Raw genomic sequence first — 48538 nt, 5'->3', positions numbered from 1 at the left:
CCGCCGCGCCGGTCAACGGCACGGCCGCCGCCCCGGCGCCCGCGCCGGCCCCGCCGACGGCCGAACGCCCGCTGGCCAAGCCGCCGGTGCGCAAGCTGGCCAAGGACCTCGGCATCGACCTGGCCACCGTCGTGCCGACCGGCCCGAACGGCGTCGTGACCCGGGACGACATCCGGGCCGCGGCCGCGCCCCCCGCACCCCTCCCGGCGGCCGCCGCGCCCGACCGGGCAGCGCCGGCCCTCTCGCCGGGCGAGCGGGAGACCCGCATCCCCATCAAGGGTGTGCGCAAGGCCACCGCCCAGGCGATGGTGGCCAGCGCCTTCACCGCCCCGCACGTCACGGAGTTCGTGACGTTCGACATCACCAGGACCATGAAGCTGGTCCAGGAGCTGAAGGACGACCGCGCCTTCACCGGGCTCAAGGTCAGCCCGCTGCTGCTGGTCGCCAAGGCCCTGCTGGTCGCGATCCGCCGCAACCCGCAGGTCAACTCGGCCTGGGACGAGGCGGCGCAGGAGATCGTCCACAAGTCCTACGTCAACCTGGGCATCGCCGCGGCCACCCCGCGCGGCCTGATCGTCCCCAACATCAAGGACGCCCAGGACAGGACGCTGCCGGAACTGGCGGCGGCGCTGGGCGAGCTGGTCGCCACCGCCCGCGAGGGCAAGACGTCGCCCGCCGACATGCAGAACGGCACGGTGACCATCACCAACGTCGGCGTCTTCGGCGTCGACACCGGCACGCCCATCCTGAACCGGGGGGAGTCCGCGATCCTCGCGTTCGGCGCGGTCAAGCTCCAGCCGTGGGTCCACAAGGGCAAGGTCAAGCCGCGGCAGGTCACGACGCTGGCGCTCTCCTTCGACCACCGCCTGGTCGACGGCGAACTCGGCTCGAAGGTGCTGGCGGACGTGGCCGCGATCCTGGAGCAGCCCAAGCGCCTGATCACCTGGGCCTGATCACCTGGGCCTGATCACCTGGGCCTGGAGGACCGCGGCCTGACGGCCTGACGGCCCGACGGCCCGACGGCCTGGCAGCCGCGTGGAGCGGGGGTTCCCGGCGGACATACGTCCGGGAGCCTCCGCTTCTGCGTGTTTCCCCCGTTCCGGCGCGGAATTGTGCTGCTATCGGCCCATGGTCGTCAATGTCTCGGTCATCCTGCTGCTGTTCGTCATCGCGGCACTGCTGATGCACAACAAGAACCTCAAGGTCAGCCACGCCATCATCTGCGGACTGCTCGGCTTCTGCCTCGCCGGCTCCAGCCTGGCGCCCACCATCCAGTCCACCGTCGCCTCGACCGCCGATCTGGTGAGCACCATCCGCCCCTAGGATGGTCCGATGAACGATGTCGACAACGTGGCGCTGCGGCCGGTGGCGGAGGACGACCTGCCGGTGCTGAACGGGATGCTGGGCAGCGCCGAGGTCAGGGCGCCCTTCCAGTGGTTCGGCTGGAGCGATCCCGGCAGGATGGCGCGCGGCTTCGCGGAGAACGGCCTGCTCGGCCCGGAGAACAGCATGCTCATGGTGGTCTCGGGCGCCGAGACGCTCGGCTTCGTGTCCTGGCGCAAGATCGACGTCGCGGGCACGTACTTCTGGAACATGGGCATCATGCTGCTCCCGGCCGCCCGTGGCCGCGGTGTCGGCACCCGCGCGCAGCAGCTGCTGGTCCGCTACCTGTTCGCCCACACCCCGGTGGTGCGGATCGAGGCGGACACCGACAAGGACAACATCGCCGAGCAACGCGCCCTGGAGAAGGCCGGTTTCACCCAGGAGGGCCTGATGCGCAGCGTCGTCTTCCGCGACGGTCAGTGGCGCGACGCCTACCTCTACGGCATCGTCCGTGACGATCTGAAGTAGCGCCCCGCAGGACGCCCCCTCGCGGTGGGATGATGTGCCGTCCCCGTGCGGGGACACGGTCCTGTGGGGGGATGCGCGCGATGGCATGGGAGAAGGAAGCCGGGCAAGGTGCCTGCTTAGAGGTGCGGATGCGCTGGCGATCGGTGCTGCCGGTGCAGATGGTGATCCTCCCGGTAGCCGTCCTGGAGTTGATATTCGGACCGTTCGGGAGGGACACGCCACTCACCGCGTTTGTCGGCGGAACGATGGCGTCCGGGCTGCTCATCTGGATCCGGGCCTTCCGGCTCAGGTCGCTGGGCTGTGTGCTGCGGATCGACGCGGCAGGGGTCACCGTCGCCGGTGCGCCGGCGGTGCCGTGGGAGCGTCTGCGGCGGGTCGAGCTCGCCAGGCGGCGGGTGGTGGTGTTCCTGCCGCGGATACCCGAGGAAGGCGACCCGCTGCCGCTCGTGCCGGACGGGTTCATACAGGGCGCGCGGGGCAGGCGGCGCCTCCATGACACGCTGGTCGACCGCTACGGCTCGCCGATGGTCCTGTTCACGGCGATGTACGGCGTGTCGCCGCGGGAAGTCCTCGACGCCGTGCGCTACTACAGCGGCGGCGAGGCCGTCTCCGACTGAGCGGCGCGGGACCGTCCGGACTGCGGACGGCGTATCGGACGGGCCGGTGTTGTATCTATGATGTGCGCATCATGGATGCAGCAATCGTCGCGACCCCGGTCGCCGTCAAGTCGCCGCCCGCCGCCGAGCGGGTCTATCTGCACGTCAAGGCAGGGGTGCTGGACCGCAGCTACGAGGGAGGGACGCTGCTGACCGAGGGCGACCTCGCCGAGGCCGTCGGGGTGTCGCGCACGCCGGTGCGCGAGGCGCTGCTGCGGCTGGAGGCGGAGGGGCTGCTCAAGCTCTACCCGAAGAAGGGCGCCCTGGTGCTGCCGGTCTCCGCGCAGGAGATCGCCGACGTCGTCGAGACGCGGCTGCTGGTCGAACAGCACGCGGTCGCCAAGCTGGTGGGCGCGCTGCCCGAGCGGCTGGTCGCCCGCCTTGAGGAGCTGCTCGCCGAGCAGCGCGGGCACGCGGCCGCCGGCGACCTGGCGGCCTTCGCGGTCGCCGACCGCTGCTTCCACGCGGAGATCGTGCGCGCGGCCGGCAACCGTATCCTCGCCCAGCTCTACGACCAGCTGCGGGACCGCCAGTTGCGGATGGGCGTGGCCACGATGCACGCCGAGCCCAGCCGGGTCGCCAAGAACATTGCCGAGCACACCGAGATCCTGGACGCCCTGCGGCACGGCGGCGCCCGGCAGGCGGAGGCAGCGGTGCGCCGCCACCTGTCGCGGGTCAACACCCTGGCGCGGGGCGAGTCGTGAGCGCCAAGGCCCTGCCGGGCGACCCACCGGGCGGCCGGCGTGCCGCCCTGGTCTGGGGCGTCGGCACCCTGGTCTACCTGGTGGCGGTGGTGCACCGCACCAGCCTCGGGGTGGCCGGCATCGACGCCGCCGACCGCTTCCACATCGGCGCGTCCGCCCTGTCGTCGTTCTCCATCCTCCAGGTGCTGGTCTACGCCGGCATGCAGATACCCGTCGGCCTGATGGTGGACCGGCTCGGCACCAAGCGGGTGCTGATGCTGGGCGCGGTGCTGTTCACCAGCGGCCAGCTGGCGTTCGCGCTGTCGCACTCGTACGGCATGGCGCTGGCCGCCCGCGCGGTGCTGGGCTGCGGCGACGCGATGACGTTCGTGAGCGTGCTGCGGCTCGGCTCGCGCTGGTTCCCGGCCCGCCGCGGGCCGATGATCGCGCAGGGCGCCGCCCTGTTCGGAGTGGCGGGCAACCTGGTCTCGACGGTCGCACTGTCCCGGCTGCTGCACTCGGCGGGCTGGACGCCGACCTTCCTGGGCACGGCGATCGGCGGCGCCTTCGTGCTGCTGCTGGTGGCGCTCTTCCTCAAGGACCACCCCGAGGGCTACGAGCCCGCGCCGGCCGAGCACGCGGGACTGGCGTACGTACGGCGGCAGATCGCCGCGTCCTGGGCGGAGCCGGGCACCCGGCTGGGGATGTGGACGCACTTCACCACGCAGTTCTCCGGAATGGTCTTCCTGCTGCTGTGGGGCCTGCCCTACCTGGTCGAGGACCAGGGCGTGTCGCGCGGCACCGCGGGCAGCCTGCTGACCCTGGTGGTGCTGGCCAACATGGTCTTCGGGATGCTCTTCGGCCAGCTGATCTCCCGTCACCACGGGGCCAGGATGCCGCTGACGCTGGGCGTGATCGGGGCGACCGCGGGCGTCTGGGCGGTGGTGCTCGGCTGGCCGGGCGGGCAGGACCCGATGTGGCTGCTGGTGGTGCTGTGCGTGGTGCTGGGCGCCTGCGGCCCCGGTTCGATGATCGGCTTCGACTTCGCCCGGCCGGCCAATCCGCCCGAGCGCTTCGGTACGGCGTCCGGCATCGTCAACATCGGCGGTTTCACCGCGTCGATGCTGACGCTGCTGGCGATCGGGGTGCTGCTGGACGCCACGGGCGACAACTACCGGGTGGCCTGGAGCAGCGTCTTCGTCCTGCAGGCGGTCGGCACCGCGCAGATCCTGCGGCTGAGCCGGCACAGCGAGCGCCTGGAGCGCGAGCGGATCGCGGTCAGCCGGGTGGAGAGCGTCCACCGCACCTCGGCCGCGGCGGTCAGCGGCGAGTAGGCCCGCTCAGCGGGGAGCGGGCGGGACCCGGGCCGCCCGCCACGGCCCGGGTCCAGGGATCGTGCCCGCCTCAGCGCGTCACGGCGATGTGCTGCAGGATCGTCTCGGCCAGTGCCGCGTCTCCTTCGATCTTGAGCCGGTCGGCCACCGCGGCGGGCCGCACCCGGCCGGTCAGCAGCCGCAGGAAGGTCTCCCAGTCCAGGGCGAAGGTCACCGCCGGGCCGAGCGAGACCGCCGAGTCGATGGAGCCGCGGCCCTCCGCGTTGACCCGCACCGTCCGCATGAACTCCAGCGGGCCGTGCACGTCGAAGACCACCGCGGACCCGGGCTTGGCGCCCGCGTCGTGGGCGACCAGCTTCGGCAGCGACCGCAGCACGTAGTCGCGGGCCAGCACGGCCGCCGCGGAGGCCAGGTTCCCGGGCTTGTCGAGCGCCCTGCGCAGGTCCTGCTCGTGCACCCACACGTCGAAGACGCGGCTCCACAGCTGCTCCTCCAGCGTGATCTCGCCGCCGCCGATCGCCCGCACCTCGGCGTCCGGCTGCCGCGACTCGTTGCGCAGCTGCCGGGACCTGCGGATGATCGTGTACTCCAGCTCCGAGGTCATCTCCGGAGCGGTGTGGTGCCGCCTGATGTCCACCGGGACCTCGGTGTAGCGGGCGGTCTCGCTGGTGATGTGCCGCAGATCGCTGGGGAGTGTGTGGATCGGGCGAGGATCGCCGAGCAGTTCGCACTCGAAGCCGATGACGTGGGAGACGATGTCGCGGACCGACCAGTAGGGGCACTCCGTGGGGCGGTTCCACTCCCCCTCGGCCAGTGGGGACACCATTTCGTTGATGGATTCTATGGAGTGGGTCCAGGCGTCGATGTACGGCTGGAGCTTGCTGTGGACGGTCACGGGACCCCTCGACGGATCGGTGCGCGGTCGTGGTGGTTGGCGCCTAAGTTACGCTGCGCGCGGGCGCCCACGCAGTGCTTTCGAATGACGATGGTAGGCCCGGCTCGACGACCCAACGTATGGGCGGTGTACAGGTGCGCGCAACGCTTCTCCAGATCGAGGTCGACCCGGCCGAGACGGCCGCCGACCGGCGGCGCCGTGCGGCCGCCCTCGTCCGCGCCCAGGCGGGTGCGGATCTGGTCGTGCTGCCCGAGCTGTGGCCGGTCGGCGCGTTCGCGTCCGACGACTTCGCGGGCGGCGCCGAGCAGGCCGGCGGCGGTCCCACCGCCGAGGCGATGAGCGCCGCCGCGCGGGACGCCGGGGTGTGGCTGCACGCCGGTTCCGTCGTCGAGCGCGACCCGTGGCCCGACGGGCAGCTGTACAACACCTCGCTGCTCTTCGCGCCGGACGGTGCGCTGCACACCACCTACCGCAAGATCCACCGCTTCGGCTTCGACCGGGGCGAGGCGGTGCTCATGGCCGGCGGTTCGCGCCTCGTCACGGCCGCCCTGCCGCAGACCGTGCTCGGGCTCGCGACCTGCTACGACCTGCGCTTCCCCGAGCTGTTCCGCGGGCTGGTGGACGCCGGCGCCCAGATGCTGGTCGTCCCGGCGGGCTGGCCCGCGCGGCGGCTGGCGCACTGGCGGGTGCTGGTGCAGGCCAGGGCCGTCGAGAACCAGGCCTACGTCCTGGCCTGCGGCACCTCGGGGACGCACGCGGGGGTGCCGCAGGCCGGCCACAGCATGGTCGTCGACCCCTGGGGCGTGATCCTGGCCGAGGCCGGCGCCCCCGCCGAGACCCTCACCGTCGACCTCGACCCCGCCCTGGTCGCCTCGACCCGCGCCGACTTCCCCGTCCTGCGCGACCGCGTCCTCGGGGCGCCGCCCCGTTAGCCCCGGGGGCTACTCCTCCTTGGCCGCGAGGCGGTCGACGCAGACGGCGACCGCGATGAGCATCGCGGCGTCGGCGTCCGGGCGCTCGACGTCGACGGCGTAGGCGTCCCGCAGGGAGAACCACCTGCGGGAGACGCGCGCGAGGCGCTCGCCCTCGTACTCGATGTCGAACTCCTTGCCGACGAGGTCACCGCGGATCTCCAGCTCCTCACCGGAGGCGAGGTCGGCCCGGTACACCTCGTGGAGCAGCGCGAGACGTTTCTTTCTGACGGTGACCAGGATCTCGCCGTCCCGTTCGATCGTCATGGCGTCCCGCAGGGACATCAGCTTCCTGTGGATGACGGCGACCACTCCGCCGTACGGGTCCCGCAGTTCGAGGGTGTCCCTGATCCTGAGCACCTTGCCGTCGACGTAGAAGGCCCGCCGGCCGTCCTCGTCCTCGATCCAGTAGTCGTCGCCGATCGCGAACATTTTCTCCTGCACCACGTATTTCATGGGGGAATGCCTACCCCCGGTGATGCTGTTGGATGGGGATATGACTGCACGTGCACGCGTCCGGGCGCCCGAGCTGATCGGCAGGGGCGGCTGGCTCAATACGGGCGAGGCCACTCCGACCCTCGCCGACCTGCGCGGATTCATCGTGATCCTGGACTTCTGGACCTTCTGCTGCGTCAACTGCCTGCACGTCCTGGACGAGCTGCGCGAGCTGGAGGAGCGGCACCGTGACACCGTGGTGATCGTCGGTGTTCACTCTCCGAAGTTCGTGCACGAGGCGGAGCACCAGGCCGTGGTGGACGCCGTCGAGCGGTACGCGGTGCACCACCCGGTGCTCGACGACCCGGAGCTGGCGACCTGGCGGCAGTACGCGGTCCGGGCGTGGCCGACGCTGGTGGTGATCGACCCGGAGGGCTACGTGGTCGCGCAGCACGCCGGCGAGGGCCATGCGCACGCGCTGGAGCGGCTGGTCGCGGAGCTGGAGGTCGAGCACGGCGCGAAGGGCACGCTGCGCCGCGGCGACGGCGTGTACGTACCGCCGGAGCCCGTTTCGACCGACCTGCGCTTCCCCGGGAAGATGCTGGCGCTGCCCGGTTCCGGGCACTACCTGGTGTCGGACTCGACGCGGCATGCCCTGGTGGAGCTGGCGGCGGACGGCGAGACGGTGGTCCGCCGGATCGGCACGGGCGAGCGCGGGTTCGCCGACGGCGACCCGGGCACCGCGCAGTTCAGCGAGCCGCAGGGGCTCGCCATGCTGCCGGACGGCGGCGTCATCGTCGCGGACACCGTCAACCACGCGCTGCGCCGCCTGGACCTGGACAGCGGCCGGGTCAGCACGGTGGCCGGCACCGGGCGGCAGTGGTGGCAGGGCTCGCCGACCAGCGGCGCCGCGCGCGGGGTGGACCTGTCCTCGCCGTGGGACGTGGCCTGGTTCGAGGACCGGGTGTGGATCGCGATGGCCGGCGTGCACCAGCTGTGGACGTACGACCCGGCGACCGACCGGGTCGAGGTCGCGGCGGGCACCACCAACGAGGGCCTGGTCGACGGCCGCGCCGCCGACGCCTGGTTCGCCCAGCCGTCGGGTCTCGCGGCGGCGGGCGAGCGCCTGTGGGTCGCCGACTCCGAGACGTCGGCGCTGCGCTGGGTCGAGCGCGCCACCGACGGCGACGGCTACGTCGTGCGCACCGCGGTCGGCACCGGCCTGTTCGACTTCGGCCACCGCGACGGCCCGGCCGGGCAGGCGCTGCTCCAGCACCCGCTCGGCGTCACCGGCCTGCCCGACGGCTCGGTCGCGGTCAGCGACACGTACAACAACGCGCTGCGCCGGTACGACCCGGTGACCGGCGAGGTCAGCACGCTGGCCACCGACCTGCGCGAGCCGTCGGACGCGGCCGTGGTGGACGGCGACATCGTCGTGGTGGAGTCCGCGCGGCACCGGCTGACCCGGATGCACCTGCCCGAGGAGGCGGTACGGGTCGAGGCCGTCGCCCACCGCACGCAGCGGGCCGCCACCGACGTCGCGGCCGGCGCCTTCCGGCTCGACGTGGTCTTCTCGGCCCCGGCCGGGCAGAAGCTGGACGAGCGCTACGGCCCCTCCACCCGGCTGCTGGTCAGCGCCACCCCTCCGGAGCTGCTCGCGGAGGGCGAGGGGAAGGGCACCGACCTCTTCCGCGACCTGGTGCTCGACCCGTCGGTGGCGGAGGGCGTGCTGCACGTCTCGGCGATGGCGGCGTCCTGCGACGACGACCCGGCCAACGAGTACCCGGCGTGCCATGTGCACCAGCAGGACTGGGGCGTCCCGGTCCGGCTGACCGACACCGGGGACACCCGGCTGGCCCTGGTCCTTGCCGGGATGGACGCCTCGCCTGCTCAGTAGCGCCGGTCGGTGTAGTAGCGCTCCTCGACCACGGGCGGCACGTCGCCGTCCGCGGTCGGCGGGATCCTGCGCCGCTTGAAGATGCTGACGTAGGCGGCCATGCCGATCACGCCGACGGCCATCATGATCAGTCCGAGCAGGTCCATGTTGACGCCCTTCGCGTGCCAGTCCGTCGCGAAGGTGATGACCGCGCCTATCGCGATCAGGATGATGCATCCGCCGATACCCACGATGTCCGCCTCCAGAGGTGGAGTTGAGGGGTCCTCACCGACCGCCTACCCGGCGCTGCGGGTCGAAACATCGCCCCGGTGGCGGTAGTCGGTGGGTGCGGCGCCGTAGGCGGCGCGGAAGGCGCGGGTGAAGGTGGCGTGGTCCCTGAAGCCCCAGCGGGCGGCGATGAGGTGCACGGGGGTGGCCGCCAGGGCCTCGTCGGCCAGGTCCTGGCGCGCGGCCCGCAGCCGCTGGTCGCGGATGAAGGAGGCGACGGTGGTCCCCTCGGTCCTGAACAGCCGGTGCAGGTGGCTGGTGGAGATGTAGTGCGCGGCGGCCACGGTGGCGGGGGTCAGCTCCGGGTCGTGCAGGTTCCGCCGGATGAAGGCCTTCACGCCGAGCGCCAGGGTCCGGTTCCGCGTCTCGGGCTGGAGCGCGGGCTCCGCGTCGGTGACGCTCGCGATGAGCGCGGTGGCCAGGTCGCCGAGGATCCCGCTGAGGCGCAGCGCGTCCGCGGGACCGTACGCGCCGCTGTCCGCCGACACCTGGGTGACGAACTGCGCCAGCAGCGCGCCCAGACCCTGGCGCCCCGGTATCGGGTGCCCGAGCACCTGCTGCGCCCTGCCCCACGACAGGCCCAGCTGCGCCTTGGGCACCTCGATGCCGATCGTCTCGATCGTCCCCGCGGCGGTCGAGATCTCGTACGGCCGCGAGCTGTCGTTGACGAAGATGTCGTGGGTGCCGTACTCGGCCTCCTCCCGGTCCCACCTCACCACCGCGCCGCCGCGGATGACCAGCGAGATGTGGCAGTACTCCGGGTCGGACTGCCGGATGAGCTTCGGGGTCCGCAGGAAGATCAGCTGCTGGAAGGTGGCCGGCCACAGCGACACCTCGCCGAGCGCGATCAGTCGCTGGTGCGCCCGGAAGTCGCCCGCGTGGTCGCTGCGCAGGCGCATCGGCGCGTGCGTGCGGCTCAGCAGGTCCTGCCAGGCGTCGAAGCGCTCGGCCCTGGGCAGGTCCTCACTCCGGAAGACCGTCTCGCTCAGCATCTCCCACCCCTGGGAACCAGCCGCGGCAGCCCTGTGCGGGCTCCCGCACAGGGCGGGAGCCTACGCCGTGGGCAGCGCGGGAGCCTACGCCGTCAGGAAGGCGCTCAGGGCCTTCGCCAGGTGGACCGGGTCGTCGGCGCCGCACAGTTCGCGGGCCGAGTGCATGGACAGGATCGGGACGCCGATGTCGACCGTCGTGATGCCGTGGCGGGCCGCGGTGATCGGGCCGATCGTCGTGCCGCAGGGCATCGCGTTGTTGGACACGAAGTGCTGGAAGGGCACGCCCGCCGACTCGCAGGCGGCCGCGAAGAGCGCCCGGCCGGTGCCGTCGGTGGCGTAGCGCTGGTTGACGTTGGTCTTGAGGATCGGGCCGCCGTTGGCGCGGGGGTGGTGCGTCGGGTCGTGCTTCTCCGCGTAGTTGGGGTGCACGGCGTGGCCGACGTCGGAGGAGACGCAGACGGTGCCGGCCAGCGCCCGCAGCCGCTCCTCGTAGCCGCCGCCGCGGGAGTGCACCGAGCGCTCCAGGACGTTGCCGAGCAGCGGCCCCTGCGCGCCGGTGTCGGACTCGCTGCCGTTCTCCTCGTGGTCGAAGGCGGCGAGCACCGGGATGGTGTCCAGGTCGCCGGACTCGGCGGCGGCGATCAGCGCGGCCGTACAGGCGTGCACGGACAGCAGGTTGTCCAGCCGCGGGGAGGCGAGGAGTTCGCGGTCGCGGCCCAGGTACGCGGGGGGCTGCACGTCGTGCGCCATGAGGTCCCAGCCGGCGACGTCGTCGCCGTCGAGGTCGGCCTCGGCGGCGAGGAAGTCGATGAGGTCGCCGTCGCGGGCGTCGCCGAGGCCCCACAGCGGCTGGAGGTGCCGCTGCCGGTCGAGGGTGAGCCCGTTGTCGTTGACGCCGCGGTCGAGGTGGACGGCGAGCTGGGCGACCCGCAGCAGCGGGCGGTCGACGTTGACCAGGGCGGTGGAGCCGTCGCGCAGCGAGAGCCGGCCGGCCACGCCCAGGTCGCGGTCCAGCCAGCTGTTGAGCAGCGGGCCGCCGTAGATCTCGACGGCGACCTGCCGCCAGCCGGCCGTCCCCATGTCGGGGCGCGGCTTGACCCGCAGGTTGGGCGAGTCGGTGTGCGCGCCGACCACCCGGAAGGGCGTCTCGGGCCGCGCGCCGGCCGGCACGTACCAGGCGATGACGGCGCCGCCGCGCAGCACGTACTTCCCGCCGGCCTCCGCGTCCCAGGCGTCGGTCTCGGCGACCCGGCGGAAACCGGCCGCCTCCAGCCGGGCCGCGACGGCGGCGACCACGTGGTACGGGGACGGTCCCGCCTGGACGAAGGCGGCGAGGTCGTCGGTGTGGGTGCGGTCGAAGGTGCGCGCTGACGGGCTCATACCGGCCAGCATAGGAAACGCCGGGGGCCGCCACCGACGTGGTGGCGGCCCCCGGCGCACGGGCCGTCCTGGCGGACCTGCGGCCGGCAGGTCAGAAGGCCTCTTCGGGGACGTCCATCACGTCGAGCGTGACGGCCTCGGCCATCGCGCGCTGCACCCCGACGCCCGGCAGGATGTTCGTCGCGAAGAACTTCGCCGCGGCGACCTTGCCGGTGTAGAAGGCGGTGTCCCGCTGCGAGGCCGCCGGCAGCTTGTCGAGCGCCACGCCGGCGCCGCGCAGCAGCAGGTACGCCACGACGACGTCGCCGGAGGCGAGCAGCAGCCGGGTGGTGTTCAGGCCGACCTTGTAGATCGAGCGGACGTCCTGCTCGGTGGCCGCCAGGTCGGTCAGCATGGTGCCGACGATGGCCTCCAGGTCGGCGGCGGCCTTGGCGAGCTGGTCGCGCGCGTCGGCCAGTTCCGCCCCGCCGGTGGCCTCGGCCAGGAACTTCTTGATCTCCTCGCTCAGCCCGGTCAGCGCCTGGCCCTGGTCGCGGACGATCTTCCGGAAGAAGTAGTCCTGGCCCTGGATCGCGGTGGTGCCCTCGTAGAGGGTGTCGATCTTGGCGTCCCTGATGTACTGCTCGATCGGGTACTCCTGGAGGTACCCGGAGCCGCCGTAGGTCTGCAGGGACTGGGCGAGCTGCTCGTAGGACTTCTCCGAGCCGTAGCCCTTCACGATGGGCAGCAGCAGGTCGTTGAGCCCGTGCAGCCGGCTCGCGTCCTCGCCCGCGGCCTCGGCGACCTGGATGGAGTCCTGGACCGAGGCGGTGTAGAGGACGAGCGCGCGCATGCCCTCGGCGTACGCCTTCTGCGTCATCAGCGAGCGCCGCACGTCGGGATGGTGGGTGATGGTGACCTTGGGCGCGGCCTTGTCCATGAACTGCGCCAGGTCGGGTCCCTGGACCCGCTCCTTGGCGTACTCCAGCGCGTTCAGGTAGCCGGTGGACAGTGTGGCGATCGCCTTCGTGCCGACCATCATGCGGGCGAACTCGATGATCCGGAACATCTGCCGGATGCCGTCGTGCTTGTCGCCGATCAGCCAGCCCTTGGCGGGGTGCTTGTCGCCGAAGGTCATCTCGCAGGTGTTGGACGCCTTCAGGCCCATCTTGTGCTCGACGTTGGTGGCGTAGACGCCGTTGCGCTCGCCCAGCTCGCCGGTCTCGGCGTCGAACTCGTACTTGGGCACCATGAACAGCGACAGGCCCTTGGTGCCGGGTCCCGCGCCCTCGGGGCGGGCCAGCACGTAGTGGATGATGTTCTCGGACATGTCGTGCTCGCCCGAGGTGATGAAGCGCTTGACGCCCTCGATGTGCCAGCTGCCGTCGTCCTGCCGGACCGCCCTGGTGCGCCCGGCGCCGACGTCGGAGCCCGCGTCCGGCTCGGTGAGCACCATGGTCGAGCCCCACTGCTTCTCGACCGCGAGCGCGGCGATCTTCTTCTGCTGCTCGGTGCCCTCGTCGTAGAGGATGCCGGCGAAGGCGGGACCCGAGGAGTACATCCAGATCGCCGGGTTCGAACCGAGCACCAGTTCGGCGTACGACCAGATCAGGGAGCGGGGCGCGGTGGTGCCGCCGATCTCCTCGGGCAGGCCGAGCCGCCAGTACTCGGCGTCCATGAAGGCCGCGTAGCTCTTCTTGAACGTGTCGGGGACCGGCGCGGTGTTGGTGTCGGGGTCGAAGACCGGCGGGTTGCGGTCGGTGTCGGCGAAGGACTCGGCCAGTTCGTTCTCGGCCAGCCGGGTCAGCTCGGCCAGGACGTCCCTGGCCGTGTCGGCGTCCATGTCGGCGAACGGACCCGTGCCGTAGAGCTGGTCGCGGCCGAGCACCTCGAAGAGGTTGAACTCGATGTCGCGGAGGTTCGACTTGTAGTGGCCCATGGCGACGGCTCCGTATCGCTGCTGCAGTCATCAAGAATGTGTCCACATGATGCTACCCGTCAGTAATAACAAGCAACCCCCGGCGGGTGGATGTGACCGGTTCCTCGCCCCCGGCGCCTCATTCGCGGCTGTTCCCCCTCGGGCGCGCGGGCGTCACCGTTACGCTTGGGCGCGTGTACGGCTACGACCAGAGCGTGAATCCCGGCCCAGGCCCGGCCCCCGGCGGGGCCGCGCCCATGTCCGGCTACCCCGAGCCCTCGCCGCCGTCGCTCGCCGACGCCGTACGCGCCTTCACCACGGGCTCGCTGTCCGCCGAGGACTTCCAGGCGATCTTCGCCACGTCCAAGGTCTACTGCCCGCGCGGCGAGAACCCCGGCTTCCTGGCGCTGCACGACACGCAGCAGCCGGTGATCCCGATGTTCAGCTCGCTCAAGGAGCTGCGGCGCTACGCGGGCAAGGAGTCGAAGTACTTCGTGATCACCGGCGCCGAGGTGCTCGACCTGCTGCCGACCGGCTACGGCTTCGTGCTCGACATCGACGGGCAGCACCGGATGGTCTTCGACGCGAAGGCCGTCGAGCAGATGGTCGACTTCACGATGCGCCGGATGTACGGCTGAGGCTCGCGCCTCCTTCCTCTCTGCTTCCCCTGCTTCCCCCGCTTTCCGCGGTCTCCGCTCGCCCCCTCGCCGGGTGAGGGAATGGTCACGCGTTGCTAGATGTTCAGCCTTCAACTACATTGGAGGAACATCCCCCCAAGGAGGCACCCCATGCCCGCCGTGACCGTCGAGAACCCGTTGACCCTGCCGCGCGTCACCGCACCCGCCGACGGCCGGCCGCGCCAGGCCCTGTCCGTCAGCACCGCGCCCAGCGGATTCGAGGGGGAGGGCTTCCCGGTCCGCCGCGCCTTCGCCGGCGTCGACTACCGCCAGCTCGACCCGTTCATCATGATGGACCAGATGGGCGAGGTGGACTACGCCGCCGGTGAGCCCAAGGGCACCCCCTGGCACCCGCACCGCGGCTTCGAGACCGTGACGTACATCATGGACGGCACCTTCATCCACCAGGACTCGCACGGCGGTGGCGGCACCATCACCAACGGCGACACCCAGTGGATGACCGCCGGGTCCGGACTGCTGCACATCGAGACCCCGCCGGAGTCGCTGGTGCTCAGCGGCGGCCTCTTCCACGGCCTCCAGCTGTGGGTGAACCTCCCCAAGGCCGACAAGATGATGCCGCCGAAGTACCAGGACATCAGGGCCGGCGGCCTGAAGCTGCTGACCTCCGCGGACGGCGGCGCCCTCATCCGACTGATCGCCGGCGACCTCGGCGGCCACGTCGGCCCCGGCTCCACCCACACGCCGATCACCATGACCCACGTGTCCCTCAACGCCGGCGCCTCGGTCACCCTCCCCTGGCGGGCCGACTTCAACGCCCTCGCCTACGGCCTGGCCGGCACCGGCTTCGCGGGTCCGCAGTCCCGCCCGTTCGCCATGGGCCAGGCGGTCGTCTTCGGCCCCGGCGACACCCTCACCGTCCGCGCCGCCGACACCCAGGACTCGCGCTCGGCGAACTTCGAGTTCGTCCTGCTCGGCGGCCTGCCGATCCGCGAGCCGATGATGCAGTACGGCCCGTTCGTGATGAACACCCACGCGGAGCTGGCGCAGGCCTTCGACGACTTCCAGGCCGGCCGCCTCGGCACGATCCCGGCGGACTCGCCCTACGGGCGCTGAGGCCTCCCGGCCCGGGGCGGCGACGTCGTTACGGCGTGCCGCCCCGGGCCTGTCCGCGGCGGATGACGGTTCTCAGCGCCGAGGCTGCGCCGCTGTCGGAGGCCGTGACGAGTGCGATGCGGTGCTCACAGCAGGTGGTCGGCCTTGCCGGACTTGATGTCGGTGATCAGTGCGCGGAGCGCTTCGCGGGAGTCGGTGAGGTAGCGGTCCTCCTGGCCCGCGACGGCTATGTAGGCGTTGCCCTCCGCGTCGGTCCCGATGCGGAAGCAGTTGCTGGCGTCCTGGCAGAAGGGGGCTTCCCAGGTGATGTCGGCCACGGTGGTCTCTCCTAGAGCTGGGACCTGACGGCGTGCATGAGGTCGAGCGTCTTCCCCGGCGGGAGGGCGATGCGCTGCATCTCGTCGAGTTGGAGCCGGTACTTGCACAAGTGCGCCTCGGCATGGACGAATTCCCCGACCGTCACCCGGTCCGCCAGGGCGCTGTCCAGACGGGGGACCTGGGCGCGGGCGTACAGGATGGACTGGCCCGAGCCCGGGAAGGCGCCCGCCGAGAACGGGATCGCCTGGATCGTGACGTTGGCGCGCTCGGCGGCGGTCATGAGGTGGGCGAGCTGGTCCCGTAGCACCGCACGTCCGCCCACCTCGGTCCGTAGCGCGCCCTCGTGGACGACGAGTTCGTACGGTGGGGCGTCCGGGCGGTCGATGGCCTGGTGGCGTCGGACGCGGTGGGCGACCCTGGCCTCGAACTCGTCTGCCGGCAGCGGCGGGATGGCGGCCTGGAAAAGAGCGCGGGCGTAGGCCTCGGTCTGGAACTGGCCGGGCATGTGGGTCATCGTGCTGACCCGCAGGCCTCGGGCGTGCCACTCCAGTTCGGCGATGTCGAGGAAGGTCGAGGGCAGGACGTTCCGGTAGTCCTCCCACCAGCCCTGGCCGCTGTCGGCGCACATCGCGACCAGTGCGTCGATCAGCGCCTGGTCGGTGCATTCGTAAGCGAAGGCGATCCGCCGCAGCCGCTCGGGGCTGATGCCGTGGCGTCCGGCCTCGGTGCTGGAGATGACGGTCCGGTTGGTGTCCAGCAGTGCGGCCGCCTGCTCGGTGGACAGCCCGGCGTCCTCCCGCAACTTGCGGAGTTCCGCGCCCAGGCGCTGCTGGCGTGCGGTCGGGTTGCTCCTCGGCGGCATGCGCTTCCTTCCCTGCGTGAGGCTCAGTTTGCCGTGCGGGGAGCGGCCGGTCCAACGGGTCGTCAGCGAACTGGTGGCACACGTACTCCCGATGCTCTACCGTAGTACGCACGTTACTACGCGCTATTCGCCGGAAGCGCACCGCGCAAGTGCGCCCGTCCGCCCTGGGACGGGTGCGCCTGCGACCAGGGCGGCATGCCACCGGCGGCGTATCGAATCCGCCACCTCCGCAAGGGAGTTCCGCCATGCCCGAAATCCCCGTCGTGCCCGCCCTCTGGCGGTTTCCCGCGCACCCCGCGTCCGTTGCGCGGGCACGGCACGCCGTCGCGGAGGTGCTGCCGCGCCAACTGCACGCCGAGCTGGGGCTGATCACCAGCGAGCTGGTCACCAACGCCGTACGGTACGGCGCCGGTGCCGACGACCTCGTCGAACTCGTGCTGTGGCCCGCCGACGGGCACTACTGGCTGGCGGTGTCCGACCCGGGGGACGGCAAGCCCGTACTCGACCACCGGCCCCCGCCCGACGCGGAGTCGGGCCGCGGGCTGCTGCTGGTGGACGCGCTCGCCGCCGCGTGGGGGGTGGTGCAGCGGCCGTACCGCGGGAAGTCGGTGGTCGCCGGGTTGGCCCTTCCCGCGTGACGCGGGTCCGGGCGGGCCGGTAAATTGCGAGCGCATGTCTCCTGGGGTGGGGGATCGCGGACAAGGGGAGAGCGCCGATGCGCAGGGTGGGACGAAGAGGGTTGGCCGCCGCGGTGGCGGGGGTTCTGCTCGGGGCGCTGGCCGCGGCGGTGCCCGCGCACGCGGCCACCGGGGCCTACGCGTGCCCGAAGGGCTACTTCTGCGGGTGGACCGGCGACGACGCCACCGGCAGCATGATGAAGACGAACAAGAGCATGCCCACCATGGGGTCCTGGGACAACCGCATCCTGGCGGTGTCCAACCGGACGACCAGCATCGTGTGCCGATATGTGGACGCCAACTACGTTGTCGCCGACGGCTACGGGTACGAGAGGCCGGACGACCCGGGAGCGTGGAGTTCGAATCCCGCGCCTGCCACGACGAGTTCGCTGAAATTCGTCAAGACCACGCGCGAATGCGCCGAACCGCCGTACGGCCCGTGGCTGTCCGAGAAGAGCCCCGTCAAGGCGGGCTTCGGCGACATCGACCGGGACGGCTACGCCGACGTCCTGTCCAGGGACCTGGCCGGGCGGCTGTGGTTCGTCCCGGGCAGCACGGGCGCCGGGCGGCTGATCGGCGGCGGCTGGAACTCGATGACCGCCATGACGCGGCACGGCGACCTCACCGGTGACGGCATCGAGGACCTGCTGGCCAGGGACTCCGCAGGCGACCTGTGGATCTACCCGGCCACCGGGCGCGGCGGCTACCTGTCCCGCCGGTTCGTCGGCGGCGGGTGGAACGCGATGGCCCGGGTCACGGCCGGCGGCGACCTCACCGGTGACGGCAGGAACGACCTGCTCGCGGCCGACAGGTCGGGCAAGCTGTGGCTCTACCCGGGCACCGGGCACAGCCACTTCGGCGCGCGCAGGCTGGTCGGCGGCGGGTGGCAGGTCATGTCGGCGCTCAGCGGCCCCGGCGACCTCACCGGTGACAAGCACCCGGACCTGCTGGCCCGCGACACCTCCGGCAAGCTGTGGCTCTACCCGGGCACCGGCCGCGGGACCTTCGGTGCCCGAACGCTCATCGGTACCGGCTGGAACGCGATGGAGTCCTTCTTCGCCGTGGGCGACACCGACGGCGACGGCAGGAACGACCTGAACACCGTCACCAACGACCGCTACAAGATCGGCGGCTACGCCGGGAACCTCGGCTGGCAGCTGCTGTACCGCGGGACCGGCTCGGGGAAGGCCGCGCTGCGGTCGCCCGTGCAGCAGAGCGGCGAGTGGTGGGAGCTGAACGGCACGTTCTAGCGCCGCTGCGAGGCGGGTGTCTCGTACAGCTCGAACCAGGTGGACTTGCCGTCGCCGCGGGGGTCGACCCCCCAGGCGTCGGCAAGTTCCTCCATCAGGAGGAGGCCGCGGCCCGAGGAGGCCAGCTCGCCCGGGGAGCGGCGGTGGGGCATGTCGTCCGACGGGTCGCCGACGTCGACGTGCAGGCGGCGGGTGCCGGGCATGCCGGTGACCTGGGCCAGCAGGACGGCGTCGCCGTCGGTGTGGACCAGGACGTTGGTGACCGCCTCGGAGACCAGCAGGACGGCGGACTCGACCTGCTCGTCGCAGGCCCAGTCGTGCAGCAGCGCGCGGATGTCCTCCCGGCAGGAGCGGATCTGGCCGGGGTCGGCCTGGGAGACGGTCAGGACGGTGCGGCGGACCGGGACGGCGCAGGTCGGGCCGTCGGGGTCGCGGCGCAGCAGGACCAGCGCGATGTCGTCCTCGCGGCGGTCGCTGAGCGGACCGGCCGGGTGGTGCGAGGCCGGGCCGTGGGAGGCGTGGACCAGGGAGTCGGCGAGGACCTCCAGGTCGCCCGCGGGACCGGTGGCCAGCGCCTTGGACAGCCGCTGCCAGCCGGTCTCCAGGTCGTGGCCGCCGGTCTCGATCAGGCCGTCCGTGCACAGCAGCAGCACTTCGCCGGGCTCCAGGACCATCCTGGTGGTGGGGTAGTCGGTGTCCGGCTCGATGCCCAGCGGCAGCCCCACGGCGGTGCGCCGCACGATGGTGGTCCCGTCGCCGAGGCGTATGGCGGGCTCCGGGTGCCCGGCGCGGACCACGTCGAGCGTGCCGGTGAGCGGGTCGATCTCGACGTAGAGGCAGGTCGCGAAGCGGGCGTCGGAGCCGTGCTCGTCGGCGACCCCGGCCAGGAAGCGGGACGTGCGGGACAGGACGGCGTCGGGTCCGTGGCCCTCGGCCGCGTAGGCCCGCAGCGCGATCCGCAGCTGGCCCATCAGGCCCGCGGCCTTGACGTCGTGGCCCTGCACGTCGCCGATGACGATCGCGGTACGCCCCGAGGGCAGCCCGATCACGTCGTACCAGTCGCCGCCGACCTGCAGGCCGCCGCCGGTGGGGACGTAGCGGGTGGCCACCGCCATGCCGCTGACATCGGGCCTGCGGGCCGGAAGCATGGTGCGCTGGAGGCCGTCGGTCAGCTCCCGCTCCGTCTCGTGCAGCCCGGTCCTGGACAGCGCCTGGCCGAGCATGCGCGCCACGGTGGTGAGCACCGCCCGCTCGTCGGGGGTGAAGGCGACCGGTTCGCGGAACGCCGCCATCCAGGTCCCGATGGTGCTGCCTGCGACGACCAGCGGCAGGTACGCCCACGACACCCGCCCGTAGGGCTCGACCAGCGGCCAGGTCGCCGGGAAGCGCTCCGCGTAGGCCTCGGGCGAGTCCAGGTAGATCGCGCGGCCCGTGCGGGCCACCAGCGCGGCCGGGTAGTCGGGGGACAGCGTGATGTCGAAGACGGCGGCGTCGGTGGCGTCCTGGCCGTGGTGGCCGATGACCGAGAGCTGGTCGCCGTTCACGCCGAAGACCGCAAGGCCGTCGGGCGAGAAACCGGGCATCGACAGGGACGCCGCGACCCGCAGCACCTCGGTGGTGGAGTCCGCCTCGGCGAGCGCCCGGCCCGCGTCCAGCAGGAAGGCCTCCCTGGCCCGCCGCCAGTCGGCGGTCGCCGTGCCGACCGCGTCCGGCGCGTCGTGCACCTCGTGCAGCGTGCCGCTGACCAGCCGGCCGCGCGGCGCGGCCCTGGCCCGCAGCGTCCGCAGCACCCTTCCGTCCTCGCCGACCACCCGGACCACCGACTCCGCGACCGTGCCCTCGGTCGCGGCGAGCGAGACCGCGGCGTTCAGCGAGACGAAGTCGGCCGCGTGCAGGCAGGCGCGCACCGTGGTGGAGCGGTGCGTCGCGGCTCCCCCCGACAGGCCGAGCAGGTGTGCCGCGCAGTCGTCCACCGTGATGTCGTCGGTGCCCTCGTCCCACTGCCACAGGCCGGAACCGACCGCGGCGAGGACCTCCTCGGAGTGCATTGCCCCATTTTATGGGGTTTCGCATGCCGGGGGCGAATATGCCTGGACGGCGCCTTGCGGGTACCCTGCCCGGCCCGCGCCCGCGCGCGGTACGGATACACGGATGAGGAGGCGCCCCCGGCGCCGGTAGGCTGTGCTGGTTCCCCACCATCGCGACGACCTGACGACTTGGACGAACCACGATGCACCGGTACCGGTCACACACCTGCGGAGAGCTGCGCGCCACCGACGTCGACACCGACGTCCGCCTGTCCGGCTGGCTGCACAATCGCCGTGACCTGGGCGGCATCCTCTTCGTCGACCTGCGCGACCACTACGGCTTCACGCAGCTGGTGGTCCGCCCCGGCTCGGCCGTCTACGACGAGCTGAGCAGCCAGTCCAAGGAGTCTGTGGTCCGCGTCGACGGCCGGGTCGTGGCCCGCTCGGCGGAGAACGTCAACCCGGAGCTGCCGACCGGCGAGGTCGAGGTCGAGGTGACCTCCCTGGAGGTGCTCGGCGCCGCCGACCCGCTGCCCTTCCCGGTCTTCCCCGAGGACAGCGCGAACGAGGAGATGCGGCTCACCAACCGCTTCCTCGACCTGCGCCGCCAGCGCATGCACCGCAACATCATGCTGCGCACCCAGGTCATCTCCTTCCTGCGCCGCGAGATGACCGCGCTGGGCTTCAACGAGATGGCCACCCCGATCCTGTCGGCCACCTCCCCCGAGGGCGCCCGCGACTTCCTGGTGCCCTCCCGGGTGCACGCAGGGAAGTTCTACGCGCTGCCGCAGGCGCCGCAGCAGTTCAAGCAGCTGCTGATGATCTCCGGCTTCGACCGCTACTTCCAGATCGCGCCCTGCTTCCGCGACGAGGACTCGCGCGCCGACCGCTCGCCCGGCGAGTTCTACCAGCTCGACGTCGAGATGAGCTTCGTCGAGCAGGAGGACGTCTTCGGCGTCATCGAGAAGGTGATGACCGACCTGTTCACCGAGCTGGGCGGCGGGCGCACGGTCACCTCGCCCTTCCCGCGCATCCCCTTCCGCGAGTCGATGATCAAGTACGGCAACGACAAGCCGGACCTGCGCACCGCGCTCGAACTGGTCGACGTCTCCGAGGTCTTCGCCGGCTCCGGCTTCAAGGCCTTCGCCGGCAAGCACGTCCGCGCGCTGGCCGTGCCGGACACCGCCGACCAGCCGCGCAAGTTCTTCGACCAGCTCGGCGACTACGCGGTCTCGCTCGGCGCGAAGGGCCTGGCCTGGGTCCGGGTGGGCGAGGACAACGCGCTGACCGGGCCGATCGCCAAGTTCCTCACCGAGCAGGACGTGGCGGCGCTGGTCACCGCGGTCGGCGCCAAGCAGGGCACCGCGATCTTCTTCGGGGCCGGCGAGTTCGACGAGGTCTCGAAGATCATGGGGCCGGTCCGGGTCGAGGCCGCCAAGCGCGCCGGGCAGTACGACGAGGGCGTCTTCCGCTTCTGCTGGATCGTGGACTTCCCGATGTTCGAGCGCAACGAGGACACCGGGGCGGTCGAGTTCTCGCACAACCCGTTCTCGATGCCGCAGGGCGGCCTCGAAGCGCTGGAGACCAAGGACCCGCTGGACATCCTGGCGTGGCAGTACGACATCGTCTGCAACGGCATCGAGCTGTCGTCCGGCGCGATCAGGAACCACGAACCCGCGGTGATGTACAAGGCGTTCGAGATCGCCGGCTACTCGCGGGAGACGGTCGAGGCGGAGTTCGGCGGCATGCTGCGCGCCTTCCACTTCGGTGCGCCCCCGCACGGCGGCATCGCCCCGGGCGTCGACCGCATGGTCATGCTGCTCGCGGACGAGCCCAACATCCGCGAGACGATCGCCTTCCCGCTCAACCAGCACGCCCAGGACCTGCTGATGGGTGCGCCGTCCGAGGTCGAGGAGACCCGGCTGCGCGAGCTGCACATCCAGCTCCGCAAGAAGTAGCCCGCGGGCGCCCCTCCCGCCCCTGAACACGCTCACCCCCCGGGCAACCGGACCGGAGGTCCGGGGCGTTGTAGAGGTGTGGGGAGGACAATTCGTGGGCGAGGGCGGGTTCGAGCAGTTCGTGGCGGCACGCGGTCAACGACTGCTGCGTGTCGCCTGGCTGCTCACCGGCGACGCCCATCTCGCAGAGGACCTGCTGCAGACGGTGCTGGCCAAGGTGTGGCCGAAGTGGCACCGGATCGCGGAGGAGAACCCGGAGGCGTACGTCCGCCGGGCGCTGGTGCACACGCACGCCTCGTGGTGGCGCAGGCGGTGGCGCGGGGAGGTGCCGCATGGCGACCTGCCGGACCGGGCGCTGCCGCAGGACGCCTATGCCGGGGTGGACCTGGAGCAGGCGCTCGCCGCGGCGGTACGCGCCCTGCCGGTACGCCAGCGGGCCGTGGTGGTGCTGCGGTACTTCGAGGACCTCAGCGTGACCGAGACCGCGGAGGCGCTGGGGTGTTCGGAAGGCACGGTGAAGAGCCAGGCGGCCAAGGCGCTGCGGACGTTGCGCGGGCTGCTGCCCGCCGCGGTCACCGTGGACGGGGGTGACTGCCGTGACTGACCTGGACGACGCCGAGGACGAGTTGCGGGTGCTGCTGGAGCGGGCGGTGCCGCAGCTGCCCGCGCCGGCGCAGCGCCTGGAACGGGTGCGGATGCGGATGCGGCGGCGCCGCAGGCGCCGGACGGCCGCGGTCACCGTGAGCGCGGTGCTGGCCGTCGCGGCGGTGGTGGCGGTTCCCGGGCTGGTACGCCCGCAGGGCGGCGGCTCGGCGCCCGCGGTGGTGGCGACCAGCGGGCACGCCGTGGTGGCGACGACGCCTGCGGGCGGCGCCAAGACCAACGGGCCGGGCACGACACCGCCCTCGGCGGGCGGCTACCGCCCGGCCGGCATGGAGGGGCTGCGGCTGCGGCCGCCGAAGGGCTGGAAGGTCCTGCCGGACCCGGACACCGACAGCGTCTTCCTGTCGTCGCAGAGCCTGGTGCTGCCAGAGGGCGGTTGCGCCCACGCCCTGGACGGCTTCTGCACCCCGCTGGCCCGCGTGCTGGCCTCGGACGGGGTGCTGGTGATGTTCCACCTCACGCAGAGCTCCGCCCAGGCGCAGAAGTTCAGCGGCTTCGCCCTGCCGCTGGAGGACGAGGTCCCGTACTCGGCCTGCCTCGCGGTCACCGGCACCCGGCAGATGGGGCGGACGATGGTCGGCTCCGCGGGGTCGGGCACGGTGGTGTGGGCGGTGGCCTGCCTGTCGCACCCCTCGGCCGCGCAGACGGCGCGGGTCAGGGACCTGATCGGGTCGGCGGACTTCGGATGACCGGCGGCGGCGGCGGTAGCGGGCCGATCGGCCGGCGCGGTGCGGTGCTCGGCCTCGCGGCGGCCCTGGCGTCGGCGTGCACCCCGGCGACGGGTGTGCGGCGGTCCCGGCTGCCGGAGGAGGGACCGCTGCACCCGGTGCCGGCCGACGACTCGGCGGCGACCGGGCGCGCGGTGCCCGACCCTACGCGGAAGCGTCCGGGTCGCCACCGAAACGGTCGACGTAGGAGGCCAGCTCGTCGTCGGTGATCTTCGCGAAGAGCACCGGCGGCACGGTGAAGGGCGTACCGGCCGGGACCGAGGCCAGGGTGCGGGCCTCGTCGGCGGTGACCCAGCGCGCGTCGTCGTCGGGCAGCGTGAACGCGGCCCGCATCGCGGCGGACGAGGCCGGGATGAACGGCTCGGAGACGACGGCGTAGAGGTGGATGAGGTTCATCGCGGTGCGCAGCGTGAGGGCGGCGCCGTCCTGGTCGGTCTTGATCTCCGTCCAGGGGGCCTTCTCCTCCAGGTAGGAGTTGCCCGCGCTCCACAGCGCGCGCAGCGACTGGGCCGCCTTGCGGAACTGCAGGGTCTCCATGTGGCCCTCGTACTCCGCGAGCAGCCCGGCGATCTGCTCGCCCAGCCTGGCCTCGGCCGCGCCGGCCGGGGCGCCGGCCGGCACCTCGTCGCCGAAGCGCTTGCGGGAGAAGGACAGCACCCGGTTGACGAAGTTGCCGAGGGTGTCGGCCAGGTCCTTGTTGACGCCGGCCGCGAACAGCTCCCAGGTGAAGGAGGTGTCGTCGGACTCGGGCGCGTTGGCCATCAGGAAGTAGCGCCAGTAGTCGGCGGGCAGCAGGTCGAGCGCGGCCTCGGTGAAGACGCCGCGGCGCTGCGAGGTGGAGAACTTCCCCCCGTAGTAGTTCAGCCAGTTGAAGGCCTTGACGAAGTCGACCTTCTTCCACGGGTCCCTGGTGCCCAGCTGGGTGGCGGGGAACATCACGGTGTGGAAGGGCACGTTGTCCTTGCCCATGAACTGCGTGTAGCGCACCGTCTCGTCGGCCTCGTACCACCACGACTGCCAGTCGCGGGTCTCGCCCTCGGGGGCCGCGTCCGACCACTCCTTGGTGGAACCGATGTACTCGATCGGGGCGTCGAACCAGACGTAGAACACCTTGCCCTCGGCGGCGAGCTCGGGCCAGGTGTCGGCGGGTACGGGCACACCCCAGTCGAGGTCGCGGGTGATCGCCCGGTCGCGCAGGCCCTCGGTGAGCCACTTGCGGGCGATGGAGGACGCCAGCGTCGGCCAGTCGTCGCTGTTGGCGTCGAGCCAGGCCTCGACCTCGGCGGCCAGCTTGGACTGGAGGAGGAAGAGGTGCTTGGTCTCCCTGATCTCCAGCGCGCTGCTGCCGCTGATCGCCGAGCGCGGCTCGATCAGGTCGGTGGGGTCGAGCACCCGGGTGCAGTTCTCGCACTGGTCGCCGCGCGCCTTGTCGTAGCCGCAGTGGGGGCAGGTGCCCACGATGTAGCGGTCGGGCAGGAAGCGCTCGTCGGCCAGCGAGTAGACCTGGCGGATCGCGCGCTCCTCGATGAACCCGTTCTCGTTGAGGCGGCGGGCGAAGCGCTGGGTGATGTCGACGTTCTGCGCGGAGGAACTGCGGCCGAAGTGGTCGAAGGACAGCGCGAAGCCGTCGTAGACCGCCTTCTGCGCGTCGTGCGCGCGGGCGCAGAAGACGTCGACGGGAAGTCCGGCCTCTTTCGCGCCCAGCTCCGCGGGAGTGCCGTGTTCGTCGGTGGCGCAGATGTAGAGGACGTCGTGCCCCCGCTGGCGCATATACCGGGCGTAGACGTCCGCGGGGAGCATGGACCCCACCATGTTGCCCAGGTGCTTGATCCCGTTGATATAGGGCAGGGCAGAGGTGATGAGGTGACGAGCCATTGCAGGCTGCTCCCAATTCGTAGCGCGGAGTGAGGAATTCATCTACGGACCGTCAATCGTATCGGACCGTAGCGGGATGCCCGCCCCCGCATTCGCATTCCGGACAGGTTCAGGTCAGAGCGGTCCCGATGATGACGGCCTGTGACTGCACGTGCACTTGCACGTGCACATGCACGTGCTGGCAGCACGAGTTATCATCTCCTGTACCACACGGCACTTTTGGGGAGTGGCTGATGCGCCGGACGCACAATGGAATGGCCGCAGAAGACCTGGCGGACGTGGTCTGGCAGAAGAGCCGGCACAGCAATGCCAATGGCACATGTGTGGAGTTCGCGGCACTGCCCGACGGGGACGTCGCCGTACGCAATTCGCGCTTTCCGGACGGTCCCGCTCTGATTTACACGAGAGCCGAGATCGAATCGATGATCATCGGTGTGAAGGCCGGCGAGTTCGACCATCTGATGCCGGTGATGCCGGGGCCGTGAGGCCCCGGCACGTCACGTCTCACCGTCGCTGGCCGGCCGGCGCGACCAGGAACAGCGCCCAGACCACCTTCCCCGTACCGCTCAGCGGGTGCCATCCCCAGTTCTCGCTGAAGGAGTCCACCAGGTGCAGCCCGCGGCCGGTCTCGGCCACGAAGTCGGGATCCTTGGTGACCGGCGCCACCGTGCTGGGATCGCGGACCGCGCAGACGACGCGGCTGGTCCAGCGCACCAGGCTCAGCCGCACCGGCGCACCGGGCGTGCCGACGGGTACCGCGTAGCGCAGCGCGTTCGTGACCAGCTCGGAGGCGACCAGCTCCATGGAGTCGAGCAGCGCGGACAGGTCCCAGCGCTGAAGCGTCGTACGGGTGAAGTGGCGCGCTTCTCGCACCGACTCCAGGGCGGCGGGCAGTTCGCACGTGGCGCCGTGACCCGCGGCAAGTCGCTCGGGCGCGAGCACGCCTTGCCATAACGGGTCGAGCACAGGTGCGGCCTCTGCCTTCATGCGTGCCCCCGAAGTATCTGCACGGGCACCATGCTCAGGGATCGGCACCCGGGGATGCAAGAGCGTCTGCACGTGCATCTGCAAGGAATTGATGCACGTGACGATTCAGAGTGACGGGATGGGTACTGCGCGCAAGCCATTAGTGGCAGACTGCTGATGAACCAAGGGCGGAGCGTGACCTATGAGCGCAGGGCAGCCGGGAGGCGGGTCCATCGTGCGACGAATGCTGCTCGGAGCGCAGCTGCGGAGGCTGCGCGAGTCGCGGGGGATCAGCCGGGAGGACGCCGGGTACTCCATCCGGGCGTCGGAGTCGAAGATCAGCCGCATGGAGCTGGGGAGAGTCAGCTTCAAGGAGCGGGATGTCGCCGATCTGCTGACGCTGTACGGCGTCACCGAGGAGGGTGAGCGGCTCGCCATGCTCGGGCTCGTGAGGGAGGCCAACGCGGCCGGCTGGTGGCACGGCTACGGCGAGGTGATGCCCACCTGGTTCCAGACGTATGTCGGTCTTGAGGAGTCGGCGGCCCTCATCCGCACCTTCGAGGTGCAGTTCGTGCACGGCCTGTTGCAGACCGAGGACTACATAAGGCAGGTGATCCGGCTCGGTCACCCCGAAGGAGCCGACTCCTGGGTGGAAAGACGAGTCGGTCTACGCCTGGAGCGGCAGAAGCTGCTCGTCTCGGAGCGGGCGCCGCACTTCGTCGCCGTGATGGACGAGGGTGCGCTGCGCCGGCCGTTCGGCACCCGGCAGGTGATGCGGGACCAGATCCAGCACATCCTGGAGGCCGCAGGGGCGCCCAACGTGGACGTGCGGGTACTGCCCTTCGCCACCGGCGGCCACGCGGCCGGCGGCGGCGCCTTCACGCTGCTGAGCTTCCCCGAGTCCGACCTGCCCGACCTGGTCTATCTGGAGCAGCTGACCGGCGCGCTCTACATCGACAAGCACGACGAGGTCGTCGAGTACGACAAGGCCATGACGGCGCTGGGCCGGCTCGCGCTGAGCCCTGCCGACTCCCTCGACTGGCTGAACACGTTTCAGCGGGAGTTGTGACCTTTCGGGTCCTTTCTGTGGACCTTCACCCCTACGGGTGAATATCGCGTTGTTTTACCCCCGGCTGTCTCCCCCCGGGCATTGCTGCGCCGCTACGGTTACGCAGGTCACGCGAGGGGGACGGGGGGCACAGGTGGACGAGGGGGTCAACGGCGACCAGGCCGCCGGGAGCCGCGAGGGCCGTGCCGAGCCCGGCCACCGGCTCGACCACGTGATCCCGGCGCCGACGGAGTACGCCCGTTCGTACCGCGTCCGGCAGGCCACCGTCGTCGAGCTGGCCGGCGAGATCGACCTCGGCAGCGCCCGCGGCATCCACCCGCACCTGGACGCCGCCGCGCTGTGGCCGCTGCCGCTGCTGGTGGTCTTCGACCTCGGGCCGCTGGAGTTCATCGACTGCTACGGCCTGGCGCTGCTGGTACGCGCCCGCCGCCGGGTGATCGACCGCGGCGGGCGGACCGCGATGGTCTGCACCCACCCGCCGACCCGCAAGCTGCTGGCGATGACCGGCCTCGACACGGTCTTCCTCCCGGTGCCCACCCTGGACGAGGCGCTGGGCGCCTGACGTCCCCCGGTCCGCCCGGGTACGGAAGCCGTCACTCCATGCTGCCTTTACGTCACCCAAATGTTGACGCCGTACAGTGTCTCGCTGGGCAAACGCCCTCCCCCGGCGCCAATGTGACCGGCGTCATACGGCCCGGCCGGGGCAACTGATAAACGTTGGGGCTTCGTCGTGATGTGTGCGGGTGCCACCGGACCGAAGGTGTAAGGCAATGGGCGTTCGTGGGCGCAAGCCGGAACGTAAACGCGGCCGTGGGATACGCAAGCGCAGCCGCAAGCGCTGGATCATCGGGATCGCCGCCTCGGTCGTCGTGCTGCTCGTCGCCGGCGCCGGTGCGATCTACCTCAAGCTGAACGCGAACATCGCGACCTTCGACTCCGCGGGACTGAGCAAGAACCGCCCCGCGGCGGCCCAGGCGGACGCCAACGGTGACAAGGCCGTCAACGTCCTGCTCATCGGCTCCGACACCCGCGCGGGCGAGAACGGCAAGCTCGGCGGGTCCAAGTCGGGACCGATCGGCCGCTCGGACACCACGATCCTGCTGCACGTCTATCCCGACCACAAACACGCGGTGGGCATATCCATACCCCGCGACTCGCTGGTCGACATACCCTCCTGCCTGCTGCCGGACGGCAAGTGGTCGGCGGACCAGCCGGCCGCGATGTTCAACTCGGCCTTCTCCATGGGCAACACGGAGAAGGGCAACCCGGCCTGTACGCAGAACACCATCGAGAAGCTGTCCGGCCTGCGGGTGGACCACACGATGGTGATCGACTTCGCGGGCTTCGCGTCCATGACCTCCGCCGTCCACGGCGTCGAGGTCTGCGTGCCCAACAACATCTACCAGGGGGACATGAACCCCAACCTCGGCCACAAGGGCAAGGTCGTCCTCAAGGCCGGGATGCAGAAGCTGCAGGGCCAGCAGGCGCTGGACTACGTCCGGGTCCGGCACGGTGTCGGCGACAACTCCGACGTCGGCCGCATGCTGCGGCAGCAGGCCTTCCTGTCCGCGCTGATCAGCAAGATCAAGGGCCAGGGCATGAACCCCACGACGCTGCTGCCGCTGGCCAACGCGGCGACCAAGTCGCTGACGGTGGACCCGGGTCTGGGCAGCGCGGTGAAGCTGATGAACTTCGGGCTGTCGCTGAAGGGCATCGACCTGAAGAACATCCAGTTCATCACCGCGCCCTGGAAGTACGCCGGCTCCCGCATAGACCTGGTCCACCCCGACGTGGACAACCTCTTCGCGGAACTGCGCGCGGACCGCACGCTGGAGGGCGTCAACGCCTCCGGCAAGACCGCGCCGAAGCCGACGCCCAGCGCGACGGTCGACGGCTCCGGGATCATGGTCTCCGTCTACAACGGCACGTACACCGGCGGCCTCGCCGGCAAGGCGGCCGACGCGCTGAAGGCCGACGGCTTCACGGTCATGAACTCGACCAACGCGAAGACCAGGGACCACACGGTCACCCGGATCGAGTACGGCTCGGGCGCCGAGGCCAAGGCGCACGCGGACACCGTCGCGAAGCTCTTCCCTGGCGCGCAGCTGGTCCAGCTCGACACGACCGGGGTCAACGTCGTGCTCGGCTCGGACTACGCGGCCACCGCCGCGAAGTCGGGTACGTCCGCGTCCTCGAAGCCCAGCCCGTCGGCGACGGACCTGAGCAAGCAGGCCCGCAGCGCGGACGCGGACCCCTGCTCCAAGCTCAGCTACGGTTGACGGTTCCCCCCGGGGGCGCCCCGCCCCCGGGCTCCGGGACCTTCCCCCGGTGGGTGGCTGGTCGCGCAGTTCCCCGCGCCCCTGAAAAACGCTCACCCTCTGCGCAGAGGGCAAGCCATCAGGGGCCCGGGGAACTGCGCGCCGCACGGCGGGACGGCTCAGCTCGCCGCAGGCGAAGGGCGCTGGGGGAGGAGGGCCTTGCAGGTGTTGTAGGCCGCGGCCGTCTTCGGGTCGGAGGTGTTGAGGCCGCCGAACATGCCGCCGCGGGGGCGGCCCGTGGAGCCCGGGGACGGGGACGCCGTCGAGAGGGTCACGCCGTGGTCCTTCAGGCAGCTCGTGAAGGCCTGGAAGGCACTGGAGTCGGCGCCCCCGGCGCCACCCGCCCCACCACGCCCGGAGAACTGCGGCCGCAGCGACTCGCACGCCTTCATCGCCGCCTGCGTCGTGGGATCGGCGGACGCGCCGCCGAAGCCGCCGCCGAACCCGCCGAAGCCGCCGCCCCCGCTGGGGCGCCCCGAGGGCCGGCCCGAGGGGCGCCCGGTGCGGGGCGCGAAGCTCGGCAGGTCCACGCCGTGCTGCGACAGGCAGTCGCGGTACGCCGTCATCGAGCCGGAGGCACTCGCGCCGGCCGACACCGAGGACGACGGCTTCGCGTCGCCTGCGGCCGGCGTACCCGACGACCCCGAGGAGCACGCGGCGAGCAGGAGCGCCCCCGAGGCGAGGACGGCGACGGACGCGCCTGCCCGCAGTGCGGTGGTGGGGGTCCAGGTCATGGCCGGGTCTCCTCGGGGAGGTGGTGGGCGGTGGTGCCGCCCTACGCGTGCGCGCGGGGATGGAGGCCAACGCAGGGCGGCAGCCCATGACTGAACCCCACCGAAGTAGGCGCCGCCCGGGCACCGGCTGTGAGTTTCCGGGGAACAGACCGCCCACAGCCGCCCGTAAACGGCACAGCCCCGCCCGGAAGGCGGCCTGTGCCCGTATATGCGGGCTATGCACTCCCAGCGAACTCCCAGTTTCCTCCCAGGGCTTCAAAGGAGTGGGCGGCCAGGATGCCGGTCATGAAGGTGCTTCCACGGCGGCGCAGGGCCGCCCTGATCAACTCGGTGCTCGGCGTGGTCGTCCTCGCGGGCGCCGGCGGCGCCTACGCCGCCGTGCACGACGACGGCAGCAAGTCCACCGGCAGCAGCACCGCGCGGGTGGCGACCGTCAGCAAGGGAACGGTGCTGGCCACCGTGTCCGGTTCCGGAACGCTCGCCTCGCCGAGCGACGCGGGGCTGAACTTCACCACGGGCGGCACGCTCACCAAGGTGAGCGTCAAGCCGGGTGACAAGGTCAAGAAGGGCCAGGTGCTGGCCGAGGTCGACGACACCGACGCGAAGGCGACGCTCCAGCAGGACGAGGCCTCGCTGGACGCGGCCGAGGCGAACCTGACCAAGGTCGAGGCGGGCGAACTGCCCGCGTCCACCGGCAACTCCAGCGGTGACTCCAGCAGCTCGGGCCGCGGCGGCACCGCAGCGGCCACCCCGACCCCGTCGCCTACCCCGACCGTCGACGCCGCCCAACTCGCCCAGGCCCAGGCTCAGGTGACGCAGGCGCAGAACGCCGTGGACGCCGCACAGCGCGCCGTCGACGGCACCACGCTCAAGGCCCCGGTGGCCGGCACGGTCGCCTCGGTGGCCGCGGCCAAGGGCGACACGGTCTCCGGCACCGGCGGCAGCGGCTCGGGCGCGGGCTCCGGCTCCGGCTCCGGTTCGAGCAGCAGCTCGTCGTCCAACTCCTCCTCGTCCTCCAGCAGTTCGCTCTCCGGCTTCATCGTGCTGACCAACCCGGCCGGCATGCAGGTGACCGCGGACTTCTCCGAGGCCGACTCGCTCAAGGTCAAGGCGGGGCAGACCGCCACCGTCACGCTCAACGCCCAGTCCGGCACGGTGCTCGACGCCAAGGTGCTGTCGGTGAGTTCGCTCCCCGTCAGCAGCGGCTCGGGCTCCGGGACCGGCTCGTCGGGCAGCGCCGTGCAGTACGCGGCGACGCTCCAGATCACCAGCGACACCTCGGACCTGCGTACCGGCCTGAGCGCCAGCATCCAGGTCACCACCGGCTCGGCGAGCGACGCGCTCAGCGTGCCGACCGCCGCGGTGTCCGGCACCGGCGCCAGCCGCACGGTCACGGTCGTCAACGCCGACGGGTCCACCACCCGTACCGCGGTGACGGTCGGCATCGAGGGCGACAGCACCGACCAGATCACCGGCGGCCTGACCGAGGGCCAGCAGGTGCAGATCCCGACGGTCGCCTCGGCCGGCAACAACGGCTTCCCCAGCGGCGCCTTCCCCGGCGGCCTCGGCGGCGGCACGAACCGCCTCGGCGGCGCCGGCGGCGCGGCGGGCGGCTTCCGCGGCACAGGCGCCGGTGGGGCGCGCGGATGAGGCTCGGCCTGGGCGGCAGGAACGGCGCCCACCGCGGAGGCGGCGAGCCGGAAGCGCCGCAGGAGGAGCCCTGGGGTCCGCCACCGGTCATCGAGGTGCGGTCGCTGCGCAAGACGTACGGCCACGGCGACGCGACCGTACGGGCGCTCGGCGGCCCGCCCGACCCGGTGACCGGTGAGTCCCCCGGTGTCGACCTGCTGGTCGAACAGGGCGACATGGTCGCGGTGATGGGCAGTTCGGGGTCGGGCAAGTCCACCCTGATGAACATCCTCGGGTGCCTGGACGTCCCGACGTCGGGCCGCTACCTGCTGGACGGCATCGACGTCGGCGGTCTCGACGAGCACCAGCTCTCACTGGTGCGCAACCGCAAGATCGGCTTCGTCTTCCAGTCGTTCAACCTGGTGCCGCGCACCCCCGCGCTGGCCCAGGTCGAACTGCCGCTGGCCTACGCGGGGGTGCGGACCGCGGAGCGCCGGCGGCGGGCGCTGGCCGCGCTCGCCCTGGTCGGCCTCGCCGACCGGGTCGACCACCGGCCCAACGAGCTGTCCGGCGGCCAGCAGCAGCGGGTCGCGGTCGCCAGAGCACTGGTCACCGCGCCGGCGATGCTGCTCGCCGACGAGCCGACCGGCAACCTGGACAGCCACAGCACGGAGGAAGTGCTCTCGATCGTGGACCGGCTCAACGCGTCGGGGCGCACCGTCGTCCTGATCACCCACGAGGACGAGGTCGCCCGGCACGCCAAGCGCGTCATACGGCTGGTCGACGGGCAGGTGGTCGCCGACGTGCGGCAGGCGCCCGTCGAGGGGCCGCCGCCGGCGCTGCGCGACCCCGGGATCTTCGCCGCGCACTCACCGCAGGCGCTGAGCGCTTCGGGAGGCGGTGCGCTGTGAACCCCTTCGAGACGCTGCGCTTCGCGGTCGGCGGCCTGGCCGCCAACAAGGTGCGCTCCGCGCTGACCATGCTGGGCGTGCTGATCGGCGTCGCCGCCGTGATCATCCTGCTGGCGGTCGGCAACGGCTCGTCGCAGTCGGTCAAGGACTCCATCGAGAAGCTCGGCACCAACTCGCTGACCATCTCCTCCGGTTCCGGCAGCGCCTTCGGCGGTGGCGGTGGCGGCGGACGGTCGACGTCGTCGAGCAGCACCAAGCCGCTCACGGTGGACGACGCCCGCGCGCTGGCCGACCCCGCGTCCGCGCCCGACATCGAGTCGGTCGCGCCCGAGGTCACCACCTCGCAGACGGCGATCTACCAGGGCACCTCGCACACCGTCAGCCAGGTCGTCGGCACCTACCCGGCGTACTTCGAGGCGTCCAACAGCAAGGTCGACAAGGGCGACTACTTCTCCGCCGACGACGTGCTCAACACCCGCAAGGTCGCGGTGATCGGCTCGACCACCGCGAGCGACCTGTTCGGGACGGCGAGCCCGGTCGGCAAGAAGGTCGTCATCGGCGGTACGCCCTTCACCGTGGTCGGCGTGCTGGCCACCAAGGGCGGCACCGGCTTCCAGGACCCGGACGACACGGTGATCGCACCGCTGCCGACCGTGCAGAACGCCTTCACCGGCTTCGGCTCGCTGAGCCAGATCCTGGTCGAGGCGAAGTCCGCGGGGGCCACCACGCCCGCGCAGAACGAGATCACCACCGTGCTGATGGGCACGCACGGCATCAAGGACGCCAACTCGCTGGACTTCCGGGTCAGCAGCCAGGAGTCCCTGCTGAGCACCCAGTCCGACACCAACAAGACCTTCACGGTGCTGCTCGGCGCGGTCGCCGCGATCTCGCTGCTGGTCGGCGGGATCGGCATCACCAACATCATGCTGGTGACGGTGACCGAGCGGACCCGGGAGATCGGCATCCGCAAGGCGATCGGCGCCCCCAAGGGCGTCATCCTCGGGCAGTTCCTGGCCGAGTCGACGCTGCTGTCGCTCATCGGCGGCGGGCTCGGGGTGGTCGGCGGCCTCATCGGCTCGCACTTCACCATCGTCGGCATCAAACCGGTGGTCATCCCGGAATCGGTGTGGGGCGCCTTCGCCATCGCCGTGGCCATCGGGCTGTTCTTCGGCAGCTACCCCGCCAACCGGGCGGCGAGCCTGCGGCCCATCGAGGCCCTGCGGCACGAGTGATTCGCACAGCTTTCACACACAAGGGAGAAGCCGAGATGGCGCGACGCCGTTCCGAGCTGGTCAAGGCGGACGACTCCGGCACGGATCTGCTGCCGCTCGTCCCTGGGCAGGGCACCGGCGGGATCGAGATCCGGCGCGGTTCCGACCTGATCGAGGGGCACGGCGGCCCGCCGGCCCAGCGGCCCGAGGACGTCCTGGCGGAGCCGCCGGACGCGCGGGACATCACCGCGGAGCTGGCCGCACCGCCGCGCCGCAAACTGCCGTGGCTGACGCTGGTGCTGTCGGCCGGGATCGTCGCGGCGGCCGCCTTCGCGGGCGGCGCGCTGGTCGAGAAGCACCACCTGAACGGCACGGCGTCCGCCGGCAACCCCTTCGCCGGGCTCACCGGCGCCCGCAGCGGTGCGGGCGCCGGTACGGGGACGGGCCGCTTCGGCGGCGCGGCCGGCGGCACGGGCGCCACCGCGGGTACGGGTACGGGTACGGGCGCCGCGGCCGGCGGGCTGACCTTCGGCACCGTCAAGCTGGTCGACGGCAGCACCATCTATGTCACGGACGCCCAGGGCGACATCGTCAAGGTCACCACCGGCGCGTCCACCAAGGTCACCGAGTCCAAGGACGGCAAGGTCTCCGACCTCAAGCCCGGCCAGACGGTGACCGTGCGCGGCACCCAGGGCGCCTCCGGCGGCATCACCGCCACCACCGTCACCGAGGGCGCCACCGCCCCGACCGGCTTCGGCGGGGGCTTCGGCGGCGGCATCGGGACCGGCGGCGGCTTCGGCGGTGCGGGCGGCGCCGGCGGGAACTGACGTCCCGCTCACAGCTCAGCGGCGTACGGTGCCCGGCGACAGCGCGTCGCGGCACCGTACGGCCGCACGACCGGGCCGGGAGGACGCCGGATGGACACACCCGAGGCAAGCCTGCTGGTGGTGGACGACGAACCGAACATCAGGGAACTGCTGTCGGCGTCGCTGCGTTTCGTCGGCTTCAGGGTCGTCTCGGCCGCGACCGGCGCGGACGCGCTGGCCGCCGTCGCCCGTGAGCGGCCCGACCTGGTCGTCCTCGACGTGATGCTGCCCGACATGAACGGCTTCGCGGTCGTCGGACGGCTCCGCGAGGAGGCCGGGCCGCACCCGCGGGCCGGCGCCGACGACCGCCTGCCGGTGCTGTTCCTCACTGCCAAGGACGGCGTCGAGGACAAGATCAGCGGGCTGACGGCCGGCGGCGACGACTACGTCACCAAGCCGTTCAGCCTGGAGGAGCTGATCGCCCGCATCCGGGCGATCCTGCGCCGCACCGGCGGCGGCACCGACGACGGGCGGCTGGTCGCCGGCGACCTGGAGCTGGACACCGTCGGCCACCAGGTGCTGCGCGCCGGGCGCCAGGTGTCGCTGTCCCCCACCGAGTTCAAGCTGCTCGCCTACCTGATGGCCAACGCCGACCGGGTCGTCTCCAAGCTGCAGATACTCGACCACGTGTGGGCGTACGACTTCGGCGGCGACCTGAGCATCGTCGAGTCGTACATCTCGTACGTGCGGCGCAAGGTCGACTCGGGCGCGGACGGAGCCGCCAAGCTCATCCACACCGTGCGGGGCGTCGGCTACGTGCTGCGCCGCCCGGTGCAGGCGCAAGGCTGACATGGCCCGCCTTCCGTCCTTCCCGCCGCCCTTCCTGCGCCTCATGCGGCGGCGGTTCTTCCGGCGGTCCTTTCGGCCCTCCGCGCTGTCGCTGCGCTCCCGGCTGGTGCTGCTGTCGCTGGTGCTGGTGCTGCTGGGCCTCGCGGTCAGCGACACCGTCGTGCTGGGCTCGGTGCGCGGCCGGCTGGTGCAGCGGGTCGACCAGCAACTGGAGCGCTACGGCGGCCCGCTCGCGCAGCGCCTGGGCACCGAGGGGATCCCGCCGGCGCGCAACATCCGCCCGGGCAACCGGCCGTGGCTGCCCAGCCAGTTCGTGGTGGCCTTCGCCGCCGCCGACGGCCGGGTCTCCGACCAGTTCCGGCTGCCGGTCGCGGCCGGCGACCCGCGCCCGCTGTGGCCCGCCATGGACGCGGCCGAGCTGACCGCCCGGCTGGGCATGCCCTTCGACGTGGCCAGCGACCACGGCGGCGGGCGCTGGCGGGTGCTGATCGTCCCGGTGAGCGCTCCGTCCGCCTCGGCCGCCCGCTCGCTGCCCGCGGGCGTGGTCGTGGCCGCCTCGCTCGACGACGTGTCCTCCACCACCGACCGGCTCCGCACCGCCTTCCTGCTGATCGGCGGGGTGGTCGTGGCGCTGCTCGGGGTGGCGGGCTGGTTCGCGGTACGGGCCGGGCTGCGGCCGCTGCGGCAGATCGAGGCGACCGCGGCCGAGATAGCCGCAGGCCGCCCGCTGTCGCACCGGATGCCGGCCGGCTCGCCGCACACCGAGGCGGGCCGGCTCTCCCTGGCGCTCAACGGCATGCTCGCCCAGATAGAGTCCGCCTTCGCCGCCCGCGCCGAGTCCGAGGACCAGATGCGGCGCTTCGTCGCCGACGCCAGCCACGAGCTGCGCACCCCGCTGGCCGGCATCCGCGGCTTCGCCGAGCTGTACCGGATGGGCGCGCTGCCCGACGAGGCCGACGTCAAGCGGACCATGACCCGGATCGAGAGCGAGGCCGTACGCCTGGGCGGTCTGGTCGAGGACCTGCTCACGCTGGTCCGCACCGAGGAGCTGCGGCCGGTGCAGCTCGCCCCGATGGACCTGCGCACCCTCGCGGTGGACGCGCTGCACGACACCACCGCCCTCGACCCGGCCCGCCCGGTCACCCTCACCGGGCCCGGCGCCGCCGGGCCGCCCGCACCCGCGCCCGTGCTGGGGGACGAGGCCAGGCTGCGGCAGGTCGTCGCCAACCTGGTCGGCAACGCCGTCGCCCACACCCCGCCGGGCTCCCCGGTCCGCATCGGCGTCGGCACCCTGGACGGCCACGGCGTCCTGGAGGTCGCCGACTGCGGACCCGGCATGACGGCCGGGCAGGCGGCCCGGGTCTTCGAGCGCTTCTACCGCACCGACGCCTCCCGCACCCGGGCCGCCGGCGGCGGCGCGGGCCTCGGCCTGTCCATCGCGGCGGCGCTGATCACCGCGCACGGCGGCCACGTCGAGCTGGACACCTCGCCGGGGAAGGGCGCGACCTTCCGCATCCGCCTCCCGTCGGCCTGACGCCCCGGCCGCGTCAGGACACCGCGAGGTGGCTGCGGGAGTGCCGCGCCTTCTCGGCCTCGTCGAGCAGCGCGACGGCGAAGTCGGCGTAGGAGATGCGGGCCGCGGGGTCGCCGTGGGCGCGGACGCCGTAGCGGCCGGTGCGCCCGCCGTCGTGGTCGAAGTCGCCCGCGGGGCTCACGTACACCCAGTCCAGCGCGCCGCCCTCGGCGCGCAGCACGTCGAGGCCGGATTCGTGCGCCAGGCAGAAGGGGCGGAACTCCGCGGGGAGCACGTCGATCTGCCGGGTCCCGTCGGCGCCCGGCAGCAGCACCGAGAGCCCGACGGCGACGAGCCGGCCGACCCCGGCCTGCCCCAGGCCCGCGACCAGGGAGCGCGCGGCGGCGGGGAAGAAGGCGCCGGGGTCGGTGCCCTCGCCGTAGACCGCGGCCGCGTGGACCGCCGCGTCATGCCCTGCCGCCAGGGCCGCGACGTCCGCCGCGTCGGTGACGTCGCCCTGGGCGACCCGCACACCGCCGTCCGCCTCGCCGGCGTAGCGCGCCGGGTCCCGCACCACCGCGGTGACCTCGTGCCCGCGCCGCCGCGCCTCCGCGACGGCCTGCCGGCCGGCGCGGCCGCCGGCACCGAAAACCACGAACCTGCTCATCGCCGGAATACCTCCTGGGGAGTGGATGCTCCGGGGGAAGGTATCCGCGAGGGCGGTTACCACCCGGATACCGCCGAGGCAGGAGACCTGATGACGCAACGGCAGCCGCTGGCCCCCGACATGTTCGACGAGCTGTGCCCGTCCTCCCTCGTGCCCTTCCGCTTCGGCGACAAGTGGGCGGCCCTGGTCCTGCGCTGCCTGGAGGACGGCCCGCGCCGCTTCTCCGAACTGCGCGTCCCGCTGCACCGCGCCACCCCGAAGGTCCTCACCCGCTCCCTGCGCACCCTCCAGCGCGACGGCCTCATCACCCGCACCTCCCACCCGCACCCCGACCTCCGCGTCGAGTACGCCCTGACCCCGCTGGGCCGCAGCATGCTCACCCCGCTGAACGCGGCGTGCGCCTGGGCGGCGGACCACTGGGAGGAACTCCTCACCGCCCGCGAGTCCTACGAGGCGCCGTAGCGGGTCAGTCCTGGCGGACGCCGAGGGTCAGGAGGAGGTTGGCGTAGGTGCGGCGGTCGCCGGTGGCGATGACGAGGGTGGTGTCGGGGCCGCGGGCGGTGTCGTAGAAGGCGAAGCGGTCCAGGGGGGTGAGGGCCGGGAGGTGGGGGAGGGCGGTGCGGAACTCGGCGAAGACGGGGGGCTCGGGCTGGTCGGCGGGCGGGGTCATCACCGTGGCCGACTCGATCGGCACCGCGTCGGTCAGGGCGGCGAGCACCTCGGTGACCAGCAGCCGGTCGGGGGCGAGGTTGAGGTAGACGCGCTCGGCCGCCGGGTTGGCGCCGGTGGTGTGCGGGTAGTGGCCGTCGCTGATCAGGACCCGGGAGCCGTGGCCCGCGGAGGCCAGGGCGGCCAGAATCGTCGGGTGGGTCAGCTGGTAGCGCAGCATGAGCGGCGGCTCCTCACTCGTACGGGGGCGCAGACATCGGACCTCTGCGGGCGTAGCCGGAGCCTAGCAGCGGCCCGGGCGCGGGATGGCGCGCGCGTCCGGGCCGCCTCGGGTGCTACGGCAGGGTGAGGATCTCGTACGGGTCCCCGTACGTCTTCCAGCGCAGCGGCGGGTCGAGGTTGAGGTTGCCCGCCTGGAGGAAGGGGCGCTGCTCGGTGTCGACGCGGCTGGTGTCGTCGTGCGCGTCCTCGGTCTTCATCGCGGCCCTGCGGGCGTCGAGGAAGGCGTTGAGGTAGGTGGTCTCGTTGCCGCCCAGCGCCGGCGTCTTGGCCTTCTTCATCGCGGTCTTGCGGATGCCGCCGAAGCTGACCGGGTCGTCGCCGGGGCCGTGCATGACGATGGCGTCGTAGTAGATGAACTGCCCGAGGGTGCCGAGGCCGTCGGACTTGGCCTGGTTCACCGACGGGTTGAAGTACACGCCGTCGCGCTCGTCGTTCTGCGCCTGCTGGAAGACGGTGTCCTTCGCGGCGGTCTTCCACGCGCTGACGAAGGCCGAGCCGAGGCCGGAGTGCGAGTCGGAGCCGTTGACCTGCTCCAGGGCGGGCAGGTACTTCGCCAGGACGTTGCCGGGTTCGAGGTCGGTGTAGTGCTGGACCAGCTCCAGCATGTCGCCGGTGCCCGAGCAGAATCCGATGATGCCGGCGGTGTAGCCGCGGCCGTCGCCGATGTCCTCGATGTACTTGTACTGGGCCTTCCAGTCGAGCGAGGAGTTCTCCGCGGAGGAGACCAGCTCCATCGCGATCTCCTTCTTGTGCGGGTCGGCGAGGCCCGCGCCCGCCGCGGCGGGCGCGGCGGCGGGCGCGTGCCGGGGGGCCGCCGCCGCGTTGCCGGTGCCGGCCAGCGCGAGCGACGCGCCGCCGCCGGCCAGGACGCCGGCCGCGGCGATCAGCGCGATGCGGCGGCTGGGTCGCCGGGCCTTGTGGGAGTGCAGGGTCGCGTGGGGGGACTGGTGCACGTGCGTCTCCGTTTCCGGCCGCCTCCGCCGGTGCGGGGCGGCCAACTGCGGTGCGTGGCTGTGCAGTTAGGAAAGGTTCCTAACCAATAGAAGGCATTGAAGCACCGGGTCGGCTGTGAGCCAAGAGGCTGGAGCGGTCGGGTTGTCGGACCCGCGCGGCACACTGGAGGCATGTGCCGAAGCATCAAGACCCTGCGCCCCCCGATGACCCCCGAGGTCCACGACGAGGACATCCGGGCGGCCGCCCTGCAGTACGTCCGCAAGATCTCCGGCTTCCGCGCGCCGGCGGCCCACAACCGCGAGGCCTTCGACGCGGCGGTGGACGCGGTGGCGGCCGCCACCGAGTCCCTGCTGGCCGACCTCACGGTGCGCGGCGCCGCCGCGCCCGCCGCGCACTGACCGGGGGGCGGCGTACGCCTCAGCTCTCGACGGCCATCCGGACGCCGAGCAGCAGCAGGACGCCGCCGGAGACCTGCTCCAGCCGCCGCCGTACGGCCGCCGCGAGCAGCGCGGTCAGCCCGAGCGCGGCGACCGTGCCCCACACGAAGACGCCCGTCTCGTTGCCCAGCACGGTCAGGAAGCCGGCCCGGCGGCTGCGCAGCGACTGCCGCACGATCAGCATCGTGCTCGGCCCCGGCGACGCGGCTATCAGCGTGCAGGCGCCGAGGAAGGGCAGCAGGGTACGCAGCATGCGGCCACGCTACGGGACCCTCCCGGCCGCACCGCCCCCGAATAACCGCCGTCACCAGGCGAAGGCCTCCGGCGACGGTCCAGGCCCGGGGAAGACCGCGTCCAGGGCCGCCAGCAGCTCCGCGTCGAGGTGCAGGTCGAGGGCGCGCAGGGCCGAGTCCAGGTGCTCCGCGGTGCGGGGGCCGACGATCGGTCCTGTCACGCCGGGGCGGGTGAGCAGCCAGGCCAGGGCGACCTCGCCCGGCTCCATGGAGTGCGCGGCGCAGAGGTCCTCGTACGCCTGGACCTTCGCGCGTACGGCGGGGTTCGCGAGCCCCGCCGCCGAGCGGCCCACCGACGTCCGCGAACCGCCGCCCTCGCGCTCCTTGCGCAGCGCCCCGCCCAGCAGCCCCTGGTTCAGCGGCGACCACGGGATCACGCCGAGGCCGTACGCCTGCGCCGCCGGGATCACGTCCATCTCCGCGGTGCGCTGCGCGAGGTTGTAGAAGCACTGCTCGCTGACCAGGCCGAGCGAACCGCGCCGCCGCGCGGCCTCGTTGGCCTGGGCGATGTGCCAGCCGGCGAAGTTGCTCGACCCGGCGTAGAGGATCTTGCCCTGGGTGACGAGCACGTCGATGGCCTGCCAGATCTCGTCCCAGGGCGTGGCCCGGTCGACGTGGTGGAACTGGTAGACGTCGATGTGGTCGGTGCCGAGGCGCCGGAGGCTGGCCTCGACCTCGCGCCGGATGTTCAGCGCGGAGAGATGGTCGTGGTTGGGCCAGGACTGCTCGTTCCAGGGCGTGCCGTCGTTGGTCATGTTCCCGTAGAGCTTGGTGGCCAGCACCACCTTGTCCCGCCGCCCGCCGCCCTGGGCGAACCACCGGCCGAGCACTTCCTCGGTGAGGCCCTTGCGGTTGTCGTCGCCGTAGATGTTGGCGGTGTCGAAGAAGTTCACCCCCGCGTCCAGGGCGGCGTCCATGATCTTGTGCGCGGCGCCCTCGTCCGTCTCCGACCCGAAGTTCATCGTCCCGAGCACAAGTCGCCCGACCTTGAGGCCGGTTCGGCCCAGCTGCGTGTATTCCATGCGGTCACCCAACACCCTTGAGTGCGCTCGATGGCAAGGGGTGCCCCTTGCCATCGAGGGTGCGCCCTTGCGTCTGGCCCGAGTGGCCTCGGGGGGTGCTTCTTCCGCTGGGCGCGGTGGGCTCGGGGTGCCTCTCCCCTGTGCAGGAGTGCAACCCCGGGGCGCGGGGAACGGCGCGCTCAGCCCACCACTCGCCGGTGGTCCGGGGCGGGCCGAGCAGGTTTTTTGGGTCGGTGGCGACCTGCGGCCCGGTGGGGGCTGGTCGCGCAGTTCCTCGCGCCCCTGGGTGGCACCCGCCCGCCGTGAGGCGAAGTGCGGGTGTGGAGGGGACGTCATCCGGGGGTTGCCCGGGGGATGCCCGGGCTTCCCCCGGGTGGGGGAAGGTCGGGACGTGGGGAAGACGTGGCGGCTCGTGGCCGCCGGCGTGCCGGCGGCAGCCGTGGCGGCCTGGGCCGTCTGGCACAGGCACCTGCTGGCGACCGGCGCCCGGGACCTGCTCGGCGCCGACCGCGCGTGGCTGCTCGCCGCGCTCGGGGCGACCGCGCTCGGGTGGGTCGCGATCGCCGTCGCACGGCAGGGCGCCGTACTGGAGCCGCTGCCCGCGGGGCGCCTGCTGGCGACCCAGTTCGCCGCGACGGCCGCCAACCAGCTCACCCCGGCCGGCATCGGCGCCGGCGCCGTGAACCTGCGGTTCCTGCGCGGCTGCGGCCTCCCGCTGGCGCGTACCTCCGCCGCGCTCGCGCTGTACTCGCTGGCCGAGTCGATCGGCCGGGTGACCCTGCTGGTGGCGATGCTGCTGGCCTTCCCGCACGCGCTGCGCCTGCACGGCCTGGTCCCGGACCGCGGCACGGTCGAGCCGGCCGTCGCCGCGCTGGCGGTCGCGGTGGCCGCCGCGGCCGCGCTGGTCGTGGCGGTGCGGCCGGTACGCCGCCTGGTGCGCGGCTTCCTGGCCACCGCCCTGGCGGACGCCCGCTCGCTGCACATGCGGCCCGCACGGGCACTGGCGCTGTGGGGCGGCTCGCTGGCCTTCCCCGCCCTGCAGGCCGCAGGCCTCGTCGCGGTCGCGCACGCCCTCGCGCTGCCGGTGCCGGCCGCCCACGTGGCGATCGCGTACCTGGCCGCGACCTGCCTGGCCGCGGGCGTCCCGACGCCCGGCGGCGTCGGTTCGGTCGACGCGGCGCTCGGCCTCGCGCTGGTCGCCGCGGGAGCGCCCGCGGGCGCGGCCACCAGCGCGGTTCTGGGCTACCGGATCATCACCGCGTGGCTGCCGCTGCTGCCCGCGGCCCTGACGCTCGGCGCCCTGGTGCGGCGCAAGGTCGTCTGAGTGCCGGTCCGGTGAAGCCCCGTGGCGGGGTCGGCTGTTGACAGCACAGGTTTATCGGCCATACTGCCCGCCGTGGAGCAGCGCACAGGTTCGATCACACCGGCGATACACCCCGCAGGGACCGATCCGGCATTCGTGCCAGGTCTCCTGCCCCCGCGTCCTGCCGCGGACGAGGTGACTGCCTCGGACACGGCCGAGGACGCCCCGCCCGAGGACGCCGCGCCCGAGGCCGCGGTGGAGGCTGCCGCGGACTCCGTGCCCCGTACGGCCGAGCCGCCCGCCGCGGAGGCGGAGGCGGAGGCGAAGGACGAGGAGGAACAGGAAGAGGAAGAGGACCGGGGCGACCCGCTCTTCGAGGTCTCCGACCGCCGCGCGACGATCCTGGCCGACCGGGTGGGCATCGTCTTCCGGCTCGACGGCGAGGAGGCGGACTTCACCTGGGACGAGATCGGCGCGGTCGAGATCGACACGCCGCGCTTCGGCAAGCGCTTCGCGGTGACCGTCTACACCGGTCCGCGCCGCTGGTTCGAGGCGCACGTCGAGGCGAAGTCCCGCGGCCTGCTGAAGACCTGGACGGCCGAGCTCGACGCCGTACTCGACGAGCACTTCGAGGACCCCGACGAGAAGGCCGCCGCGGAGCCCGCCGAGCCCGCGGAAGCCGCCAAGGACGCCAAGGACGCCAAGGACGGCGCCGAGGCAACCGCGACGGCCGAAGCGGCGCCCGAGACGAAGGCCGACGCCGACGAGCCGGCCGACGAGGCCACCGGCAAGGCCACCGACGAGGCCACCGACGACGACGCCGGCAAGGCGACCGCAGAGGACAAGACCGCCTCCGAGGCATGATCCCGGCCCGGGCGGAAGCCCCCGCGGCGTCAAGACCCGCCCGCCGGCGTTAAGAATACGTATGGAAAAACCGTGCGGCGCCCCATCCGAACCCGGGGCGCCGCACGCTGACCCAGGCTCCCGCACCGGAGATCCCGCGGCAGGACCGGCCGCGGGGGTGCGGTGGCGCGCACGGTCGACGGCGACCAGATTGCGTACGCTGACCAGGCCATCCCGTAGTGGTGGCCTGCATCACCACGCCTTGTCGCCCGGCGACGGCGCCGCACGACAGGAGCAGGGTCGCATGTCCACCACCGCCGGGGCCGAGCGCGGCAGATTCCGCGCATGGCTGCTAGAGGGCCTGTCCGACATGGCCAGGCACCAGCACCAGCAGCCCGGCGCCCCAGCACAGGAGGGCGCCCACAAGGGCCAGCGCTGGTGGCGGGTGATGTGCCTGACGGGTGTCGACTACTTCTCGACCCTCGGCTACCAGCCGGGCATCGCGGCGCTCGCCGCCGGGCTGCTGTCGCCCATCGCGACCGTCGTGCTGGTGATCGTGACGCTCGCGGGCGCGCTGCCCGTCTACCGCAGGGTCGCCGAGGAGAGCCCGCACGGAGCGGGCTCGATCGCGATGCTGGAGCGGCTGCTGTCGTTCTGGAAGGGCAAGCTGTTCGTGCTGGCCCTGCTGGGCTTCGCGGCCACCGACTTCCTGATCACCATCACCCTGTCGGCGGCCGACGCCTCCACCCACCTGGTGGAGAACCCGCACTTCTCGGCGGCCCTGGGCAGCCACCAGATGATCATCACGCTGGGCCTGATCGCGCTGCTCGGCGCGGTCTTCCTCAAGGGCTTCCTTGAGGCCATCGGGGTGGCCGTGGTGCTGGTCGGGATCTACCTGGCGCTCAATGTCGTCGTGGTCGCGAACGGGCTGTGGCACGTGCTGACCGCCGCGCACCTGGTGACCGACTGGACGCAGGGGCTGACCGCGGAGCGCGGCAACGTCTTCGTGATGATCGGCGTCTCGCTGCTGATCTTCCCCAGACTCGCGCTGGGCATGTCCGGCTTCGAGACCGGGGTCGCGGTGATGCCGCTCGTCGAGGGCGACCCGGACGACACCGAGGCGAAGCCCACGGGCCGGATCCGGGACACCAAGAAGCTGCTGACGACCGCCGCGCTGATCATGAGCGTGTTCCTGATCACGACCAGCTTCATCACCACCGTGCTGATCCCCAAGCAGGACTTCGAGGCGGGCGGCCCCGCCAACGGCCGCGCGCTGGCGTATCTCGCGCACCAGAACCTGGGCTCCGGCTTCGGCACGGTCTACGACTTCTCCACCATCGCCATCCTCTGGTTCGCCGGCGCCTCGGCGATGGCCGGCCTGCTCAACCTGATGCCGCGCTATCTGCCGCGCTACGGCATGGCGCCGCACTGGGCGCGCGCGGTGCGGCCGATGGTGCTGGTCTTCACGCTGGTCGCCTTCCTGGTGACGTGGATCTTCGACGCCAGCGTCGACAAGCAGGGCGGCGCGTACGCGACCGGTGTGCTGGTGCTGATGAGCTCCGCGGCCATCGCGGTGACCATCGCGGCCCGCAAGGCGCGGCAGCGGCGGTGGACGATCTGCTTCGGCGTGATCGCGGTGGTCTTCCTCTACACGACCGTGGTCAACGTGCTGGAGCGGCCCGACGGTGTGAAGATCGGCGCCTGCTTCATCGCGGGCATCATGCTGGTGTCGTTCCTGTCCCGGCTGGCCCGCGCCTTCGAGCTGCGGGTCACCAGCGTGGAGCTGGACCCGATGGCCGAGCGGTTCGTGCGGGACATCGCCACCCGCAGGGTGCGCTTCGTCGCCAACGAGCCGGGGCTGCGGGACGCCGCCGAGTACCGCGACAAGCTGCACCAGATCCGGCTGGACAACGACATCCCGCAGGAGGACGACCTCGTCCTGGTGGAGGTCACGGTGCTGGACGCGTCGGAGTTCGAGTCGGCGCTGACCGTGCACGGCAACGTGCTGCACGGGAAGTACCGGGTGCTGTCGCTGGAGAGCCCGTCGGTGCCCAACGCGCTGGCCGCGCTGCTGCTGCACGTACGCGACATGACCGCGTGCAAGCCGCACATGTACTTCGAGTGGACCGAGGGCAGTCCGTTCGCGAACTTCCTGCGCTTCTTCCTCTTCGGCCACGGCGAGGTGGCCCCGGTGACCCGGGAGGTGCTGCGCGAGGCGGAGCCGAACCGGGCGCGCCGGCCCAAGGTGCACGTCGGCTGATCCGGTCACTCCAGGCCCGAGGCGCGGAAGAGCGCGCGGGCCTGCGCGGTGTCGGCCGCGGCGGCCGGCCCGCACACCGCCGAGGGGTCGGCCAGCAGGCCCGCGGTGTGCGACCGGCGGGCACCCGCGTCCAGCTCGTGGCGCAGGAACGGGCTCTCGGCCACGGCGGCCGCGTCGACCTCGACGCGGCCCCCCGCGTCGTCGCGCAGCACCAGGCGCCGGTCGGTGCCGCCCACGAGCCGGGCGCCGACCAGGTGGTCGATCCGCACCCGCCGGGTGCGCAGCAGCGTACGGACCGCGAGGCGGCCGCCGCCCGCCGTGATGCGGGGCGGCAGCAGCACCGCGAACAGCGCGGCCGCCAGGCCCGTCCACAGCAGGGCGCGGGGCATCGTCAGGCTGCCGGCGGCGGCGTCCAGTGCCAGGGCCGTGGCCAGCAGCGCGCCGGGCAGGGCGAGGGCGAGACGCAGCCGGGCGGGCCGGTCGCGGTCGGAGCCGCGTACCGGCCCGGCACCGCGTCCTCGGGAGGGGCGGCGGATCGGTGGGGAGGGGTATCCGCGCTGCACACTGCCGACGCTAGGCACCGCCGGCGGCCGGCGGACGCCCGTTGACACCGCCCTGACGCCACCGCCCGCGATCCTGACGCTTCTCTTACGGCCGGTGCGCCGCGGCCCCCGGGCGCAAGCCGCTCAGCTCCAGCCGTACAGCTCCTTGAGCCGGTTGACCACCAGGTTGAAGCGGCCGCGGTCCAGGGCGCACGCCTCGCGGCGCATGCCCTGCTCGTGCAGGCGCAGCACCCGGTCGACGTCGACCCAGGAGTCGCGGCCCTCGCGGTCCCAGGGTCCCGCGCCGATCGCGACCCACTCGCGGTCGTGGTCATGGCGCTTGCTGGAGAGCTGGACGGCCAGCAGGGTGCCGGCCGCCTCGCGCGCCACGACCAGCACCGGGCGGTCCTTGCCGCGGCCGTCGTTCTCCTCGAAGGGCACCCAGGTCCAGACGATCTCGCCCGGGTCGGGGTCGCCGTCGTGGGCCGGGGCGTAGGCGGTACGTACCCGGCCCACCTGGCGGGCGTCGGCCTCGGTGGTGGCGTGCGGTCCCGCGGCGCCGGGGAACTCGGGGTGGCTGTCGGTGAAAGTCGTCACGCCCCGACGCTATCGGGCCGTCACCAGCGGTCGTGCACCTGTGCCCGGATACGCCGGTGGTACAGGTCGCGTACGCCGTCGAGGACCGCGGGCGGCAGCTCGGGCAGCGCGGCGGCGGCCGCGTTCGCCCTGGCCTGCGCGACCGAGCGCGCCCCGGGGATCACCGAGGTCACGCCGGGCTGCTGGATGATCCAGCGCAGCGCGGTCTGCGCGGCGGTGGCGCCGTCGGGGGCCAGCGCGGCGAACTCCACCGCGGCCTCGATGCCGGTCTCGTAGTCGACGCCGGAGAAGGTCTCGCCCTGGTCGAAGGCCTCGCCGTGCCGGTTGTACGTGCGGTGGTCGTCGGCGGCGAAGACGGTCTCGCGGGTGTACTTGCCGCTGAGCAGCCCGGAGGCCAGCGGCACCCGGGCGATGATGCCGACGCCGGCCGCTGCCGCCGCGGGCAGCACCCGCTCCAGCGGCTTGAGCCGGAAGGGGTTGAGGATGATCTGCACGCTCGCCACGCCGGGGCGGGCGATGGCGGTGAGCGCCTCGTCGCAGGTCTCGACGCTGACCGCGTAGGCGGCGATGCGCTGCTCCTCGACCAGGGTGTCGAGGGCGTCGTAGAGCGCGTCGGAGCTGTAGACGGCGGTGGGCGGGCAGTGCAGCTGCACCAGGTCGAGGGTGTCGACGCCCAGGTTGGCCCGCGAACGGTCGTTCCAGGCACGGAAGTTGTCGAGGGAGTAGTTCTCCGGCCGCTGTTCGGCGCGGCGGCCCATCTTGGTGGCGACGAAGATCCCGGCGTCCGGCCGGTCCTTCAGGTAGCGGCCGATCAGCTGCTCGCTGCGGCCGTCGCCGTAGACGTCCGCGGTGTCGAAGAAGGTGACGCCCGACTCGACGGCGGCGTCCAGTACGGCGATCGCGTCGGCTTCCTGCACGTCGCCCCAGTCGGCGCCGAGCTGCCACGTTCCCAGACCCACGACGGACACCGCACGGCCGGTGCTGCCCAGTACACGCTGTTCCATGCGCCCGATGCTACGTCGCTCCCGGCCCGGCCCCGCGCGGGACAGGACCGGGAGCGAACCGGTGCACCGGGCTCAGCCGGACAGCCCGTTCAGCGCCCTGTTCAGGTCCAGGACGTTGACGCGCGGCTCCCCGAGGAAGCCCAGGTCGCGGCCGTGGACGTGGCCGGCGACCAGGGTGTGCACCTGCTCCGGTGACAGGCCGCGGGCCTTGGCGACCCGGGCGACCTGCTCGTAGGCGTAGGCGGTGGAGATGTCGGGGTCCAGGCCCGAGCCGGAGGCGGTCAGGGCGTCG

General features: G+C 72.2%; 50 protein-coding genes and 1 pseudogene. 30 read left to right on the top strand and 21 right to left on the bottom strand.

Translation table 11 applies throughout. The annotated features are described in order from the left end of the window. From NFU81_RS31185 to NFU81_RS31160, 6 genes are all read left to right on the top strand, one after another. Positions 1-953 (top strand): dihydrolipoamide acetyltransferase family protein (locus tag NFU81_RS31185; RefSeq protein ID WP_251497444.1); only part of this gene is annotated, 953 nt, incomplete at its 5' end. Positions 954-1128: 175 nt separating this feature from the next. After that, positions 1129-1323 carry a hypothetical protein gene (locus tag NFU81_RS31180; protein WP_251497442.1) on the top strand — a complete coding sequence of 65 codons (195 nt, stop codon included), beginning with the start codon at positions 1129-1131 and terminating at the stop codon, positions 1321-1323. Between the two features lie 9 nt (positions 1324-1332). Continuing rightward, positions 1333-1851, top strand: coding sequence for a GNAT family N-acetyltransferase (locus NFU81_RS31175; RefSeq protein ID WP_251497439.1), 519 nt, complete (start codon positions 1333-1335; stop codon positions 1849-1851). A gap of 128 nt (positions 1852-1979) precedes the next feature. Next, on the top strand, positions 1980-2468 hold the full coding sequence (locus NFU81_RS31170; protein WP_251497436.1) for a hypothetical protein: 489 nt from the start codon (positions 1980-1982) through the stop codon (positions 2466-2468). Between the two features lie 71 nt (positions 2469-2539). Continuing rightward, complete coding sequence (locus tag NFU81_RS31165; RefSeq protein WP_251497433.1) at positions 2540-3211, top strand: GntR family transcriptional regulator; 672 nt, start codon at positions 2540-2542, stop codon at positions 3209-3211. Next, positions 3208-4524, top strand: coding sequence for an MFS transporter (locus NFU81_RS31160; RefSeq protein ID WP_251497430.1), 1317 nt, complete (start codon positions 3208-3210; stop codon positions 4522-4524). Before NFU81_RS31165 ends, NFU81_RS31160 begins: the two co-directional genes overlap by 4 nt. 70 nt (positions 4525-4594) lie before the next feature. On the opposite strand, the gene NFU81_RS31155 is transcribed toward NFU81_RS31160, so the two are convergent. Further along, positions 4595-5419 carry a maleylpyruvate isomerase family mycothiol-dependent enzyme gene (locus NFU81_RS31155; RefSeq protein WP_251497426.1) on the bottom strand — a complete coding sequence of 275 codons (825 nt, stop codon included), beginning with the start codon at positions 5417-5419 and terminating at the stop codon, positions 4595-4597. Positions 5420-5553: 134 nt separating this feature from the next. On the opposite strand from NFU81_RS31155, the gene NFU81_RS31150 reads away from it, so the two are divergent. After that, the gene (locus tag NFU81_RS31150; protein WP_251497423.1) at positions 5554-6351 is read left to right on the top strand and encodes a carbon-nitrogen family hydrolase; all 798 of its coding nucleotides are present in this window, start codon (positions 5554-5556) and stop codon (positions 6349-6351) included. A 9-nt stretch (positions 6352-6360) separates the two neighbouring features. Here NFU81_RS31150 and NFU81_RS31145 read toward each other — a convergent pair whose 3' ends face one another. After that, positions 6361-6846, bottom strand: coding sequence for an LURP-one-related/scramblase family protein (locus NFU81_RS31145; protein WP_251497420.1), 486 nt, complete (start codon positions 6844-6846; stop codon positions 6361-6363). Between the two features lie 40 nt (positions 6847-6886). Here NFU81_RS31145 and NFU81_RS31140 point away from each other — a divergent pair, with 40 nt between their 5' ends. Further along, positions 6887-8722 (top strand): NHL domain-containing thioredoxin family protein, encoded by a 1836-nt coding sequence (locus NFU81_RS31140; RefSeq protein WP_251497417.1) that lies wholly within the window; start codon positions 6887-6889, stop codon positions 8720-8722. Here NFU81_RS31140 and NFU81_RS31135 read toward each other — a convergent pair. The 4 genes from NFU81_RS31135 to NFU81_RS31120 form a co-directional block, all read right to left on the bottom strand. Next, on the bottom strand, positions 8716-8952 hold the full coding sequence (locus NFU81_RS31135; RefSeq protein ID WP_251497414.1) for a hypothetical protein: 237 nt from the start codon (positions 8950-8952) through the stop codon (positions 8716-8718). The genes NFU81_RS31140 and NFU81_RS31135 overlap by 7 nt on opposite strands. A gap of 45 nt (positions 8953-8997) precedes the next feature. Then, the gene (locus NFU81_RS31130) at positions 8998-9981 is read right to left on the bottom strand and encodes an AraC-like ligand-binding domain-containing protein (RefSeq protein ID WP_251497411.1); all 984 of its coding nucleotides are present in this window, start codon (positions 9979-9981) and stop codon (positions 8998-9000) included. Between the two features lie 84 nt (positions 9982-10065). After that, positions 10066-11361, bottom strand: coding sequence for a M18 family aminopeptidase (locus tag NFU81_RS31125; RefSeq protein ID WP_251497408.1), 1296 nt, complete (start codon positions 11359-11361; stop codon positions 10066-10068). Positions 11362-11452: 91 nt separating this feature from the next. Then, entirely contained in the window at positions 11453-13279 is a 1827-nt protein-coding gene (locus tag NFU81_RS31120; protein ID WP_251497405.1) for an acyl-CoA dehydrogenase, read from the bottom strand. Positions 13280-13452: 173 nt separating this feature from the next. Between NFU81_RS31120 and NFU81_RS31115 the strand changes: the two genes are divergently transcribed. Then, complete coding sequence (locus tag NFU81_RS31115) at positions 13453-13896, top strand: SseB family protein (protein ID WP_410169979.1); 444 nt, start codon at positions 13453-13455, stop codon at positions 13894-13896. 150 nt (positions 13897-14046) lie between these two features. Next, positions 14047-15009: a pirin family protein gene (locus NFU81_RS31110; RefSeq protein WP_251497402.1), complete on the top strand. Its 963-nt coding sequence runs from the start codon at positions 14047-14049 to the stop codon at positions 15007-15009. A gap of 125 nt (positions 15010-15134) precedes the next feature. Here NFU81_RS31110 and NFU81_RS31105 read toward each other — a convergent pair whose 3' ends face one another. Continuing rightward, entirely contained in the window at positions 15135-15326 is a 192-nt protein-coding gene (locus NFU81_RS31105) for a hypothetical protein (RefSeq protein ID WP_251497399.1), read from the bottom strand. 11 nt (positions 15327-15337) lie between these two features. Beyond that, positions 15338-16189, bottom strand: a complete 852-nt coding sequence (locus NFU81_RS31100; RefSeq protein WP_251497396.1) for a helix-turn-helix domain-containing protein — start codon at positions 16187-16189, stop codon at positions 15338-15340. Positions 16190-16434: 245 nt separating this feature from the next. Here NFU81_RS31100 and NFU81_RS31095 point away from each other — a divergent pair, with 245 nt between their 5' ends. Together NFU81_RS31095 and NFU81_RS31090 are read left to right on the top strand one after the other, a co-directional pair. Further along, positions 16435-16827 carry an ATP-binding protein gene (locus NFU81_RS31095; protein WP_251497393.1) on the top strand — a complete coding sequence of 131 codons (393 nt, stop codon included), beginning with the start codon at positions 16435-16437 and terminating at the stop codon, positions 16825-16827. Between the two features lie 77 nt (positions 16828-16904). Next, a complete protein-coding gene (locus tag NFU81_RS31090; RefSeq protein ID WP_251497391.1) occupies positions 16905-18116 on the top strand; it encodes an FG-GAP-like repeat-containing protein in 1212 nt (403 codons plus the stop codon). On the opposite strand, the gene NFU81_RS31085 is transcribed toward NFU81_RS31090, so the two are convergent. Beyond that, positions 18113-20164: an ATP-binding SpoIIE family protein phosphatase gene (locus tag NFU81_RS31085; RefSeq protein ID WP_251497388.1), complete on the bottom strand. Its 2052-nt coding sequence runs from the start codon at positions 20162-20164 to the stop codon at positions 18113-18115. The genes NFU81_RS31090 and NFU81_RS31085 overlap by 4 nt on opposite strands. A 182-nt stretch (positions 20165-20346) precedes the next feature. Between NFU81_RS31085 and aspS the strand changes: the two genes are divergently transcribed. The 3 genes from aspS to NFU81_RS31070 all read left to right on the top strand — a co-directional run bounded on the left by aspS (position 20347) and on the right by NFU81_RS31070 (position 23453). Next, on the top strand, positions 20347-22101 hold the full coding sequence (gene aspS, locus NFU81_RS31080; protein WP_251497385.1) for an aspartate--tRNA ligase: 1755 nt from the start codon (positions 20347-20349) through the stop codon (positions 22099-22101). Positions 22102-22195: 94 nt separating this feature from the next. Beyond that, positions 22196-22705, top strand: a complete 510-nt coding sequence (locus tag NFU81_RS31075) for a SigE family RNA polymerase sigma factor (RefSeq protein ID WP_251497382.1) — start codon at positions 22196-22198, stop codon at positions 22703-22705. Beyond that, positions 22698-23453 (top strand): hypothetical protein, encoded by a 756-nt coding sequence (locus NFU81_RS31070; RefSeq protein ID WP_251497379.1) that lies wholly within the window; start codon positions 22698-22700, stop codon positions 23451-23453. Before NFU81_RS31075 ends, NFU81_RS31070 begins: the two co-directional genes overlap by 8 nt. A gap of 183 nt (positions 23454-23636) precedes the next feature. Here the strand turns inward: NFU81_RS31070 and metG are convergent, their stop codons facing one another. Beyond that, positions 23637-25367, bottom strand: coding sequence for a methionine--tRNA ligase (gene metG, locus NFU81_RS31065; protein ID WP_251497376.1), 1731 nt, complete (start codon positions 25365-25367; stop codon positions 23637-23639). Between the two features lie 233 nt (positions 25368-25600). Between metG and NFU81_RS31060 the strand changes: the two genes are divergently transcribed. After that, entirely contained in the window at positions 25601-25852 is a 252-nt protein-coding gene (locus tag NFU81_RS31060; RefSeq protein ID WP_251497374.1) for a DUF397 domain-containing protein, read from the top strand. Positions 25853-25871: 19 nt separating this feature from the next. Here the strand turns inward: NFU81_RS31060 and NFU81_RS31055 are convergent, their stop codons facing one another. Further along, the gene (locus NFU81_RS31055; protein WP_251497371.1) at positions 25872-26354 is read right to left on the bottom strand and encodes an ATP-binding protein; all 483 of its coding nucleotides are present in this window, start codon (positions 26352-26354) and stop codon (positions 25872-25874) included. 181 nt (positions 26355-26535) lie between these two features. Between NFU81_RS31055 and NFU81_RS31050 the strand changes: the two genes are divergently transcribed. The 3 genes from NFU81_RS31050 to NFU81_RS31040 all read left to right on the top strand — a co-directional run bounded on the left by NFU81_RS31050 (position 26536) and on the right by NFU81_RS31040 (position 29681). Further along, positions 26536-27402 (top strand): helix-turn-helix domain-containing protein, encoded by an 867-nt coding sequence (locus NFU81_RS31050; protein WP_251497368.1) that lies wholly within the window; start codon positions 26536-26538, stop codon positions 27400-27402. A 133-nt stretch (positions 27403-27535) separates the two neighbouring features. Next, on the top strand, positions 27536-27964 hold the full coding sequence (locus tag NFU81_RS31045; protein ID WP_251497365.1) for an anti-sigma factor antagonist: 429 nt from the start codon (positions 27536-27538) through the stop codon (positions 27962-27964). Between the two features lie 208 nt (positions 27965-28172). Further along, positions 28173-29681, top strand: coding sequence for an LCP family protein (locus NFU81_RS31040; protein ID WP_251497362.1), 1509 nt, complete (start codon positions 28173-28175; stop codon positions 29679-29681). Between the two features lie 158 nt (positions 29682-29839). Here NFU81_RS31040 and NFU81_RS31035 read toward each other — a convergent pair whose 3' ends face one another. Further along, positions 29840-30454 carry a hypothetical protein gene (locus tag NFU81_RS31035; protein ID WP_251497360.1) on the bottom strand — a complete coding sequence of 205 codons (615 nt, stop codon included), beginning with the start codon at positions 30452-30454 and terminating at the stop codon, positions 29840-29842. Between the two features lie 285 nt (positions 30455-30739). Here NFU81_RS31035 and NFU81_RS31030 point away from each other — a divergent pair, with 285 nt between their 5' ends. The 6 genes from NFU81_RS31030 to NFU81_RS31005 all read left to right on the top strand — a co-directional run bounded on the left by NFU81_RS31030 (position 30740) and on the right by NFU81_RS31005 (position 37394). Continuing rightward, positions 30740-32104, top strand: coding sequence for an efflux RND transporter periplasmic adaptor subunit (locus NFU81_RS31030; protein ID WP_251497356.1), 1365 nt, complete (start codon positions 30740-30742; stop codon positions 32102-32104). Further along, the gene (locus NFU81_RS31025) at positions 32101-32994 is read left to right on the top strand and encodes an ABC transporter ATP-binding protein (protein WP_251497353.1); all 894 of its coding nucleotides are present in this window, start codon (positions 32101-32103) and stop codon (positions 32992-32994) included. Before NFU81_RS31030 ends, NFU81_RS31025 begins: the two co-directional genes overlap by 4 nt. Beyond that, complete coding sequence (locus NFU81_RS31020; RefSeq protein WP_251497350.1) at positions 32991-34226, top strand: ABC transporter permease; 1236 nt, start codon at positions 32991-32993, stop codon at positions 34224-34226. Before NFU81_RS31025 ends, NFU81_RS31020 begins: the two co-directional genes overlap by 4 nt. 35 nt (positions 34227-34261) lie before the next feature. Further along, entirely contained in the window at positions 34262-35032 is a 771-nt protein-coding gene (locus NFU81_RS31015) for a hypothetical protein (protein ID WP_251497347.1), read from the top strand. Between the two features lie 90 nt (positions 35033-35122). Next, complete coding sequence (locus tag NFU81_RS31010; RefSeq protein WP_251497344.1) at positions 35123-35860, top strand: response regulator transcription factor; 738 nt, start codon at positions 35123-35125, stop codon at positions 35858-35860. Between the two features lies 1 nt (position 35861). Further along, the gene (locus NFU81_RS31005; RefSeq protein ID WP_251497341.1) at positions 35862-37394 is read left to right on the top strand and encodes a sensor histidine kinase; all 1533 of its coding nucleotides are present in this window, start codon (positions 35862-35864) and stop codon (positions 37392-37394) included. Between the two features lie 13 nt (positions 37395-37407). Here the strand turns inward: NFU81_RS31005 and NFU81_RS31000 are convergent, their stop codons facing one another. Next, a complete protein-coding gene (locus NFU81_RS31000) occupies positions 37408-38040 on the bottom strand; it encodes an NAD(P)-dependent oxidoreductase (RefSeq protein WP_251497338.1) in 633 nt (210 codons plus the stop codon). 90 nt (positions 38041-38130) lie between these two features. Here NFU81_RS31000 and NFU81_RS30995 point away from each other — a divergent pair, with 90 nt between their 5' ends. Then, on the top strand, positions 38131-38502 hold the full coding sequence (locus NFU81_RS30995) for a winged helix-turn-helix transcriptional regulator (RefSeq protein ID WP_251497335.1): 372 nt from the start codon (positions 38131-38133) through the stop codon (positions 38500-38502). Positions 38503-38506: 4 nt separating this feature from the next. Here the strand turns inward: NFU81_RS30995 and NFU81_RS30990 are convergent, their stop codons facing one another. Both NFU81_RS30990 and NFU81_RS30985 read right to left on the bottom strand, forming a co-directional pair. Next, on the bottom strand, positions 38507-38929 hold the full coding sequence (locus NFU81_RS30990) for an RbsD/FucU family protein (protein WP_251497332.1): 423 nt from the start codon (positions 38927-38929) through the stop codon (positions 38507-38509). A 115-nt stretch (positions 38930-39044) separates the two neighbouring features. Next, positions 39045-39944, bottom strand: coding sequence for a chitosanase (locus NFU81_RS30985; protein WP_251497328.1), 900 nt, complete (start codon positions 39942-39944; stop codon positions 39045-39047). 171 nt (positions 39945-40115) lie between these two features. Here NFU81_RS30985 and NFU81_RS30980 point away from each other — a divergent pair, with 171 nt between their 5' ends. Beyond that, positions 40116-40343, top strand: a complete 228-nt coding sequence (locus tag NFU81_RS30980) for a DUF2277 family protein (RefSeq protein ID WP_251497325.1) — start codon at positions 40116-40118, stop codon at positions 40341-40343. A 49-nt stretch (positions 40344-40392) separates the two neighbouring features. On the opposite strand, the pseudogene NFU81_RS30975 reads toward NFU81_RS30980, so the two are convergent. Together NFU81_RS30975 and NFU81_RS30970 are read right to left on the bottom strand one after the other, a co-directional pair. Continuing rightward, a pseudogene (locus NFU81_RS30975) lies at positions 40393-40635 on the bottom strand (LysE family transporter); the annotation flags it as partial. A 51-nt stretch (positions 40636-40686) separates the two neighbouring features. Beyond that, positions 40687-41697: an aldo/keto reductase gene (locus NFU81_RS30970; protein ID WP_251497322.1), complete on the bottom strand. Its 1011-nt coding sequence runs from the start codon at positions 41695-41697 to the stop codon at positions 40687-40689. Between the two features lie 391 nt (positions 41698-42088). Between NFU81_RS30970 and NFU81_RS30965 the strand changes: the two genes are divergently transcribed. The 3 genes from NFU81_RS30965 (at position 42089) to NFU81_RS30955 (ending at position 46103) form a co-directional block, all read left to right on the top strand. Next, the gene (locus tag NFU81_RS30965) at positions 42089-43021 is read left to right on the top strand and encodes a lysylphosphatidylglycerol synthase transmembrane domain-containing protein (RefSeq protein WP_251497319.1); all 933 of its coding nucleotides are present in this window, start codon (positions 42089-42091) and stop codon (positions 43019-43021) included. Positions 43022-43195: 174 nt separating this feature from the next. Next, a complete protein-coding gene (locus NFU81_RS30960; RefSeq protein ID WP_251497316.1) occupies positions 43196-43864 on the top strand; it encodes a hypothetical protein in 669 nt (222 codons plus the stop codon). A 283-nt stretch (positions 43865-44147) separates the two neighbouring features. Beyond that, complete coding sequence (locus NFU81_RS30955) at positions 44148-46103, top strand: APC family permease (RefSeq protein ID WP_251497313.1); 1956 nt, start codon at positions 44148-44150, stop codon at positions 46101-46103. 5 nt (positions 46104-46108) lie between these two features. On the opposite strand, the gene NFU81_RS30950 is transcribed toward NFU81_RS30955, so the two are convergent. The 4 genes from NFU81_RS30950 to NFU81_RS30935 all read right to left on the bottom strand — a co-directional run. Then, on the bottom strand, positions 46109-46666 hold the full coding sequence (locus tag NFU81_RS30950) for a hypothetical protein (RefSeq protein ID WP_251497311.1): 558 nt from the start codon (positions 46664-46666) through the stop codon (positions 46109-46111). Between the two features lie 123 nt (positions 46667-46789). Next, positions 46790-47242, bottom strand: a complete 453-nt coding sequence (locus NFU81_RS30945) for a type II toxin-antitoxin system PemK/MazF family toxin (RefSeq protein WP_251497308.1) — start codon at positions 47240-47242, stop codon at positions 46790-46792. Positions 47243-47262: 20 nt separating this feature from the next. Beyond that, a complete protein-coding gene (locus NFU81_RS30940) occupies positions 47263-48246 on the bottom strand; it encodes an aldo/keto reductase (protein ID WP_251497305.1) in 984 nt (327 codons plus the stop codon). A gap of 72 nt (positions 48247-48318) precedes the next feature. Beyond that, positions 48319-48538 (bottom strand): potassium-transporting ATPase subunit C (locus tag NFU81_RS30935; protein ID WP_251497302.1); only part of this gene is annotated, 220 nt, incomplete at its 5' end.

Source organism: Actinacidiphila cocklensis, assembly GCF_907177275.1.
In the GTDB taxonomy this organism is placed as follows: domain Bacteria; phylum Actinomycetota; class Actinomycetes; order Streptomycetales; family Streptomycetaceae; genus Actinacidiphila; species Actinacidiphila cocklensis.
Note: the sequence above shows the minus strand (reverse complement) of the source record. Positions and strands in the feature narration are given on the sequence as shown.

Excerpts from the sequence above, each read along its gene's own strand:
- NFU81_RS31180 (WP_251497442.1), top strand. The coding sequence starts at position 1,129 with ATGGTCGTCAATGTCTCGGTCATCCTGCTGCTGTTCGTCATCGCGGCA.
- NFU81_RS31175 (WP_251497439.1), top strand. The coding sequence starts at position 1,333 with ATGAACGATGTCGACAACGTGGCGCTGCGGCCGGTGGCGGAGGACGAC.
- NFU81_RS31170 (WP_251497436.1), top strand. The coding sequence starts at position 1,980 with ATGCGCTGGCGATCGGTGCTGCCGGTGCAGATGGTGATCCTCCCGGTA.
- NFU81_RS31165 (WP_251497433.1), top strand. The coding sequence starts at position 2,540 with ATGGATGCAGCAATCGTCGCGACCCCGGTCGCCGTCAAGTCGCCGCCC.
- NFU81_RS31145 (WP_251497420.1), bottom strand. The coding sequence starts at position 6,846 with ATGAAATACGTGGTGCAGGAGAAAATGTTCGCGATCGGCGACGACTAC.
- NFU81_RS31140 (WP_251497417.1), top strand. The coding sequence starts at position 6,887 with ATGACTGCACGTGCACGCGTCCGGGCGCCCGAGCTGATCGGCAGGGGC.
- NFU81_RS31130 (WP_251497411.1), bottom strand. The coding sequence starts at position 9,981 with ATGCTGAGCGAGACGGTCTTCCGGAGTGAGGACCTGCCCAGGGCCGAG.
- NFU81_RS31125 (WP_251497408.1), bottom strand. The coding sequence starts at position 11,361 with ATGAGCCCGTCAGCGCGCACCTTCGACCGCACCCACACCGACGACCTC.
- NFU81_RS31120 (WP_251497405.1), bottom strand. The coding sequence starts at position 13,279 with ATGGGCCACTACAAGTCGAACCTCCGCGACATCGAGTTCAACCTCTTC.
- NFU81_RS31110 (WP_251497402.1), top strand. The coding sequence starts at position 14,047 with ATGCCCGCCGTGACCGTCGAGAACCCGTTGACCCTGCCGCGCGTCACC.
- NFU81_RS31100 (WP_251497396.1), bottom strand. The coding sequence starts at position 16,189 with ATGCCGCCGAGGAGCAACCCGACCGCACGCCAGCAGCGCCTGGGCGCG.
- NFU81_RS31095 (WP_251497393.1), top strand. The coding sequence starts at position 16,435 with ATGCCCGAAATCCCCGTCGTGCCCGCCCTCTGGCGGTTTCCCGCGCAC.
- NFU81_RS31090 (WP_251497391.1), top strand. The coding sequence starts at position 16,905 with ATGCGCAGGGTGGGACGAAGAGGGTTGGCCGCCGCGGTGGCGGGGGTT.
- NFU81_RS31085 (WP_251497388.1), bottom strand. The coding sequence starts at position 20,164 with ATGCACTCCGAGGAGGTCCTCGCCGCGGTCGGTTCCGGCCTGTGGCAG.
- aspS (WP_251497385.1), top strand. The coding sequence starts at position 20,347 with ATGCACCGGTACCGGTCACACACCTGCGGAGAGCTGCGCGCCACCGAC.
- metG (WP_251497376.1), bottom strand. The coding sequence starts at position 25,367 with ATGGCTCGTCACCTCATCACCTCTGCCCTGCCCTATATCAACGGGATC.
- NFU81_RS31060 (WP_251497374.1), top strand. The coding sequence starts at position 25,601 with ATGCGCCGGACGCACAATGGAATGGCCGCAGAAGACCTGGCGGACGTG.
- NFU81_RS31055 (WP_251497371.1), bottom strand. The coding sequence starts at position 26,354 with ATGAAGGCAGAGGCCGCACCTGTGCTCGACCCGTTATGGCAAGGCGTG.
- NFU81_RS31050 (WP_251497368.1), top strand. The coding sequence starts at position 26,536 with ATGAGCGCAGGGCAGCCGGGAGGCGGGTCCATCGTGCGACGAATGCTG.
- NFU81_RS31040 (WP_251497362.1), top strand. The coding sequence starts at position 28,173 with ATGGGCGTTCGTGGGCGCAAGCCGGAACGTAAACGCGGCCGTGGGATA.
- NFU81_RS31035 (WP_251497360.1), bottom strand. The coding sequence starts at position 30,454 with ATGACCTGGACCCCCACCACCGCACTGCGGGCAGGCGCGTCCGTCGCC.
- NFU81_RS31030 (WP_251497356.1), top strand. The coding sequence starts at position 30,740 with ATGAAGGTGCTTCCACGGCGGCGCAGGGCCGCCCTGATCAACTCGGTG.
- NFU81_RS31025 (WP_251497353.1), top strand. The coding sequence starts at position 32,101 with ATGAGGCTCGGCCTGGGCGGCAGGAACGGCGCCCACCGCGGAGGCGGC.
- NFU81_RS31015 (WP_251497347.1), top strand. The coding sequence starts at position 34,262 with ATGGCGCGACGCCGTTCCGAGCTGGTCAAGGCGGACGACTCCGGCACG.
- NFU81_RS31010 (WP_251497344.1), top strand. The coding sequence starts at position 35,123 with ATGGACACACCCGAGGCAAGCCTGCTGGTGGTGGACGACGAACCGAAC.
- NFU81_RS31005 (WP_251497341.1), top strand. The coding sequence starts at position 35,862 with ATGGCCCGCCTTCCGTCCTTCCCGCCGCCCTTCCTGCGCCTCATGCGG.
- NFU81_RS31000 (WP_251497338.1), bottom strand. The coding sequence starts at position 38,040 with ATGAGCAGGTTCGTGGTTTTCGGTGCCGGCGGCCGCGCCGGCCGGCAG.
- NFU81_RS30995 (WP_251497335.1), top strand. The coding sequence starts at position 38,131 with ATGACGCAACGGCAGCCGCTGGCCCCCGACATGTTCGACGAGCTGTGC.
- NFU81_RS30990 (WP_251497332.1), bottom strand. The coding sequence starts at position 38,929 with ATGCTGCGCTACCAGCTGACCCACCCGACGATTCTGGCCGCCCTGGCC.
- NFU81_RS30980 (WP_251497325.1), top strand. The coding sequence starts at position 40,116 with ATGTGCCGAAGCATCAAGACCCTGCGCCCCCCGATGACCCCCGAGGTC.
- NFU81_RS30970 (WP_251497322.1), bottom strand. The coding sequence starts at position 41,697 with ATGGAATACACGCAGCTGGGCCGAACCGGCCTCAAGGTCGGGCGACTT.
- NFU81_RS30955 (WP_251497313.1), top strand. The coding sequence starts at position 44,148 with ATGTCCACCACCGCCGGGGCCGAGCGCGGCAGATTCCGCGCATGGCTG.
- NFU81_RS30940 (WP_251497305.1), bottom strand. The coding sequence starts at position 48,246 with ATGGAACAGCGTGTACTGGGCAGCACCGGCCGTGCGGTGTCCGTCGTG.